The following is a 57,671-nucleotide window of genomic DNA, read 5'->3' on the forward strand; positions in this document are numbered from 1 at the left end:
CCGTATGCGAGCACCGCCGCATCCGCCTGCCCCAGATCCTTCAGCGCGTTGCCCAGGTTGTTGTATGCCTGCGCATAGTCCGGCCGCAGCGCAATCGCCTGCGCGCAGTGCTGCATCGACGCATCCGGCTGCCGCGCCTCGCGCAGCGCATCGCCCAGGTTGTTGTGCGCTTCCGCGTAGTCCGGCTGACGCCGCACCGCTTCACGGTACTGCGCGATCGCATCGTCGAGCCGGCCCCGCTCGCGCAGCGCGTTGCCCAGGTTGTTGTGATAGATCGCGCTCGGATACGCGTCGATCGAGCGGCGCATCAGCGCGATGCCTTCTTCCGGCTGCCCTGCCTGACAGGTCAGCAGCCCGAGGAAATGCAGCGCGTCCGGATGCGCGGGCTCCCGCGCGAGCAGCTGCTCGTAGCCCGTCTTCGCGTCGCCCAGCCGGCCCGCCTGGTGATGCGCCAGTGCGGCGCCGAGAATGTCCGTGGTCTGTTGCATGTCGTCGTTTCGTCGTTCGCGCGCCACCCTGCCGGGCGGCTCAATTCGGTTCGTCGCCCGCCGCGGCCCGCTCGTCGGCGCCGGCGTTCGTCCTGTCCATCCACATCCCGTAAAACGCCTCCTCGAGATGTTTCGCGAAGCGCGGCGCGTCGCACAGCGGCGACGCGAGCAGCTGCGCGCGCAATGCCTGCCGCAGCGCACCGAGCCGCTGCGGATCGGCCGCAGCGCCCACGGCCTTCGCGACGTAGTCGTCTTCGTCGCGCGCGATCCAGTCGGCCAGGCCGACCGTCTGCAGCACGCTCTCGCAGATGTGCGTGACGAATCGCTCGCCTTTCATCCCGAGCACCGGCACGCCCATCCACAGCGACTCGGCCGTCGTCGTGCCGCCCGGGTACGGAAACGGGCTCAGCATCATGTCGACGCGGCGGTAGGCCGTCAGGTAATCGGCGCGCGGCGAGCGGCCTTCCATCACCAGCCGGCTCGCGTCGATCCCGTTGCGGGCGAACCGCTCGGCTGTGCGGCGCACCGCATGCGCGTCGTCGAGCTCGCCCGCCTTCAGGAACAGCCGCGCGCCCGGCACCGCGGCAAGCACCCGCGACCACACGCGCACGACCGCATCGTTCATCTTCCCGAGCTTGCCGAAATAGCCGAACGTCATCACACCGTTCTCGCGTTGCGGCAACGGACCGACGTCGAGCGCCGGATGCGGCGGCGTGAAGCACAGATAGCTGTCGGGCAGCCGCCACGGCCGCTCGACGAAATGCGCTTCCTCGCCGGCAGGCAGCACGTGCCGGTCGCCCAGTACGTAGTCGATCGCGCGCAGCCCCGTCGAGGCGAAGAAGCCGATCCACGTGACCTGCACCGGCGCGGGCTTCCATGCGAACACGCCAAGCCGGTTTAGCGCCGTGTGGCCCGACAGGTCGACGAGGACGTCGATGCCGTCCGCGCGAATCCGCTGCGCCGCCTGTTCGTCCGACAGGTCGAGAAGCGAATGCCATGCGTCGAAGTGCGGCTTCAGGCGCGCGGTCGTGTCGTCTTCCGCCGCCGACGTCGGATAGGCGATCAATTCGAGCCGGTGTCGATCGAGATGCGCCAGCACGCCTTCGAGGAAAATGCCGACCGGATGCGTCACCAGGTCCCCCGACACCCAGCCGATGCGCAGTCGTCCACCCGACGGGCGCGAGCCGGTGTCGGTATGCGCGAGCGGTCGTGCATCGGCTTCGACGTATTCGCCGAAATGCCGCGCAGCCCTGAGCGTCTCTTCCTGGTCGATCGTTGGATGCGTGGCGAGCGCGAAGACCAGCCGGTCGTGCAGGACCGGGTTGGTCACGTCGAGTTCGACCGCGCGGCGGTAATGCGCGAGTTCGCCATCCACGTCGCCGAGCATGCCGAGCACGTCGCCGAGCGTCATGTGCGCGGGCGCTGCCCGGTCGTTCAATGCGAGCGCCGCGCGGGCATGAGGCAGCGCGTCGTCGGCACGGTTCTGCTTCAGCAGCACGATCGCGCAGCGATGATGTGCGTCGACGTCGTTCGCATCGAGTTCGGTCGCGGCCCGGTAGCACATGACCGACGCGTCGTACTTGCCCAGGTCGTGATACATGTCGCCGAGCATGCGATAGGCGGGACCGTGAGCGGGCGCCAGCTCAAGCGCGCGCGTCATGCACTCGGCCGCACGCGCCGTCTGCCGCCGGCGGTACAGCGCCTCGGCAAGGCCCGCGTGCGCGTCGGCGCGCATCGGCGACAGTTCCGCGGCTCGCTCGAACTGTGCGATCGCCGCGTCGGCCTGCCCTGCGTCGCGCAGCGCGACGCCGAGGTCGACACGCGCCTGCGCGTCGCCAGGCGCCAGTTCGACGAGACGGCGCAGGGTCGCTATCGCCTCGTCGCGGTCGCCACGGGCGAGCAGCGCCGCACCGAGATTGCGGTGCGCGATCGGGTTGGACGGGGCCAGCGCGACGGCCGCGCGATAGCTGTCCGCCGCCGCGTCGAACTTGCGCTGCGTCGTCAGCACGTTGCCGAGATTGTTGTACGCGTCCGCGTAGCGCGGATCGTGTTCGATCGCCTTGCCGTATGCGAGCACCGCCGCATCCGCCTGCCCCAGATCCTTCAGCGCGTTGCCCAGGTTGTTGTATGCCTGCGCGTAGTCCGGCCGCAGCGCGATCGCCTGCGCGCAGTGCTGCATCGATGCATCCGGCTGCCGCGCCTCGCGCAGCGCATCGCCCAGGTTGTTGTGCGCTTCCGCGTACTCCGGCTGACGCCGCACCGCTTCACGATATTGCGCGATCGCATCGTCGAGCCGGCCCCGCTCGCGCAGCGCGTTGCCCAGGTTGTTGTGATAGATCGCGCTCGGATACGCGTCGATCGAACGGCGCATCAGCGCGATGCCTTCTTCCGGCTGCCCTGCCTGACAGGTCAGCAGTCCGAGGAAATGCAGCGCGTCCGGATGCGCGGGCTCCCGCGCGAGCAGCTGCTCGTAGCCCGCCTTCGCGTCGCCCAGCCGGCCCGCCTGGTGATGCGCCAGTGCGGCGCCGAGAATGTCCGTGGTCTGTTGCATGTCGTCGCTTCGTCGTTCGCGCGCGGTTCAGTCGATGCGTGAGTCGTGCGGGCCGGCGACGTCGCCGGCCTGGCCCGCGCGACGGGCCCACATTCCGTGGAACGCCTCCTCGAGATGCCGCGCGAAGCGCGGCGCATTGCACAGCGGCGATGCGATCAACTGCATGCGCAGGCCGGTCCGCAGCAGACGCAGTTGCGCCGGATCGGTCGCGAAGGCCACGGCCTTCGCGACGTAGTCGTCTTCGTCGCGCGCGACCCAGTCGGCCAGGCCGACCGTCTGCAGCAAGCTTTCGCAGATGTGCGTGACGAACCGGTCGCCCCGGATGCCGAGCACGGGCACGCCCATCCACAACGCATCGGCGGTCGTCGTGCCGCCCGAATACGGAAACGGGCTCAGCATCATGTCGACGCGACGGTACGACGCCAGGTATTCGCCGCGCGGCGCATTCGGCTCGAGCAGCAGCCGCGCCGGATCGATGCCGTGCTGCGCGAACCGCTCGCGCGTGCGGCGCACCGCGTATGCGCCGGCCAGCTCGCTCGCCTTGAGCAGCAGCCGCGATCGCGGCACAGCCTCGAGCACCCGCGACCAGACGCGCACGACCGCGTCGCTCATCTTGCCGAGCTTGCCGAAATAGCCGAACGTCACCGCGCCGCCGGCCAGTTGCGGCAGCGGGCCCGGCACGATCGCGTCGCGCGGCGGCGTGTAGCACAGGTAGCTGTCGGGCAGGCGCCACGGACGCTCGACGAAATGCGCTTCCTCGTCGGCCGGCAGCACGTGGCGATCGCCCAGCACGTAATCGATCGCGTCCAGCCCGGTGGTCGCGACATAACCGATCCACGAAACCTGCACCGGCGCCGGCTTCCACGCGAACAGCGCGAGCCGGTTGAAGATCGTGTGGCCCGCCGCGTCGACCAGGATGTCGATCGCATCGTCGCGAATGCGCCGGGCCGCGGCCTCGTCGCTCAACGCGGCGAGACTCGTCCAGCCCGCGAACAGCGGGCGTAGCCGCTGTGTCAGGTCGTCCTCGACATCGCGGGTCGGATACGCGACGAACACTACGCGCGTGCGATCGGTCGCGCGCAGCACGCTTTCGAGGAAATAGCCGACCGGGTGATGCTTCAGGTCGCCCGATACGACGCCGACCCGCAGCGGTCTCGCGCCGTCGGCCGTCGGCCACGAGCGGTACGGCACCGCTCGCGCGGCGGCCTGCGCGCCGTAGCGCCGCGCGGCATCGAAATGAACGTGCGGCGCGGCGGCCGCGCTGTAATTCAACGCGAACAGCAGGTTGTCGTGCGGCTCGAGAAGATCCGGCCGCAACGCGATCGCGGCGCGGTAGCCTTCAAGCGCGGCCTCCAGTTCGCCCGCATCGAGCATCGCGTTCGCGAGATTGTTGTAGGCCTGCGCATGGTCGGGCCGCAGCCGGATCGCCGTGCCCAGCGCCTCCACCGCGCCTTCGCAGTCCTTCAGCGTTCGCAACGCGTTGCCGAGGTTGTTGTACGCGTCGGCATCGTCCGGTTGCAGCGCGAGCGCCTGCCGGAAGCACTCGGCCGCCGCCGCGGGCCGGTTGTGCGCGGCCATCACGGTGCCCAGGTTGTAGTAATAGCGTGCCTGCGGATCGCGCCGGATCGCATCCGCGATCGCCGCGACGGCCCCGTCGAAGTCCCCGCGGCGAAACGCGACCAGCCCGTGAACGTGCAGCGCCTCGGCCCGCTCGGGCTCGCGCTGCCGCACCTGCCGGCACAGATCCTCGGCAGCGTCGAGACGGCCCGCGTCGTAATGTTCCAGCGCGCACGCCAGCAGCGCCTCGACCGGCGTGTCCGCGCCGGACAGTCCGTCGGACGGTTCACGTACGCCGCCGGACGGGTGTCCGCGTTCGAGGAGGTTTTCGTTCATAGGCCGGGCTTCCGCTGGGTCCGCTGGGTGTGCGATAGGCATGGATGACGAACCGGCCGCCCGGGGCGACTGGCGCGAACGATGCCGGGACGGCGCTTTCGGCGCGCGACAACCGGCGCCCCCGCCATCAGGCCGAGCGCGCCGGGTCGCGTGAAAGGCGGGCGCGGACATGCCGGCGCGTCGGCGCCGACGGCAGGAAACTCGCGGATATTGTCGCGACGTTCGCTGTGTTTCGAAGGGACGATCAGTCGAGCAAAACACCCGCAATTCGTCGCATCGCGCGACGGGGCGGTGGCGCGACCCGGATCAGATCGTTTCAGCGCTCGGGCGCCTTGCGCTGGCGGCCGCCGTGATCGACGCCGGGATTGACGTTGCGAGGGGGCACCTCGCATCACGGAGTTGCGGCGAAACGGCGCGGGAAAGCCTCGCGGACTCGACCGCATGCGCGATGCAACGCGACGCTTCAGCGAATTCGGAAAATGGATCGGGAAATTCGGTGCCTGGAATCAGGCTGTTTGGCGCGCCCGGCTGGGATCGAACCAGCAACCCCTGCCTTCGGAGGGCAGTACTCTATCCATTGAGCTACGGGCGCATGTGACAGTGAAACGACCCCAATAAACCGGCCGCCCACCATTGGCAAGACGGCAAGGATACCCGGTTTCCCATGAAGCGTCCACCTTGCCTGCAGAATCCCCGTCAGGCCCCCATTCGTGCGGGTAAACACGCGCCTTCGCGCCGCTCGCCGTGATGTAAACGTTCCGTCTATAATCGTCCGTGCTTCATTGGACTGCCATTTTGCCGTTGCACCGCGCTCACAATTCCTATTCACGGAGACGAGGCAAGCATGAGCGAAGCACCCCACGAATCTCCCGTCAAAACCCCCGGGCAGCTGATTGCCGTCGTCATCGCATCATTCGCGATTCCGATCGCCCTGATCGTCCTGTTTGCCACCTATGCCAACCATGCGTTCCGCTCGGGCGCCGGCACGGACGCGCTATCGGACGAACAGGTCGCCGCGCGGATCGCACCGCTCGCGAAAGTCGACGTGAAGGACGCCAACGCGCCCCGCACGTACAAGACCGGCGAGGAAGTCTACAAGGCCGTGTGCGTGACCTGTCACGGCACGGGCGCCGCCGGCGCGCCGAAGTTCGGCAACAAGGACGACTGGGCGCCGCGCATCTCGCAGGGCTTCGACACGCTGCTGAAGACGGCGCTGTCGGGCAAGGGCGCGATGCCGCCGCGTGGCGGCACGAATCCCGACGACGTCAGCGACTATGAAATCGCGCGCGCGATCGTCTACATGGCGAACAACGACGGCGCGAACTTCCCCGAGCCGGCTGCCCCGGCCGCCAATGCGGCGCCGGCGGCGAGCGGCGCGGCGGGTGCGGCAGGCGCGTCGGGCGCGGATGCGTCGAACGCGCAGGCCGCGGCCGCAATGGCCGCGATCGCCGCGATTCCGAAGGCCGACGAAAAGCCCGCGGCTGCGCCGACCAGCGCCGACGCCGCATCGGCCGGCAAGGCGCTGTACACGCAGGTCTGCCAGGCGTGTCACGCGGCCGGCGTGCTCGGCGCGCCGAAGTTCGGCAGCAAGGAGGACTGGGCGCCGCGCCTGAAGGACTCGATGGATATCGTCTACAACTACGCGCTGCACGGCAAGGGCGCGATGCCGCCGAAGGGCGGGTCGAGCGCGTCCGACGCCGACGTGAAGGCGGCCGTCGACTACATGGTCAACGCGTCGAAGTAACGTCTGCCGGCCAGAAAAAACCCCCGCGGCGCACGCGCATCGCGGGGGTTTTCCTTTGTCGGGACGGCGGCGCCGGCCGCCTTTCGCACGTCACTTCTGCAACAGCGCCTTCAGGCTCGCGAGCCGGTCCTTCGGTGTCATCGGGGCTTCCTCCGGCGTCGGCGGCGGCGCTTCGTCGAGGCCCATCTCGGGGATGAAGCGCGACGGCTCGCACACGACCGTCTCGCGCGCCCGCTTGCGCTTCTTGCACCAGTTCAGATGCAGGCTGCGCTGCGCGCGCGTGATCGCGACGTACATCAGCCTGCGCTCCTCCTCGATCCGCTCGTTGTCGATCGGCCCGTCGTCCTCGCTGCCGCCGCGATGCGGCATGATCCCCTCCTCGACGCCGACCAGGAACACGTGGGGATACTCGAGCCCCTTCGATGCATGGACGGTCGACAGCCGCACCGCGTCCGGATCCTCGTCCTTGCCTTCGAGCATCGACATCAGCGCGACGGTCTGGATCAGGCCGAGCAGGTTCTTGCCGGTGTCCGCCAGCCCGTCGGCGTTGTGGAACCCGTCCGCCTCGCCGTCGACGGCTTCCGTCTCGGGCTTGGTGCCCTTGCGCTTCAGCCATTCGAGGAATTCGAGCACGTTCTGCCACTTCGACTGCGCCTGCCGCTCGTCGAACGCGTCGTACAGATAGGCCTCGTAGTGGATGGCCTCCATCATGTCGTCGAGCACGACGGTCGCGGGCTCCTTGTCCGCGCGATCGGTCAGGCGCTGGATGAAGTCGCAGAACATCCTGAGCGGCTCGACCTGGCGCGCGGACAGCCGCGCCTCGATCCCGCCCATGTACACGGCCTCGAACAGCGACACCTTCGCCTGGCCCGCAAACGAGCCGAGCGCTTCCAGCGTCGTGTTGCCGATCCCGCGGCGCGGCGTCGTGACCGCGCGAATGAACGCGGGATCGTCGTCGGCGTTCGCGATCAGGCGCAGGTACGCGCACAGGTCCTTGATCTCGGCCTTGTCGAAGAACGACTGGCCGCCCGACAGCACGTACGGGATCCGCTCACGCCGCAGCACCTGCTCGAAGATGCGCGCCTGGAAGTTGCCGCGATACAGGATCGCGTAGTCGCGGAACTGCGTGCGCCGCTCGAACTTGTGCGCGGACAGCCGGAACACGACCGATTCGGCTTCGTGTTCCTCGTCGTTGCACGGCGTGACGGTGATCGAGTCGCCCATCCCGTGCTCGGACCACAGCTTCTTCTCGAACAGCTTCGGGTTGTTCGCGATCACGTTGTTCGCGGCGGTCAGGATCCGCACCGTCGACCGGTAGTTCTGCTCGAGCTTGATCACGTGCAGCTTCGGGAAATCCTTGCCGAGCTGCGCGAGGTTCTCGAGCGTCGCGCCACGCCAGCCGTAGATCGCCTGGTCGTCGTCGCCCACCGCCGTGAACGCGGCGCGCGGGCCGGCGAGCAGCTTGAGCAGCTCGTACTGGCACGCGTTGGTGTCCTGGTATTCGTCGATCAGCAGGTAGCGCAGCTTGTTCTGCCAGCGGTCGCGCACCTGCTCGTTCTTCGCGAACAGCTCGGCGGGCAGGCGGATCAGGTCGTCGAAGTCGACCGCCTGATACGCATGCAGCGTCGCGACGTAGTTGCGGTAGACCAGCGCGGCCTGGTGCTCGTCCTCGTTGGCCGCGATCGCCATCGCCTCATCGGGCATGATCAGGCCGTTCTTCCACAGCGAGATCGTGCTCTGGATCTTGCGGATCAGGCCCTTGTCGGTGGTGCCGATCTGCTCCTGGATCATCCCGAAGCAGTCGTCCGAATCCATGATCGAGAACTGCGGCTTCAGGCCGACGTGCTCGGCCTCCTGGCGCAGGATCTGCACGCCGAGCGAGTGGAACGTGCACACGGTGAGCTGGTTGACGGGCACCTTGCGGCCTTCCTTGCCGGGCGTGGTGAGCGTCTTGCCCTCCAGCAGCTTCGACACGCGCTCGCGCATTTCGGCCGCGGCCTTGTTCGTGAACGTGACGGCCGCGATGTGGCGCGGCTCGAAACCTTTCGCTTCGATCAGGTGCGCGATCTTCTGCGTGATCACGCGGGTCTTGCCGCTGCCCGCGCCGGCGAGCACGAGGCAGGGACCGTCGAGGTAGCGCACCGCTTCGTTCTGAGCGGGGTTGAGGCCTGCGGACATGATGACGGATGATGTTGCGGTTGACGGCGGAACGCCGGGAGGATGCCGCGCGCGGCAGGCCTGGAATGCAGGCGGACACGCGGGGCAGGACGCGCATGTTAACACGTCGGCGGCGGCCGGCGGATGACGATGCCGCCGGGTGGCGACGCGCGACATCGGCGGGCTTCGCGCCCCTTTTTCTGCGCCCTTTTCCTGCCCCCTTTCCCCGCGCGCTTTCCGCGCGCTGCCCGCGCCGGTGGACGCGCGCCGAACATCCGAACAGGCAGCAAATCTCCCCTCTGTTTGATCCATGACCGCGCGGCCCCCGGCGGCAAGATACGCGAAACGTCGGCGAGTACGCGCCGCCGCCCCTTCATTCGCCGTCATCGACTTCCGCCGCCATGAATGACACCGTCATCGCCGCCCCCGTTTCCGAGGCCGAGCTGGCCCACGCCGCCGCGCTTCACGCCGCCGGCTCGCTTCAGGACGCGGAGCAGGCCTACCGCCAGATCCTGCAAGCGCATCCCGAACATGCCGATTCTCACCTCCGCCTCGCGACGGTGCTCGAACAGCTCGACCGGCGCGACGCCGCGCTGCGGCACTTCCGGGCCGCGGTGGCAACCGAGCCGTCGCAGCGGCGCTACTGGATCGCGTGCATCGACGCGCTGACGCGCGACAACCAGATGGATGCGGCGCGCGCGCTGGTCGCGCAGGCCCGCACGCACGGCATCGACGCGTTGTCGCTCGAACTGGCGGCAGCCGATGCGCCGTCGGCCTCCGCCGACGAGCTGGCGGCCGTCCTCTCCGAATTCATGAATACGCTCGCGGCGCTGCTCGACAAGCGGCAATTCGCGCAGGCCGAAGGCATCGCGACCCAGCTGACCGAATGGATGCCCGACATCGGGCTCGGCTGGCGGGCGCTGGCCGTCACGCTGGTTCAGCAGGAGCGTCACGCGGAGGCGCTCGCGCCGATGCGCAAGGCCGCCGCGCTGATGCCCGACGACGCCGACACGCGGCAGGACCTCGCCGAGCTCGAGGCGCATGTGATGCAATCCGCGCCGGCGCCGCAGCCCGTCGCGATGCCCCTGGTGCCGAACGCGACGCTCTGCACGACGCTGCCGGGCAGCCGTCAGTTCCGGCATTTCGCGGGCGGCCTGGTCGCCACGGTGCCGGTGCTGATCCCGACCTTCAACAATCCGACCTATACGCGCCGGATGGTGGCCCAGCTGAAGGCGCGCGGCCTGCGCAACATCGTGATCGTCGACAACGCGTCGAGCGCGCCGGACATGCTCGCGTTCCTGGAAAGCGTGCAGGACGACGTGACCGTCGTGCGCCTCGATCGCAACGCGGGCCCGCGCGACCTGTTCCTGTCGGACGCGAACTACGCGCGCCTGCCGGAGCTCTTCTGCGTCACCGATCCGGACCTCGAACTTAACGACGCGCTGCCGCCCGAATTCCTGTTCGAGCTGATCGATGCGACCGAAGCGTTCCAGACCGGCAAGGCCGGCTTCGCGCTCGACATCTCGCAACCCGAGCTGATGAAGGAAACGACGCTCTTCTGCGGCGACCGTCAATACACGACGCTCGAATGGGAGGCGAACTTCTGGCGCCACCAGATCGGCAGCACGGCGGGCGGCGACCCGATCTACAACGCGCCGATCGATACCACGTTCGCCGTCTACAACAAGCGCTACTTCCGCCGCGAATCGCATCTCTGCGGCGTCCGGTTCGCGGGCCGCTACACCTGCAAGCACGTGCCCTGGTACAAGGAGACCGGCCTGACGGACGCGGAGGAACAGTACTACCGCGAACACCAGAAGTGGTCGAACTACCTGGCCTGACCCGCGGCGGCCGGCATCGGCGCATCGCTGCGCCATGCACGCACGGCGCCCTCCTCGCCCTCTTCGCCCGACAACCCTGACACCTCGCGCCATGCTACCCAGAGTCAACCTCGTCAAGACCGACAACGCCGATTACCTGCTGTTCGCAACCCGGGACGCGATTTCGGCGAACCTCTATTACAACGGCTCGTGGGACGCATCGCTGCTGACCATCAGCCAGATGTTCTACGCGAACGAGGAGGCGCCGCTGGTGCTCGACATCGGCGCGAACCTCGGCGCGTACGCGGTGCCGGTCGCCAAGAGCATCGCCGCGCAGGGCGGCATGGTCTACGCGTTCGAGCCGCAGCGCATCGTCTACTACCAGCTGTGCGGCAACGTGTTTCTGAACCGGCTCGAGAACGTGCACGCGTTCAACGTCGCGATCGGCAACCAGGACGGCATCATCCCGCTGCCAGCGATCGACTATTCACGCTCGATCAACATCGGCGGCTTCTCCCTCGACGAGCAGTTCAACCTGCGTCGCAACTCGGTCGAGACCGTCGCGAGCCAGCAGCCGAGCGACGTGCCGATCGCCCGGCTCGACACCCTCAACTTCCCGAAGTCGCCGGCGCTGATCAAGATCGACGTCGAAGGGCTCGAACTCGACGTGCTGAAAGGCGGCACGGCCTTCCTCGAACGGCACGGCTTTCCGCCGCTGCTGCTCGAGGCCTGGAACCTCGAATGGTTCTCGGAAAAGCGCGCCGCGCTGCTCGACTACCTGAAGACGCTCGGCTACACGTGGTTCGCGATGGGCGACGAGCTCGTCGCGCAGCATCCGTCGTTCGCGCGGCAGGTCAGCTTCGAGACGGGCGCCGACGGCGTGATCCGGATGAACCGCACCCGCTGACGGTTCGCACCCGGCGCAACGTTACGCGCGCAGGCGCTGCCTGAGCGCGTCGGCGGCCTGTGCGGCCCAGGCGGCGCACGCGGCCGCGCCGGGATGAAAGCCGTCCGCCGCCATCAGGTGCGGCTCGAGCGGCAGCGCGACGCGCAGGAACGTACAACGCGATTGCGTCGCGGCCCACTCCGAGAGCGTCGCGTTGAGCCGCTTCGCGCGCAGGCCGAGATACCACGCAAGCGGCTGCGGCAGCGCCGGAAAGCGCTCGATCGGCGGCACCGCCGACAGGATCACGTGCGCGACCCCGAATCGCGCGGCGAGCAGATCGACGAGCGCCGCCTGCGCGGCGCGCCAGCGCGCCGGCGACACGCCGCCCGTCACGTCGTTCACGCCGAGCGACGTCACTGCCACGTCGAACGGCTGCGCCGGCTCGGCGGCAAGCCAGTCGACGAGTTCCTCGGCGGTCAGCCCCGTGCGCGCCAGCAATTTCCAGCTCACGCGGTGCGATGCCGCAAGCGCGCGGGCGAGCTGCCCCGACAGCGCGTCGCGCTGCGACGCGACACCGACGCCCGCGGCAGCCGAATCGCCCAGCACCAGCACGCGCAGCGGCGGCCCGTCGCCGGCCGTGCCGTCGCGCGGGCCGGCCGCCTCGGCGAGCCGCGGCGTGACGCGGCGGACACGACGCCCCTGCATCAGCAGCAACGGGCCCAGGGCGGCGGTGGCGAGCGGATATCCCATGGTTTCGATCCGGTAACGGGGCAAGCAGGCGACGCGGGACACGCGCCGGAACAGCCCCCATTGTGTCGGATTCGCGCGCCGGCAGGCGCGATCCGCGCCATTCGGCCGAGGTCGTGCGCACGCGCAGCGGTTCCTTGTCCGTTCGGCCAACGCCCGCTCGCGCGCGTGCCGCCGTGCCACAATAGCCGTCCGCGCGGCCGGTGGCCGCAGCGCTTTGCCCCTTCGTACGCAGCCAAGGATTTGCCATGTCGTCATTGCTCAGGATTGGTTTGATGGGTTTCGGTTTCGCCGGCGCGACGTTCCACGCGCCCGTGATTGCCACGAGCGGCCGCACCGAGATCGCCGCGATCGCGACGGGGCAGCCCGATCGCGCGCGCGCCGCATACCCGGGCGCACGCATCGTCCCCGATCTCGACACGCTGCTCGGCCTCGACGACATCGACTGCGTGGTGATCGCCACGCCGAACGACACGCACTTCACGCTCGCCCGCCAGGTGCTCGAAGCCGGCCGCCACGTCGTCGTCGACAAGCCCGTCACGCTCACGGCCGACGAAGCGCTCGCGCTCGCGCGGCTCGCGAACGCGCGCAGCCGCCTGTTCGCGCCGTTCCACAACCGCCGCTGGGACGGCGACTTCCTCACCGTGCGGCGCATCGTCGAATCCCGTGAACTCGGGCGGCTCACGTATTTCGCGTCGCACTTCGACCGCTTCCGGCCGACCCCGCGCACGCGCTGGCGCGAGGAGCCCGCACGCGGCGGCGGCCTGCTGCTCGACCTCGGCCCGCACCTGATCGACCAGGCGCTCGCGCTGTTCGGGCTGCCGGAAACGGTCAGCGCCACGGTCAAGACGCGCCGCGACAACGCCACGGCGCCCGATTTCGTGCACCTGCTGCTCGGCTATCCGGACAAGGACGTCGCGCTGCACGCGAGCGCGCTGTCGGCGATCGAGCCCGCGCGCTTCACGCTGCACGGCACGCGCGGCAGCTACCAGAAGTTCGAGCTCGACACGCAGGAAGATCAGTTGAAGGCAGGCCTCACGCCGGACCACGTCGAGTTCGGCGGCGGCAACCCGCCCGGCGTGCTGCGCGTGCTCGACGGCGAAGTCGAGGTCGAGCGGCCGGTGCCGACGCTCGACGGCCAGTACGCGGAGTTCTACCGCGCGCTCGCCGCGTCGGTCCACGACGGCGCGCCGTTCCCGATCACGCCGCAGGACGCCGTCGACGTGATGACGATCATCGAGCTCGCCGCGCAAAGCGAGCACGAAGGCCGCCGGGTGCCGTTCGTGCGCCGCATCGTCTAACCGCCGGCCGGGTCGGCACCGTCCCGGCCTCGGCCGCTACCCCGCGCCGCGCCGTCCCCGGCAGCGGCCACGCGTCAGCCGCCGCGACGGCACGGTCCCGAACATTCCGTTACAAATGGTGCGGGAACGAAAGTCATCGGTCGCCCAGTCTGATGCGTTTCTCAAAAAGTCGATCCGACACCAAACCGTCAGGAGAATGTGATGCAACGGTTGATTCGCGCAGCGGTATGCTGCGTCCTGGTTTCCTCGCTCGCGGCCTGTATCGTGCAGCCGCAGCGGCCGGCCCGACAGGCGCCTCCGCCCCCGCCGCGGCCAAATCCGCAGGTCGTCGCGAACGATCGCCTGCTGGAGGTCCAGGGCCGGATCGACAACCTGCACCGCCGGATCGACTCACGCGTCAACGGCGGCTACTATCCGCCGCCGTACGGCGCGCAGCTGCACCACCGGCTCGACGTGATCCGCCAGGAAGCGAACGACATGTCGGCGCAGCACAACGGCGGCCTGTCCGGCGACGAGCAGCGCGTGCTGAACCAGGAACTCGACACGGCCGCGCGCGCGATCGGCGAGTAATACCGGCCCTGCCGGGACCGGCCGGTGCCGGCAAACGCGGCGGCGCCCCTCGCGCCGCCGCTTGTCGCGAAGCGACATTCTTTTGCTCAAATTGACAACGCCCACCCGCTCGCGTACAGTCGCCCGCACGCGTCGGGAGAGCGTGTGACCGCGTAGCAACTCGCAACGCCGGTCGCGCCGCCGAAGGGGCACACCCGCAAACTCTCAGGCAAAAGGACCGACCGCGTCGGGGAATCCCGTCCGCGCTTCGCGCGGGCCGCACTCCCCGCACTCTGGAGAGCGGCAGTAGCCCGCTGCGCGATTGCAGCGCGGGCAGGCTGCCCACCGAAGGGGCGCGCGTTCGCCGGCTTTGCCCGCGGCGCAATCTCTCAGGTATCGAGGACAGAGGGGCATGTATCGCATCGCTCGCAGGCCCACGGCCGCGGCGGTCGGCACATGGCCGTTCTGACCCGCGCGCAAGCGCCTTGCCTGAGGCCTCGATGACTGCACTGAATCACACCCCGCTCAACGCCGCGCACCGCGCGCTCAATGCCCGCATGGTCGACTTCGGCGGCTGGGACATGCCCGTCAACTACGGCTCGCAGATCGAAGAACACGAAGCCGTGCGCACCGACGCCGGCATGTTCGACGTATCGCACATGTGCGTCGTCGATTTCACCGGCAGCCGCGTGCGCGCGTTCTTCGAACACGCGATCGCGAACAACGTCGGCAAGCTCAAGACCCCCGGCAAGGCGCTCTACTCGTGCCTGCTCAATCCGCAGGGCGGCGTCATCGACGACCTGATCGTCTATTACTTCACCGAAGACTTCTTCCGCGTCGTCATCAACGCCGGCACGGCCGAGAAGGACATCGCGTGGTTCAACCAGCTCAACGAACAAGGCGGCTACGGCCTGACCATCGCGCCGCGCCGCGATTTCGCGATCGTCGCCGTTCAGGGCCCGAACGCCCGTGAAAAGGTCTGGACGACGGTGCCCGCCGCGCGTGCCGCGACCAGCGAACTGAAGCCGTTCAACGCCGCGCAGGTCGCCGGCACGCCGTTCGGCGATCTCACCGTCGCGCGCACCGGCTACACCGGCGAAGACGGCTTCGAAGTGATCGTCCCGGCCGTGCACGTCGAAGCGCTGTGGGCCGCGCTGCAGCAAAACGGCGTGCGCCCCTGCGGGCTCGGCGCGCGCGACACGCTGCGCCTCGAGGCCGGCATGAACCTGTATGGCCAGGACATGGACGACACCGTGTCCCCGCTCGACGCGGGCCTCGCATGGACGGTCGACCTGTCGGCGCCGCGCGAGTTTGTCGGCCGCGCCGCGCTCGAGCGCGACGGCTCGCGCGCTGCGTTCGTCGGCCTGATCCTGCAGAAGGAAAACGGCAAGGCGGGCGGCGTGCTGCGCGCGCACCAGAAGGTCGTCACGCCGCACGGCGAAGGCGAGATCACGAGCGGCACGTTCTCGCCGTCGATGCAGGAATCGATCGCGTTCGCGCGCGTGCCGGCGGCCGTCCAGGTCGGCGACACCGTTCATGTGCAGATTCGAGACAAGCAACTTCCCGCGCGCGTGGTAAAACTGCCGTTCGTGCGCAACGGCAAGGTCCTCGCTGCGTAACGACCGAGAGGCGACCGGGAGGCCGCCTCCCGGGGAAGCCGGGAAATGGCGCCCGGCGCAACCACACCCGGCGCGCCCCGGCGGCGCGCCAGCATAACGAACACACCCTTTTATCCAGGAGCATCCGATGAGCAACGTCCCGGCCGATCTGAAGTACACCGACGAACACGAGTGGATCCGCACCGAAGCCGACGGCACGCTGACGGTCGGCATCACCGATCACGCGCAGAGCACGCTCGGCGACATCGTCTTCCTCGAACTGCCGCAAGTCGGCAAGTCGGTGAACGCGGGCGACGCCGTCGGCGTCGTCGAATCGGTGAAGGCGGCATCCGACATCTACTCGCCGGTGTCCGGCGAAGTCGTCGCCATCAACGAAGAAGCCGCCGACTCGCCGGAAGAAGTGAACAGCGACGCATACGGCACGTGGCTCTTCAAGATCAAGCTCGCGGCCGGCGCCTCGACCGACAAGCTGATCGACGCTGACGCCTACAGCAAGCTGATCGACTAATTTTCCCTACCCGAACCGCGCGGCCGGCCAGCCGGGCCGCGCGGGACCAGAGTCACGCCATGAAGCTCGAACACCCGGACCGCCTGATGAACCGCACGCCCCTCTCGCTCGCCGCGCTCGAAACGCACGACGCGTTCGCCGAACGCCACATCGGCCCCGATGCCGCCAGCCAGCAGGCCATGCTCGACACGCTCGGCTTCGCGTCGCGCGCCGCCCTGATCGACGCCGTGATCCCGGCCTCGATCCGCCGCGCCGAAACGCTGCCGCTCGGCCCGTTCGCGCAACCGAAGAGCGAGGCCGAAGCCCTCGCCGCGCTGCGCGCCCTCGCGGACAAGAACCAGGTGTTCCGCTCGTATATCGGCCAGGGCTATTACGACTCGCATACGCCGGCCGTGATCCTGCGCAACGTGCTCGAAAACCCGGCGTGGTACACGGCCTACACGCCGTACCAGCCCGAAATTTCCCAGGGTCGCCTCGAGGCGCTCCTGAACTTCCAGCAGATGGTCGCCGACCTCACGGGCCTCGCGATCTCGAACGCGTCGCTGCTCGACGAAGCAACGGCCGCGGCCGAAGCGATGACGCTGCTGCAGCGCACCGGCAAGCCGGCGTCGAACGTGTTCTACGTCGCCGACGACGTGCTGCCGCAGACGCTCGAGGTGATCCGCACGCGCGCGCTGCCGATCGGCATCGAGGTCAAGACGGGCCCGGCGGCCGACGCCGCGCAGGCCAACGCGTTCGGCGTGCTGCTCCAGTACCCGGGCGTCAACGGCGACGTGCGCGACTACCGCGCGCTCACCGAAGCGATCCACGCGGCGGGCGGCCATGTCGTCGTCGCGGCCGACCTGCTCGCACTGACCGTGCTGACGCCGCCGGGCGAATGGGGCGCGGACGTCGCGGTCGGCAACACGCAGCGCTTCGGCGTGCCGATGGGCTTCGGCGGCCCGCACGCCGCCTACATGGCCGTGCGTGACGAATTCAAGCGCCAGATGCCGGGCCGCCTCGTCGGCGTGACCGTCGACGCGCAGGGCAAGCCCGCGCTGCGTCTCGCGCTGCAGACCCGCGAACAGCACATCCGCCGCGAGAAGGCGACGTCGAACGTGTGTACCGCGCAGGCGCTGCTCGCGATCATGGCGAGCATGTACGCGGTCTACCACGGCCCGCACGGCCTGAAGACGATCGCGCTGCGCGTGAACCGCATCGCGGCGCTCGTCGCCGCCGGCGTGAAACAGCTCGGCTTCGCGACCGTCAACGACACGTTCTTCGACACGCTGACGATCGACACCGGCGCGCGCACCGCGCAGGTTCACGAATTCGCGAAGGCCAAGCGCATCAACCTGCGCCGTGTGAGCGACACGCAAGTCGGCGTGTCGGTCGACGAAACGACGACCCGCGACGACCTCGCCGATCTCCTCGCCGTGTTCGCGCAGGCCGCGGGCGGCACCGCGCCGACCGTCGACGCGCTGGACGCGGGCCTCGCCGGCGTCGCCGCGCTGCCGGCCGGCCTCGAGCGCACGAGTGCGTACCTGACGCACCACGTGTTCAACCGCCACCATTCCGAAACCGAAATGCTGCGCTACCTGCGCAGCCTGTCGGACAAGGATCTCGCGCTCGACCGCTCGATGATCCCGCTCGGCTCGTGCACGATGAAGCTGAACGCGACGTCGGAAATGCTGCCGGTCACGTGGCCCGAATTCGGCCGGATCCACCCGTTCGCGCCGGCCGAGCAGACCGTCGGCTACCGCGAGATGATCGACCAGCTCGAGCAGATGCTGGTCGCAGCCACCGGCTACGCGGCCGTGTCGCTGCAGCCGAATGCCGGCTCGCAGGGCGAGTACGCGGGCCTGCTGATCATCCACGCGTATCACGCTTCGCGCGGCGAAGCCCATCGCGACGTGTGCCTGATCCCGGCATCCGCGCACGGCACGAACCCGGCGTCCGCGCACATGGCCGGCATGAAGGTCGTGGTCGTCGCCTGCGACGCGCAGGGCAACGTCGACATCGCCGACCTGAAGGCGAAGGCCGAGCAGCACGCGAACGACCTCGCGGCGATCATGATCACGTATCCGTCGACCCACGGCGTGTTCGAGCAGAACGTGCGCGAGATCTGCGAGATCGTGCACGCGCACGGCGGCCAGGTGTACGTCGACGGCGCGAACATGAACGCGATGGTCGGCCTGACCGCGCCGGGCCAGTTCGGCGGCGACGTGTCGCACCTGAACCTGCACAAGACCTTCTGTATCCCGCACGGCGGCGGCGGCCCGGGCGTCGGCCCGGTCGCGGTCGGCGCGCACCTCGCGAAGTTCCTGCCGAACCAGCGCTCGACCGGCTACGCGCGCGCGGAAGACGGCATCGGCGCGGTGTCGGCCGCCCCGTACGGCTCGGCGTCGATCCTGCCGATCTCGTGGATGTACATCGCGATGATGGGCGCGAAGAACCTGACCGCCGCCACCGAAACCGCGATCCTCAACGCGAACTACATCGCGAAGCGCCTCGCGCCGCACTACCCGGTGCTGTATTCGGGCCCGGGCGGGCTGGTCGCGCACGAGTGCATTCTCGACCTGCGTCCGCTCAAGGAAACCAGCGGCATCAGCGTCGACGACGTCGCGAAGCGCCTGATGGACTACGGCTTCCACGCACCGACGATGAGCTTCCCGGTGCCGGGCACGCTGATGGTCGAGCCGACGGAATCGGAATCGCAGGAAGAACTCGACCGTTTCATCGCCGCGATGATCGCGATCCGCGATGAAATCCGTGCGGTCGAGGAAGGCCGCGCCGATCGCGAGGACAACCCGCTGCGTCACGCGCCGCACACGGCAGCTGTCGTCACCGCGAACGAATGGCCGCACGCGTACTCGCGCGAGCAGGCCGCGTACCCGGTCGCATCGCTCGGCACGAACAAGTACTGGCCGCCGGTCGGCCGTGCGGACAACGCCTACGGCGACCGCAACCTGTTCTGCTCGTGCGTGCCGATGTCGGAATACGCATAACGCCCGTCGCGCACCGGAGTCCGGCCGTGACCACACCGCACGCAACCTCCGGTTGCGTGCGGTTTTTGCGTTCGCCGCCAGCCCGATCGATTCACGCTTGCCCCCCAATCCGGCTAACATCACACGCGATCCAGCCAATCAAGGAGTTCCGCATGGTGCGTCCGATGTTTCCGGGCCATGGTGCAGCGCACGAGCGGCCGCGCACGCGCCGCTTCGTGCCGCTGCTCGTCGCGTCGCTGTCGTTTGCCGTCGCCGGCCTTGGCACGCCGGGCAGCGCAGGCGCGGCGATGAATTTCTGCGCGGCGCCCGCGTTGCAGGCGAGCGAGACGACGCAGGCCGAGCCGGGCGTGCAGGCGCTGATCCGCAGCGTCGACGCGCGTATCGGCGAGCAGCCGAAGGCGTTGGCGCGCGTGCACACCGAAGGCACGCTGCCGCACGAAGGCATCTACGACCAGAGCGCCGACGCGCTGAAGGACATGGAGCTGATGCGCGACGCCGCGCTCGCGTGGCGCGTGACCAATGCGCCGCGTTACCTGCAGCTCGTCGACCGCTTCCTGTCCGCGTGGGTCGCGACCTACCAGCCGAGCTTCAACCCGATCGACGAGACGCGCTTCGACAGCCTGATCGTCGCGTACGACATGACGGCGAGCGCGCTGCCGGTGAAGACCCGCAACGCGACGGCGGCGTTCATCGCGAAGCTCGGCGCCGGTTACGTCGCGCAGATCGACGCGCAGAAGCGCCCGCTCACCGGCACCTGGCGCAACAACTGGCAAAGCCACCGGATCAAGCTGATTGCGCTGTCCGCGTTCACGCTCGGCGACCGCAAGATGATGAACGCCGCGCAGCGGCTGTTCGTCGAGCATCTCGCCGACAACATCGGCCCGGACGGCAAGACCTGGGATTTCGAGGAGCGCGACGCGCTGCACTACGCGGTGTACGACCTGCAGCCGCTGGTGACGGCCGCGCTCGCCGCGCGCCGCTTCAACCGCAACTGGCTGCGCGAGCGCGGCGCGAACGGCGCGACGCTCGCGGCCGCGCTCGACTGGCTCGTGCCGTACGCGCTCGGCGAGAAGACGCACGAGGAATTCGTGAATTCGCCGGTGCCGTTCGACGCGAAGCGCCGCGAAGCCGGCTTGCCGGGCTACACGGGGCAGTGGGACCCGAAAAACGCCACTGAACTCTTTCATCTGGCCGCGCGGCTCGACGGGCGTTATGCCCGCGTCGCGCGGCAGCTCTCCCCCATGCCGCCCGCATGGCTCGCCGCGTGCCTGCCATTGCAGGCGCGTTAGCACTATTCTCAAAGCAAGGCAGGAATCGAAATGGCAGTCAGCGTGTTTGACCTCTTCAAGATCGGCATCGGCCCGTCCAGTTCGCATACGGTCGGACCGATGCGCGCGGCGCTGATGTTCGTCCAGGGCCTCGAGCGCGACGGGCTGCTCGACGCGACGGCCCACGTGAAGGTCGAGCTGTACGGCTCGCTCGGCGCCACCGGCAAGGGCCACGGCACCGATCGCGGCGTGATGCTCGGGCTGCTCGGCGACGCGCCCGATACCGTCGATCCCGACACGATCGACGCGCGTCTGGAGGACGTCCGCACGTCGAAGAAGCTCGCGCTGCTCGGCACGCATCCGGTGCCGTTCGTGCTGAAGGAGAACATCGCGTTCTACCGCCAGGCGCTGCCCGAGCACCCGAACGGCATGAAGCTGCGCGCGTCCGACGCGAACGGCGCGGTGCTGGTCGAGCGCACGTACCTGTCGGTCGGCGGCGGCTTCGTCGTGACGGCCGGCGCGCCGAACACGAAGGTGCTGAGCGCGGCCGAGCAGATGACGCATCCGTTCCGCACCGGCGCCGAGCTGCTCGCGCTGACCGAGTCGACCGGCAAGTCGATCGCGCAGCTGATGTGGGAAAACGAGCGCGCGTGGCACACCGAGGAAGAGACGCGCGACGGGCTGCTGAAGATCTGGGCCGTGATGCAGTCGTGCGTGTCGCGCGGCTGCGGGATCGGCAACCCCGACGCCGACGGCAACCTGCCCGGCCCGTTCCAGGTCAAGCGCCGCGCGCCGCAGCTGTACCGCACGCTGACGGGAAGCCCGGAGCGCGCGCTGCAGGATCCGCTGTCGATGATCGACTGGATCAACCTGTATGCGATCGCCGTCAACGAGGAAAACGCGGCCGGCGGCCGCGTCGTCACCGCGCCGACCAACGGCGCGGCCGGCATCATCCCGGCCGTGCTGCACTACTACACGCGCTTCACGCCGGGTGCGAACGAACAGGGCGTGATCGACTTCCTGCTGACCGCCGCCGCGATCGGCATTCTGTACAAACTCAACGCGTCGATTTCGGGTGCGGAAGTCGGTTGCCAGGGCGAAGTGGGCGTCGCGTGCTCGATGGCGGCCGGCGCGCTCGCGGCCGTGCTCGGCGGCACGCCGCGCCAGGTCGAGAACGCGGCCGAGATCGGGATGGAGCACAACCTCGGCCTCACCTGCGACCCGGTCGGCGGGATGGTGCAGATCCCGTGCATCGAGCGCAACGCGATGGCATCGGTGAAGGCCGTCAACGCGGCGCGCATGGCGCTGCGCGGCGACGGCTCGCACTATGTGTCGCTCGACTCGGTGATCAAGACGATGCGCGAAACCGGCGCCGACATGAAGACGAAGTACAAGGAAACGTCGCGCGGCGGGCTGGCGGTGAATATCGTCGAATGCTGATGCGATGACGGCGGGCGGGCGCACGCGCCGAGGCGCGCCGCCGCCCCGCTCGTTCCGACACTTTTCACCGGCCGGCGTACCGGCGCCCCGCCGACAGGCGTAAGCTGTACCTCCCGCTACCCCAGGGAGACGGCAGCCCATGTCGCATTCCAAGGATTTCGAGCCGCGCGCCACCACCGGCGCGCGACTGCTCGTCGATGCGTTGCTCGCCAATCACGTCGAACGCGTGTTCTGCGTGCCGGGCGAGAGCTTCCTCGCCGTACTTGATGCGCTGGCGGACGACACCGCGCGCATCCAGACGGTCGTCTGCCGCCACGAGGCGGCCGCCGCGAACATGGCGGAGGCGGTCGGCAAGCTGACCGGCCGTCCCGGCATCGCGTTCGTCACGCGCGGGCCCGGCGCGACCCACGCGTCGATCGGCGTGCATACCGCGTTCCAGGATTCGACACCGATGATCCTGTTCGTCGGCCAGTGCGCGCGTGAGCACCTCGACCGCGAAGCCTTCCAGGAAATCGACTACCGCCGGATGTTCGGCCAGATGGCGAAATGGGTCGCCCAGATCGACGACCCGCGCCGCATTCCCGAATACCTGAGCCATGCGTTCCACGTCGCGATGTCGGGCCGTCCGGGCCCGGTCGTGCTCGCGCTGCCCGAGGACGTGCTGTCCGACGCATGCGCGCCGCAGCCCGTCGTGCCGGCCGCGAAGCGCATCGCCGCCGCGCCGTCGGCCGCGCAGGTCGACGAGCTGCGCGAACGGCTTGCGCGCGCCGAGCGGCCATTCGCGATCGTCGGCGGCAGCGGGTGGACGCCCGACGCATGCGCGAACCTGCGCACCTTCGTCGAGCGGTGGCAGTTGCCGGTCGCGTGTGCGTTCCGCTACCAGGACACGATCGACAACGCGCACCCGAACTACGCGGGCGACGTCGGGCTCGGGATCAACCCGGCGCTCGCGAAGCGCATCCGCGACGCCGACCTGCTGCTCGTGATCGGGCCGCGCCTCGGCGAAGCAACGACCGGCGGCTACACGCTGCTCGACATCCCGAAGACGCGCCAGACGCTGATCCACGTGCACCAGGGCGCGGACGAGCTCGGCCGCGTGTATGCGGCCGACCTGCCGATCGTGTCGGGCATGCCTGAGATCGCGGCGCCGCTCGCCGCGCTCGAACCGCCGGCGCAGCCCGCGTGGGCCGGCACGGCCGCCGACTCGCACCGCGCATACCGCGAATGGCATGCCCCGCTGCCGATGCCCGGCGACGTCCAGCTCGGCGACGTGATGGTGCAGCTGCGCGAGCGCCTGCCGCACGACGCGATCCTGACCAACGGCGCCGGCAATTACGCGATCTGGCTGCATCGCCACTTCGCGTACCGGCATTTCCGCTCGCAGCTCGCGCCGACCAGCGGCGCGATGGGCTACGGGCTGCCCGCCGCGCTCGCCGCGAAGTCGCTGTATCCGTCGCGAACCGTCGTCGCACTCGCCGGCGACGGCTGCTTCATGATGGCCGGCAACGAACTCGCGACCGCGATGCAGTATGGGCTGAACATCGTCGCAATCGTCGTCAACAACGGGCATTTCGGCACGATCCGCATGCATCAGGAGCGCAACTATCCCGGGCGCGTGCACGGCACCGGGCTCACGAATCCCGATTTCGCCGCGTATGCGCGCGCGTTCGGCGCGCATGGCGAGACGGTCGAGCGCACCGCCGACTTCGCGCCGGCACTGGAGCGCGCACTGACCTGCGGGCTGCCGGCGCTGATCGAGATCCGCATCCCGCAGGACGCCAGCACGCCGGCCGCGACGCTCGAGCAGATCCGCGAACAGGGCCGCCGCGCGCGCGGCGCATGACCGTGGAACTGCGCACCGCACCGGCCGGCCTCGCGCTGTCGCGCGACGACGCGCTCGCCCACCCCGGCACGCTGCTCGCGCCGGACGGCACGCTCGTCGCGCCGTACGACCTCGAGCACGGCGGCGGCCCCACGGAGGGCCATGTGCCGGCCGCGCCGGCGCTCGGCCTGCTGCACGCCGCCCACCAGCCGTTCCGGCTCGACTACGACCGCATGACGGACGTGTACGTGATCAACGGAATGGGCGTCACGCTCGGCGACTCGGTGATCGGGCTGACCGCGCTCGCCGCGCTGCGCGCGATGCATCCCGGCCTGCGCTTCACGCTGTTCCGGCCGGCCCGCGCGCCGCGCTACGTCGACGCGCTGTATGCGCTCGCGGCTGACGTCGTCGCGCCGTCGCATGCGCTGCCGTGCGCCGCCGATGCACTGCCCGCGCACGCGCCGTGCGTCGATCTCGGCAATCACCTGTACTGGCCCGCGTTCGCGCGGCAGCCGATGATCGACTTCTTCCTTGACGCGCTCGGCGCGGATCCGGCCACGGTGCCGGCCGCCGCGAAGCGCAACCGCTGGCTCGCGCGGCTACGGCTGCCCGCGCTGCCGGCCGAATGGCGGCGGCCATACGTGCTGTTCTGCCCGACCGCGAGCACCGCGGTGCGCAGCGTGCCGCCCGCGCTGCACGCGACGTTCGTCGAGCGACTCGCGCAGCGTTACGGGCTGCCGGTGGTCGGCTTCGGCCCGGTCGCACATCCCGCCTACGTCGACGTGAGCCGCGAGGCGGCCGATACCGCGCACTTCATTGCCTGGGTCGAGGGTGCGAGCATGCTGTTCGCGCCCGATACGTCCGCGCTGCATCTCGCCGACGGCTTCGACGTGCCGACGCTCGCCTGTTTCACGACGATCGGGCCGGTGCTGCGGGTGCGCGACTATCCGCACTGCGTACCGGTCGCGCTCGACGTGCCGGACGAATTGCACGGGCTGCATCGCAGCGAGCGACCGGGCGATCTCGCGGCGGTCGAAGCCGCTTACCGGGCGATCGACTGGGATGCCGTGCCGTGGCCTGCACCGCGCGACGCGGCGACTATGTCCGGATAGAAAAACGAAAATCGCCCGAAAGATCGGGCGTGCAGCGGCAGCCACGCACCGCCGCGCGGCTCATCCGGCCGTCACCGTCACCGCCCGCTCGCGCAGCGTCTCCGACGGCCGTTTGCCGAACAGTCGCCGGTAGTCGGTCGCGAACTGGCTCAGGTGCCAGAAGCCCCACGCCTCCGCGACGTCTTGCACCGAGCCGGCCGCCCGCCCGCACAGATCACGGCGCGCACCGTTCAGCCGCAGCGTCCGCAGGTAGGTCGCGGGCGCCATGCCGAGCACGTCCTGGAAGCAGTACTGCAGCGTGCGCCGGCTCACGTGCAGTTGCTCGCACAGCTCGGGCACGCCGACCGGGCGCGTGCGGTGCGCGAGCACGTACTCGCGCGCCTGCTCGACGATCCAGCGCCGTGTCGATGGCGCGCCGCCGGCGCCATCGTCCGCCGGTTGCGCGCACGCATCGAACAGCGCGGCCAGCACCTCGGCCTGCAGGTCGTCGCGCTGCGCGTCGGGCAGCGGCCCGCCCACGGCCGCCGCGCCGTCGAGCCGGCGGCCGAGCAGCGCGCACAGGCGCGCGAGCCGCGTATCGCCAACCTGGATCACGTGCTGCGTGAACAGCCGCTCGTCAAGCGCGCGGTGTTCGACTTCCTCCGCGTAGCGGCGCAGCACGTCGCCGCGCACGACCACGCCGTAGATCGAGAACTGCGCAGGCGTCAGCAATTCGAATTCGACGTTGCCGGGCCGGAACGCGAGCGCACCGGGCCCGATGCGGCACGCATCGACGCGCGCGGTGCCGTCGCTGACCAGCGGGATGCCGAACCAGTACGCGTCGCCGCGCACCTCGCATGCCTGGCGCAGCAGGTGGCTGGTCGATTCGCGAAACAGCTTCATCGTGTCGAGCGGCAGCTCCGTCAGCGTGCCGACGAAGCGGCCGGCCGCGAGCTGGTCGTAAGTCTGCCGCCAGCCGATCAGGTTGCGCGCCTGCTCGTCCGCGTCATGCGCAACGCTGACCACGGCCTGGCCGGCGAGCGCGTCGTCACCCTGCGCGCTGCACCGCGTGTCCTCGGCCGTCGGCTCGGCCATGCACTCCAATCGTTGACCCATCGTGTTCTCCTCACCTGCCCGGAACCGCGTCCAACACGCAAGTCCCGTGCCGAACCGCGCGGCCCGGCGACAAGCCCGTCATTGCACGCCGTGCGGCCGCCGCGCGCCATGAGGGCGCACCCGGAGGCGGCATGCCACGCACCGTGCGGGTGCGGCTTGCGCGCCGCGGGCAGCCCGGCGACGCGCTACGCGCCCGGCCGCAACCGCACGACCCGCGTGCCGCAATTGCCGTACGCCTGCGCGACCGCCAGCTCGATGATCGGGCTGCCGGCCGACCAGGGTGCGGCATCCGCTGCCGGCAGATCGGCACGCAACGTCGCGCGGCCGTTGATCCGATAACGGATGCCGCGCACGAAATCGATGAACAACAGCCCGATGCCGCCACCGTCGCACGCGAGCGCATCGATCCGGTCGCCGTCGCCGTGCGTCGGCAGCGCGAAGCGCAGCGTCTTCGTGTCGATCACGCGCACGACCGGCCACAGATCGCCGTTCGCGTCGCGCATGCCCTGCACGATGTCGCAGGTCACGCGCGCCGGGTCGTCGCGCGTCGTGCCGACGAACATGAACGGCTGCGATTCGACGAACTGGCGCACGCCGATGCTCAGTCGCGTCGTGATGACGTCGCTCATGCGCTCGGCTTCGTCGGCGACGCCGAACCGGTGCTGCGCGTCGAGCTCGCCCGCGTGAAACACGGGGTGACGCGGCCAGGATCGAGGCGGATCTGCCATGCTGGTTTCCGTCGGGGCCATCGGTGCGCGATGCGGGCGCGACCGCGCGACAGCCGATGCGGTTGCCGAGGCGGGCCGCCGGCGACGCGCAGCCGACGCCGCGTATCGAATGTCGAAAGGCGAAAAAAGCGAAGTGCCGGACGATCGGCCGCAAGCGCGCTGCCGCGCCGCGCGCACCGCCCGACGGCCGGGCAGCCATCGCCCGACCGTCGAACGCTGCCCGGCAATCCGGTCCCGGACACGCCGCCGTCCAGCACCGGTTGCCGTACCGGGCAGCGTCGCGCTGCCGCCCGGCTGGCCCAGGCACTTCGCCCCTGCTGCGGCGATCAGAAGAACCCGAGCGCCTCGGCCTGGTAGCTGACCAGCAGGCACTTCGTCTGCTGGTAGTTCGACAGCGCCATCTTGTGCGTCTCGCGACCGATGCCCGACTGCTTGTAGCCGCCGAACGCCGCATGCGCGGGGTACAGGTGGTAGCAGTTGGTCCACACGCGGCCAGCCTCGATCTCGCGGCCCATCCGGTACGCGCGCGTGCCGTTGCGCGTCCACACGCCGGCGCCGAGCCCGTAGAACGTGTCGTTCGCGAGTTCGATCGCTTCCTGCTCGTCCTTGAACGTCATCACCGACGCGACCGGCCCGAAGATCTCTTCCTGGAACACGCGCATCTTGTTGTTGCCGAGCAGCATCGTCGGCTTCACGTAGTAGCCCGTGCCGAGGTCGGCGGCCGGTGCCGTGCGCTCGCCGCCCGTCAGGCATTGCGCGCCTTCGTCGCGGCCGATGTCGATGTACGACAGGATCTTGTCGAGCTGCTGCTGCGACGCCTGCGCGCCGATCATCGTCTGCATGTCGAGCGGATGGCCGGCCTTGATGCGCTCGACGCGCGCGACGGCCTTCTCGATGAAGCGTTCGTAGATCGATTCCTGGATCAGGATCCGCGACGGGCACGTGCACACCTCGCCCTGGTTCAGCGCGAACATCGCGAGCCCTTCGAGCGCCTTGTCGAGGAACGCATCGTCCTGGTCGAGCACGTCGGCGAAGAAGATGTTCGGGCTCTTGCCGCCCAGCTCGACCGTCGACGGGATCAGGTTCTCGGCCGCGGTGCGCAGGATGTGCTTGCCGACCGGCGTCGAGCCCGTGAACGCGATCTTCGCGATCCGCTTGCTGGTCGCGAGCGCCTCGCCCGCTTCCTTGCCGAAGCCGTTGACGATGTTGATCGTGCCGGCCGGGAACAGGTCGCCGATCAGTTCCATCAGCACCAGCACCGACGCGGGCGTCTGCTCGGCCGGCTTCATCACGACGCAGCAACCGGCCGCGAGCGCCGGCGCGAGCTTCCATGCGGCCATCAGCAGCGGGAAGTTCCACGGGATGATCTGGCCGACGACGCCGAGCGGCTCGTGGAAGTGATACGCGACGGTGTTGTCGTCGATTTCCGAAATGCCGCCTTCCTGCGCGCGGATGCAGCCCGCGAAATAGCGGAAGTGGTCGATCGCGAGCGGCAGGTCGGCCGCCATCGTTTCACGCAGCGGCTTGCCGTTGTCGATCGTCTCGGCCACCGCGAGCAGCTTCAGGTTCTTTTCCATCCGGTCGGCGGCGGCGAGCAGGAGGTTCGCGCGCTCGGCGACCGACGTCTTGCCCCACTTGCGGCGCGCGGCGTGCGCGGCATCGAGCGCGACCTCGATGTCGTCGGCGCCCGAGCGCGGCACGCGGCAGAACGGCTTGCCGTTGATCGGCGACACGTTCTCGAAATACTCGCCCTTCACCGGCGGAACCCACTTGCCACCGATGTAGTTGTCGTACTGCTGACGATACGGATATTCGACGTCGAGGCCCAGTTGTTTCAGGTCAAACGGGTTCATACATGTCTCCTGTTCATCGTGCTTGTGTGAATGCAGCGCCGGTTGGATCGCGCTACACGGTTTACGCAACATGCGTGCCAAACCGGCCGAAAACCGAACAGGAGCGGTGCGTCCGGCCGCCCGCCGCAGGCGGCGCCGGCGCACGAAAAACGAGTGTCCCGATTCTGAACATCGCGACGGCACAGCCGGCACGGCGGGTGTTCTGATTTTCCACAGCGCACCCGCGCACGCTTCGCCGTGCACCGCGCTTGCAGCGTGGCATGTCGCTTGCGTGCGGAACGCGGATCCGCACGCACCGGCCACGCGCCGACCGAACCATGAACCCGGGCCCCCTCGGCGACGATGCCGTCGCGTTCATCCATGAACAGGCATTCCTGATCGTCGCGACCGCGAACGCGGCGGGCGACAGCGACTGCTCGTATCGCGGCCGGCAGCCGCGCGCGGACGGTTCGTTCGCCCCGCTCGTCGACCTGCCCGACCGTCGTACGCTCGTGCTGCCCGATTTCGCGGGCAACAACCTGTTCAACACGATCGGCAACCTGCTCGTGAATCCGGCGATCGCGCTGCTGTTCGTCGACTTCGTCCGGCAGACGACGTGGCTCGTGCAAGGTCGCGCGACGATCGATGAAGATGCCGGAAGTCGCGCGCACCTGTGGCCCGATGCGCTGCGCTATGTGGTCGTCGATGTGGAAAGCGCGCAGGCACGGGCCGATGCGGGATTGCCGCCGCTCGTGCTGGCGTGATGCGCGGCACCCTTTCGTCGTCGGCACAAGGCGGGCAGGCAATGCCCGGTGCGGTGCTGCGCACGCTTGTGCAAGCGTGATGCGTCGAGCGGGTCGTCGGTGCCGGAGCACGCCGGCGCCATTCCCGATGGGCGCGTGCCCGGCGGGCGACGCAACGCTCCACGCTCATTCGCGCGCGGGGCCGATCGCCGGTACACGGATTCGCGTGATCGCAACATGCGCGGGCACGCTGCCCGCGATCGTCGACCTGCGCGCCCCCTGAGACGCCCCGCTCACCGCCCGCTTGCCTCCGTGCAAGCCGGTTCGGTTCGGCGGCGCGCCGGCGCGCCGGGATGCGCAGTTTCACCATCGTCGCCGCGCGCTTCCGTCACCCCGGGCCGCGCACCGAGAAATGCGAACACCACCCCCGCACACAGCACCGTGACGATCGCGAGCCCGATCAGCAGCCGATCGAACGCATGCGTATAGCTCGCGAGCAGCGCCGTACGCTCGACGCCCGGCAATACGGCCGCCGCGCCCGCGAGATCGCCGGTGGCGAGCCGCGCGGCCGCGCGCAACGCTGCGTCGGACGCGCCGGTCGCCCGCCGCAGATCGGTGTGCGCGAGCGTCGCCAGCACCGCGCCGGCGATCGCGAGCGCGATCCCCTCGCCCGCCACGCGCGTCGTGCTGAAGATCCCGGTCGCCATCCCCGCGCGCTCCTTCGGTACGACGCTCACCGACAGCCCGTCCATCAGCCCCCACGGCATGCCGGCCCCGACGCCGATCGCGAGCATCGGCGCGATCGCCGTCGGCCCTGCGCCGCCGTGCAGCGCCACGCCCAGCCACACGAGGCCCGCCGCCGCGAGCAGGAGCCCGAGCCCCGAGATCACGCCGGCCGACAGCCAGCGCGTGAGCGTCGCCGCGACGAGCGGCACGACGAGCATCGGCGCGGAAATCGCGAGCATCAGCCAGCCTGCGTCGATTTCGCTGAAGCCATCGATGCCGATGAAGCGCAGCGGCAGCACGACGAGCAGGACGATGTAGCAGCAGCAGGTCGACACCGGCAGCACCTGCACGCCGACGAAGCGCGGAATCCGGAACAGCGACAGGTCGAGCATCGGCCGCGCGACGCGCGTCTCGATCGCGACGAACGCACACGCGCCGAGCGCCGCAGCCGCCAGCAGCGCGACGACGAGCGGATGCGCCCAGCCGCGCGCGGGCGCCTCGATCACGCCGAACGTGAACAGCGTGAGCGCGGCGGTGAACGCGGCCGTGCCGGGCCAGTCGAGCCCCGTCGCGTGCGGATCGCGCGACTCGTGCATCCGCGGCAGCCCGAACGCGAGCGACAACGCGCCTGCCGCCGCGCCCGTGACGAAGATCGCGCGCCAGCCGTAGTGCGCGATCAGGCCGCCGGCGAGCACGGGCCCGAACGCGAGCCCGATCCCGAACGTCGTGCCGAGCAGGCTGAATGCGCGCGTGCGCGCCGCGCCGTCGAACTCCTGCGCGAGCGCGGCCGTGCCGCCCGCGAGCGCCGCGGCCGCCGCGAGCCCCTGCGCGGCGCGCAGCAGGTCGACCGCGAGCATCGACGGCGCGAACGCGAGCGCCACCGACATCAGCGTGAAGCCGCCGACGCCGATCGCGAACACGCGCTTGCGGCCGAACTGGTCGGCCAGCGCGCCCGCCGCCATCAGGAAACTGCCGAACGCGAGCATGAACGCGTTGGTGATCCAGTTCATCGCGACCGGGCCGCCGTGCAGGTCGCGGCCGATCGCGGGTGTCGCGACCGCGCCGCCCGAAAACGACAGCGGCAGCGCGACGGCGGCCATGCAGACGGCGGCCAGCACCCACGCGCGCCGACGCGCCGACGTGGCTGAAGCGGGTGAAAACGGGTGATCCATCATCGCTCCTCGAAAAGCCGGCGCGGATGCGCCTCAAGCGCGATCAAGGATAATTTCGATTCAATCTTAGAAAAACAACGCGAAGCTCCGCATATAACGGACTAAAATTCTTCAATTCAACGCTTCGCGCCCTGCTCGCCCGTCTACGTCGATGGAAAACCTGAACGGCATCGCCGCCTTCGTCCGCACCGCCGAAGCGCTCAGCTTCGTCGCGGCCGGCCGCGCGCTCGGCATCTCGGCCTCCGCCGTCGGCAAGACGATCGCGCGGCTCGAGCAGTCGCTCGGCGTGCGCCTGTTCAACCGCACGACGCGGCGCGTCACGCTGACCGACGAAGGGCGCCATTTCTACGAACGCTGCCAGCGGATCCTCGAGGATTTTCGTGATGCGGAGGCGACCGTGACGGCCTCCGCGCAGCGCCCGCGCGGCAAGCTGCGCGTGAGCCTGCCGGTGATCGGCTACCGGTTCCTGCTGCCGGTGCTGCCCGAATTCAGGTTGCGCTATCCGGACGTCGAGCTCGATCTGGATTTCAACGACCGGATGGTCGATGTCGTCGAAGGCGGCTTCGACGCGGTGATCCGCAGCGGCCCGCTGTCGGATTCGAGCCTGATGTCGCGGCGGCTCGGCCCGTTCGCGTTCGTGCTGTGCGCGACGCCCGCGTATCTCGCGCTGGCCGGCACGCCGCGGGTGCCGCACGATCTCGAAACCCACGATTGCGTGCGCTACTGTTTCCCGACCACCGGCAAGCTGCAGGACTGGGCGCTTGCCGCCGACGACGGCACGCCGCTGAAGCTGCGCACCGCGATGACCTGCAACAACATGGAAGCGCTGCGCGGCACGGTGATGGCGGGGCTCGGCATCGGCTACATGCCCGACTTCCTCGCGCGCGACGCGCTGGACGCGGGCGCGCTCGTCACCGTGCTCGACGACTACCGGATCGCGCCGGGGCAGTTCTCGATCGTGTGGCCGTCGAGCCGGCAACTGTCGCCGAAGCTGCGCGTGTTCGTCGACTTCCTGTGCGAGCGGCTGTTCAAATAGACGGTCGGCCCCGTCACGCCGCGCCGATCCGCTCCGCTTCCGCCTGCGGCAACAACGAATCGCTGTCGTCCTTCAGGCCGACGCCCGTCAGCTTGAGCCTGCGCGCATGCGTCATCAGGTAATGCAGCTTGTGCGCGGCGGCGGCATGCGGCAGCCCTTCGGGCCGCACGTTCGAGATGCAGTTGCGCAGCGCGTCGTGACAGCCGACCTTCGGCGCCCAGGTGAGGTACACACCGAGGCTGTCCGGCGAGCTGAGCCCCGGCCGTTCGCCGATCAGCATCGCGACGACCTGCGCGCGCAGCAGTTCGCCGATCTCGTCGCCGAGCGCGACGCGCGCCTGCGTCGCGACCACCACCGGGCCGACCCGCCAGCCGTCCGCGTCGAGCCGCGGCCGCACGGCCTGCAGCAACGGTAGCGCCTGCTTCGCGGCCGCGAAGGCCGACAGCCCGTCGCCCACCACGAACACGACGTCCGGCGCATCGTCGAGCGCCGCGCCGTATCCGGCCAGCAGCGCGCGTCCGTCGTCGGACAGCTTGCGGCCGAGATCGGGCCGGCGCAGGTAATGCTGGCGGTCCGGCGCCGCGCTCTGCACGCCGAGCGTCGCGAAGCCGGCCGCGTCGATCTGGCGGCGCAGCGCGTCCGCGTCGAGCGGCTGATGCACGGCGTCGCGCGCCTGCGCGTGCGACAGGTTGAACGCGAGCAGCGGCGCGGTCGGCAGGCTGCTGCCCGCGCGGCCGAGCGCGATCCGCGCGTTCGTGAACGCCTTCAGCTGCGCCCACGGATTCTTTTCGACGGCGTCGCTCATGCCGAAATCCCCATCCAGTCGTTCGCGCCCGCGAGCAGCGGCACACGCGCGTTCGCGGCGCGCAGCGCGCCGCGCGCGTCGGCGATCTCCATCGTCTCCAGCCATTCCTCGAACTCGGGCGCGCGGCGCAGGCCGAGCACCTCGCGCACGTAGAGCTGGTCGTGAAACGACGTGCTCTGGTAGTTCAGCATCACGTCGTCCGCGCCGGGAATCCCCATGATGAAGTTGATGCCGGCCGCGCCCAGCAGCGTCAGCAGCGTGTCCATGTCGTCCTGGTCGGCTTCCGCGTGATTCGTGTAGCAGATGTCGCAGCCCATCGGCACGCCGAGCAGCTTGCCGCAGAAGTGATCCTCGAGCCCCGCGCGGATGATCTGCTTGCCGTCGTACAGGTATTCGGGCCCGATGAAGCCGACGACCGTGTTCACGAGGAACGGATCGAACTTGCGCGCGACCGCATAGGCACGCACCTCGCAGGTCTGCTGGTCGACGCCGAAGTGCGCGTTCGCCGACAGCGCGCTGCCCTGGCCCGTCTCGAAATACATCAGGTTGTTGCCGACGGTGCCGCGCTTCAGCGACAACGCGGCCTCGTGCGCCTCGCCGAGCAGCGCGAGCGAGATCCCGAAGCTCGCGTTCGCCTTCTCGGTGCCCGCGATCGACTGGAACACCAGGTCGACCGGCGCGCCCTTCTCGATCGCCGCGATCGTATTGGTCACGTGGGTGAGCACGCACGATTGCGTCGGCACGCCGTAGCGCTCGCGGAACCCGTCGATCATCGCGAGCAGCTTCACGATCGCCGCGAGGCTGTCGGTCGCCGGGTTGATGCCGATCATCGCGTCGCCGCAGCCGTACATCAGCCCGTCGAGCATCGACGCGGCGATGCCCTTCACGTCGTCGGTCGGATGGTTCGGCTGCAGCCGCACCGACATCCGGCCGGCCAGCCCGACCGTGTTGCGAAAGCGCGTGACGACGCGGCGCTTGCGCGCGGCCGCGATCAGGTCCTGGTTGCGCATCAGCTTCGACACGGCCGCGACCATCTCGGGCGTGAGGCCCGGCGCGATCCGTTCGAGCGCGGCGCCGTCGGCCGCGGGCGACAGCAGCCAGTTGCGGAAGTCGCCGACGGTGAGGTGAGAGATTTCCGCGAACGCGGCAGCGTCGTGATCGTCGACGATCAGGCGCGTGACCTCGTCGTCTTCATACGGAATCACCGCTTCGTTCAGGAACGCCTTCAGCGGCACGCCCGCGAGCGCGATCTTCGCGGCGACGCGCTCCTCCTCGCTCGCCGCCGCGACGCCGGCGAGCTGGTCGCCGGAACGCAGCGGGCTTGCCTTCGCGAGCAGCGTCTTCAGGTCCGCGAAGCGGTACGTGCGCGGGCCGATCGTCTCCGTGTAGGACATCGTTCGAATCTCCTTGCCAGTCCTTGCCTTGCATAACGCCGACGGCGCGCCCGTTCGACGGGGCGCGCCGGATGCCGTCACCAACGGCCGTTCGGGTCCACCATCCTCATTCCTCCAGCAGCACGTCGGCCGGCGCGCTCGCACGCTGCGAACGGGTCGCGAGGAAGTACGCGTAGCCGAACGCGAGGAACGCGACGAACACCATCGCCACCAGCCCGTTGAAATACACCATCGTCGCGAGGCAAATCAGGGCCGCAACGATGGCGAATGCCGGGAAGAACGGGTACAGCGGCGCGCGGAACGGCCGCGCCATGTTCGGCTGCGAACGGCGCAGCTTGAACAGCGCCGCCATGCTTACGATATACATCACGATCGCGCCGAACACCGACATCGTCACGATGTTCGCGGTGAGCGTCTGGCCGCCGAACTGGATCAGCTCGTCGCTGTAGATCGCGGCGATGCCGACCACGCCGCCCGCGAGGATCGCGCGATGCGGGGTCTTGAAGCGCGGATGCACCTTGCCGAGCCACTCCGGCAGGTAGCCTTCGCGGGCCAGCGCGAAGATCTGGCGCGAATAGCCGAGGATGATCCCGTGGAACGACGCGACCAGCCCGAACAGCCCAAGCCACACGAGCATGTGCATCCAGCCGCTGTTCGCGCCGACGATGTATTTCATCGCCTGCGGCAGCGGGTCGTTGATGTTCGCGAGCTTGGTCCAGTCGCCCGCGCCGCCGGCGAACACCATCACGCCGATGGCCAGCGTGACGAGCGTCAGGATGCCGGCCACGTATGCGATCGGGATCGAGCGCTTCGGGTTCTTCGCCTCCTCGGCGGCCATCGCGACGCCTTCGATCGCGAGGAAGAACCAGATCGCGAACGGGATCGCCGCGAACATGCCGTGGAATGCGCCGACGCTGAAATGATCGGCGCCCGACCAGCCGCCCTTCATGAAATTGCTCCACGCGAAGCCCGGCGACACGACGCCCATGAACACCAGCAGCTCGAAGATCGCGAACAGCGTGACGACCAGCTCGAACGTCGCGGCAATCTGCACGCCGACGATGTTCAGCGCCATGAACACGAGATACGCGCCCATCGCCGCGTGTTTCGGTTCGAGCCCCGGGAACTGCACGTGCAGGTACGCGCCGATCGCGAGCGCGATCGCGGGCGGCGCGAACACGAACTCGACGAGCGTCGCGGCGCCGGCGAGATAACCGCCGGTCGGACCGAACGCTCGGCGCGCATACGCGAACGGGCCGCCCGCGTGCGGGATCGACGTCGTCAGTTCGGTGAAACTGAAGATGAAGGTGGTGTACATCGCCGCGACGAACAACGCGGTGACGACGAAACCCAGCGTGCCCGCACTCGCCCAGCCGTAGCTCCAGCCGAAGTATTCGCCTGAAATCACGAGGCCGACCGCGATGCCCCACAGTTGCCAGGTCCCGAGCGTCTGCTGCAGCGCGGGCTGGCCGGACGACTTGGCGCCGGCGGCGGGCCGGCCATTCGACTCTGCTTTCATCGGATTCTCTCCTCAAATGCGCCGGGCCTGACGGCCTGCGCGACTGAGAATCGATGCTAGAGAGTCATTAAACGACGTGTTATCGAAATTCGGCAAAGACGACGGCTGACATTTCGCTGACGGAAATGCCGGCCCGGCCGGCCGTGCGACGCGCGTCGATGTGCCGGGCGCGCACGCCCGACCGCCCCCTGCGGGCACCACCGCCGGCCGCGCGAAGCGGCCGGACGGGCACGCGGCAGGCTTACTGCCCGCCGCCGCGCTGGTTGAACCAGCGATCGAGCAGCTTGCCGGCCGCTTCGCGGCCGCCGAGGCCGAACGACAGCGCGACCGCCACCGCGATCGCGCCGAGCACGAGGCCGAACGCGAGCTGCACGATCTCGTTGGCGATGCCCATCGCACGCAGCCCCATCGCGAATACCAGGCCGAGGATCGCGAATTGCGCGATGCGCGCGAACAGCACGCTGTGCTCGCGGTCCGCCTGCTCGATCACGCGGCGCGCGAGGCCCGCGAGCCACACGCCGATCACGAGGATCACGCCGCCCATCAGTACGTGGCCGCCGAATTCGATGAACAGCGTGACGACGTCGCGCACCTGCGTGAAGCCGAGCCGGTTCGCGGCCTCGACCGACGCGAACAGCATCGCGAAGAACACGATCAGCCGCGCGACCAGCACCGACGGCTGCAGGATCCCCGAGAACACGCGCTCGACGCCGAGCACGGCCGGCAGCCCGTCGACGCCGGCGGCTTCCAGCAGCTTCTGCGCGAGCGACGCGACGAAGCGCGCGAAGTAGAACGTGACGAGCACGATCACGATCGCCGCGACGATGTCCGGCACCGCGCCGAGGAACTGGTTCAGCATGTTGGTGGCCGGAATCGAGATCGCGTCGATCTTCAGCGCGTCGAGCGCGGAGATCAGCGTCGGCACGAACACGAACACGTAGACGATGGTGCCGATCAGGCTCGATACGCGCACCGGCGTCGGGCTGTCGAGGCTTTGCGTCAGGCGATCGGCGCCGGCGGCGACGAGCAGGTTCGTCACGAGACCGCGCAACACGCGCGCGACGATCCAGCCGACGATGCCGATCACCGCGGCAGCGAACAGGTTCGGCACGATCGCGAGCAGCTTGTCGACCATCCCCTGCACCGGCGACAGCAGGCCGGACAGCGCGAACGACCCGAGAATCGCGGGCAGGAACATCAGGATCACGAGCCAGAACAGCACGTCGCCGAGATAGCCGCTCATCGGCTGCATGCCTGCGCTTTCGGACAGCTTGTCGTCGACCTTGCTCGCCTTCAGCGCGCGGTTCGCGAGGCTGCGCAGCAGCGATGCGATCAGCCACGCGATCAGCGTCAGCGCCGCGCCGCCGATCAGGTTCGGCAGGTAGTTGACGATGTGCGTGACGAGCAGCGAGAACGGATTGGACACCGCGTACAGGTTGAGCACGTTGAAGATGCCCACCGCGGTGACGAGCAGCACGAGCCAGAACAGGCCGCCGGCGATGATCCGCTCGACGTACGCGCCCTGGCCGGTGCTTTCGCTGATCCGCTGATCGACCTTCAGCGCGTTGAGCAGCCGGAGCGCGCCGGCACGCACCGCCACGGCGATCAGCCAGCCGATCACCAGGATGCCGATCGCGCCGGCGATCTTGGGCAGGTATCCGCCTAGCGTGGTCTGCAGCGACGTGATGAAGCTGGAAGCATCCATTTCTTCTTCTCCCGAAAAACGTGGCGTTGCGATTGAACATCGACGAACTACCTGCGTACTTCGAAAACCGTGCGTTGCCGTCCGAGCAACTTACCCGAGAAAAATGACGCGATCATACGATTTCACCGTCTTTAACTTTAGTCGTAGATCGCAGGGGGGCAAGACCCCATTTCGTCATAATAAAAAGGGGCCGGATTTGTCGGCCTCCTACGCATTTCCGCAAGATTTATCAATTCGGCCCGTGCTACCGTGACGTCGGGTCCCGCCCGGACACGCCGATGACCGTCGAAACGAAACCCGACCAGCTCGCCTGGATCCGTTACGCGGCCAGCGTGGCGCGCGTCCACGAATACATTCGCGCGCACCTCGACGGCCCGCTCGACCTGAACCGGCTTGCCGAAGTCGCGTGCCTGTCGCCGTATCACTGGCAGCGCGTCTATCGCGCGCTGTATGGCGAGTCGGTCGTGCTGACGGTGCGGCGGATGCGGATCGTGCGCGCGTCCGAGGATCTCGTCTGCACGGCGCGGCCGATCGACGAGATCGCACGGCGCGCGGGCTACGGTTCGACGCACGCGTTCACGCGGGCGTTTCGCGACGCATACGGTGTGCCGCCGGCGCAGCACCGGCGCACGGGCAGCCACCGGCCCATCTATCCGTTACAGCGAGGAGAAGAAGACATGTTCAAGCATGAAGTCGAAATCCGGCAGCTGCCTGAACTGCACGGCTATGCGATAGCGCACACCGGTTCGTACTTGAAGGTCAGCGAGGCGTTCATGCGGATCGGCGCATGGGTCGGGCAGCACGGGTTGATCGGCCCCGGCGCGAAGATGATCGGCATTTTTTACGACGATCCGGACACCACGCCCGAAGCGCAGTTGCGCGCGAAGGCCTGCTTCATGCCCGCCGACGGTGCGCCGGACGTCGAGCCCGTGCCGCCGGTGGAGCGCGTGACAGTGGCGGGCGGCGAATATGCGGTGCTGTTGCATACGGGGCCGTATGCGGACCTGAAGACGGCCTACCAGTGGCTCTACGGCGACTGGCTGCGTCACTCGGGCCGAGAAGCCGCCGACGCGCCGCCGTTCGAGCTGTACCTCAATACGCCGATGAATGCGGCGCCGGCCGACCTGCGCACCGAGATCTACCTGCCGCTGCGCTGATCGAAAGACGAGTGTGCCTGCACCGGCCCTGAAACGAAGCGCGCCGGCCGGCGTTCAGACGCCGCCGGCGCGGATGGCCGACAAACTTACGCAGCCTGTGTCCCGCACCCGGGACAGAACCGGGCGTCGGCCGCCAGCGCGGAATGGCAGCGGCTGCAGGACTTGCCGCGTTGCGCGGCACCGCACTGCGCGCAGAAACGCGCATCCGACGCATTGAGGGCGCCGCAGCCCGCGCACGCGAGCCGGCGCAGCGGCACGTTACCGCCCGGGCCGTCCCGCGCGTCGGTCGACGGCTGCCCGCCCCAGCCGTAGCCGTCGCGGCCGCGCGCATCGTGGCCGCTGTGACCGTGGCGTTGCTGCCCGCCGTGATGCCCGCCGCCACCGTGGCCGCCACCGTGGCCGCCGCCCTGCCCGCTGCCGTGGCCACCTCCGCCGTGACCACCACCGTGGCCGCGCAGGATCCGTTTCAGAAAGCTCACCGCCCGCTCCTCATCGCTTCGCCGTCGCGCCGTCGAACACGCCCGTCTTCGACAGCAGCCGCAGCCCGTTGCCGACGACGATCAGGCTCGCGCCCGCATCGGCAAACACAGCCATCCACATCGTGCCGAGCCCCGCGACCGTGAGGCCGAGGAACACGATTTTCACGCCGAGCGCGAAGCCGATGTTCTGCACCAGCACGCGGTGCGTCGCGCGCGACAGCCGCACGAACGCGGGGATCTTGCGCAGGTCGTCGTCCATCAGCGCGACGTCGGCCGTCTCGATCGCCGTGTCGGTGCCCATCGCGCCCATTGCGAAGCCGATGTCGGCACGCGCGAGCGCCGGTGCGTCGTTGATGCCGTCGCCGACCATCCCGACCGCGCCCGCACCGCCCGCCGTCAGTTCCTCGACCGCCGCGAGCTTGTCCTCGGGCAACTGGTTGCCGCGTGCATCGTCGATGCCGGCCTGCCGCGCAATCGCCTCCGCGGTGTGCGGGTTGTCGCCGGTCAGCATCGCGGTGCGGATGCCGAGCGCGTGCAGGTCGGCGATCGCCGCGCGGCTGGTGTCCTTGATCGTGTCGGCCACCGCGAAGACGCCGAGCACGCGCGTGTCGTCGACCAGCATCACGACGCTCTTGCCCTGCCGCTCGAGCGCGTCGAGCTTCGCCTCCAGCGCCGGCGAGCAGCGTTCGAGCTCCTCGACGAGCCGGTGGTTGCCGAGCCAGTAGCGCGTACCGTCGATCGTGCCGCGCACACCGCGCCCGACGAGTGCTTCGAAGTCCTCTACATCGGCGAACGCTGCCGTCTGCGTGTCGCGGGCCGCGGCGGCGATCGCCTGCGACACCGGGTGATCGGAGCGCGCCGCGAGGCTCGCGCCGAGGTGACGCACGCGCGCCGCGTCGACGTCCGTCGCATGCAGGTCGAAATCGGTCTGCACGGGCTTGCCGTGCGTGATCGTGCCGGTCTTGTCGAGCGCGAGCCACGCGAGCTTGCGGCCTTCTTCCAGATAGACGCCGCCCTTCACGAGAATCCCGCGCCGCGCCGCGGCTGCGAGCCCCGACACGATCGTCACCGGCGTCGAGATCACCAGCGCGCACGGGCACGCGATCACGAGCAGCACCAACGCGCGGTAGATCCAGTCGTGCCACGCGCCGCCCATGACGAGCGGCGGCACCACCGCGACCAGCAGTGCGACCGCGAACACGATCGGCGTATAGACGCGCGCGAACTGGTCGACGAAGCGCTGCGTCGGTGCCTTCGCGCCCTGCGCTTCCTCGACCGCGTGAATGATCCGCGCGAGCGTCGAGTTGGCGGCAACCGCCGTCACGCGATAGTCGAACGAACCCGCTTCGTTGATCGTGCCCGCGTACACCGCGTCGCCTGCCGTCTTGTCGACCGGCAGGCTCTCGCCGGTGATCGGCGCCTGGTTCACCGTCGAGCGGCCCGCGATGACCTCGCCGTCCAGCCCGATCCGTTCGCCCGGCTTCACGCGCACGATCGCGCCGAGCGCGACCTGCGCGGCCTCGATCGTGCGCCACGTGCCGTCGGCGTCCTGCACGGTCGCGGTGTCCGGCGCGAGCTGCATCAGGCCCTGGATCGCGTTGCGCGCGCGGTCGAGCGACTTCGCCTCGATCAGCTCGGCGATCGTGAACAGCACCATCACCATCGCGGCTTCCGGCCACTGGCCGATCGCCATCGCGCCCGTCACCGCGATGCTCATCAGCGCGTTGATGTTCAGGTTGCCGTTGCGGATCGCGATCCAGCCCTTCTTGTACGTGGTCAGCCCGCATGCGAGCACCGCCGCGAGCGCCAGCACCGCCGACAGCCACGTCGGCAGGCCGGCCCAGCTCACCGCCTCGGATGCGATCGCGGCGACGGCGGCCGCCGCAAGCGGCCACCACGGCTTCGCGGGCGGCGGCGCGACGGATGCTGCCGGTGCGTCGGCCGACGCGGCCTCCGGCGTCATCCCGAGCGTGCGGATCGCGCTTTCGATCGCCGGTTGCGCACCGGGCACGTGTTCGACGGTCAGCATCCGCTGCATCAGGTTGAATTCGAGCGCGGACACCTGCTCCATTCCGCCGAGCTTCTTGCGAATCAGGGTTTCCTCGGTCGGGCAGTCCATCTGCATGATGCGGAACGCCGAGCGGACGTGACCCGACGCGGTCGCCCGCGCGACCGGCAGCGGCGCGAGCGATAGCGCGGCCGGCGCGCAGCATGCGCCGGCCGCGTGGTCGTGGTCGTGGTCGTGGTCGTGGTCGTGGTCGTGGTCGTGGTCGTGGTCGTGGTCGTGGTCGTGACCGGCATGATCGTGCGCCGCGTGGTCGTGCGAGCACGCCGCTCCATGCTCATGCCCGTCGCCGTGCGCGTGGCCGGCATGGGTGTCGTGATCGTGCCCCGTGCCGTGCGCGGATGGGCGATCGTGGTCATGATCGTGACCGCATGGATGCGGCTGCGCGCGGTGCGCCGCCGCGTCGCCATGCGCGTGCTCGCCGGCCGCCGGCGCCGCGTCGGCAGTGGTCGCCGCCTGCGTGTTGCGCGCATCGGCGCAGCACGCATCGGCGCCGCCTGCATGACGGTGTCGTGGGTCGGGGGTACGCTGGGCGTCGGTCATGACAACCTCCTCTATGGCTTGACGGTGTAGAGTTAACACCCTGAAGCCACTACAAGGTCAACCCTTACAACGGAGAAAGCCATGAAGATCGGCGAACTGGCCAAGGCGGCCCGCTGCACGCCCGAGACGATCCGCTTCTACGAGAAGGAAGGGCTGATGCCGGACGCCGAGCGCACCGATGCGAACTACCGCAACTACACCGACGTGCACGTCGAGCGGCTGCGCTTCATTCGCAACTGCCGCGCGCTCGACATGGCGCACGACGAAATCCGTGCGCTGCTGCAGCTCACCGACACGCCGGCCGACCCGTGCGATTCGGTCAACGCGCTGCTCGACGAGCACATCGGCCACGTCGACGCGCGCCTCGCCGAACTGACGCATCTGCGCGACCAGCTCACCGAATTGCGCCGCCAGTGCGTCGGCGAACATTCGGTCGAGGACTGCGGAATCGTCCACGGTCTCACGACGATGGAAACCGTCGCACCAGCTGCGAAGCGCTCACACCTCGGCTGAAACGCTTGTGGAATATGATAGTCTAGACGATACTAGTTATATTCTTACTAGACATAATCGAACTATTCATGGCAACAAGCCGCCCGTCTCCGCTCGCGCTCGCGGTCCTCGCGACGCTCACCGAAACGCCGATGCATCCATACGGAATGCTCCAGCAGTTGAAGGCGCGCGGCTATGACGAAGTCGTCAACGTGCGACAGCGCACGAGCCTCTACCAGACGATCGACCGGCTGCTGCGCGACGGGCTGATCGCGGTGCACGACACCGAGCGCGACGGCGCGTTTCCCGAACGCACGCTGTACACGCTGACCGAAGCCGGGCATACGGCCGGGCAGGCGTGGCTGCATACGCTGCTCGCGGAGCCCGCGCGCGAGTTTCCGGCGTTCGGCGCCGGTCTCGCATTCCTGCCGCTGCTCGACGCCGACGATGCGCGCCAGCAACTCGAGCGCCGCATCGCCGCGCTCGAGGCCGAACGCGAACGTCTCGAGTCGCTGCGCAACGCCGCGCAGAACGACCAGGTGCCGCGCCTGTTCCTGTTGCAGAACGAACATGCGCTCGTGCTGCTCAACGCGGAACTCGACTGGGCGCGCAGCGTCGTCGAACACCTGAGGATCGGCGCGCTGCGCTGGGTCGACGGCTGACGCGCCCACCATCGGCGCGTACCGATCAAAGCACCTTGCCGGGATTGAGCACGCCGGCGGGATCGAGCGCGGCCTTCAGGCGCCGCATCAAGCCGATTTCCGCTTCGCTGCGCGTGTGCGCGAGATAGGCGTGCTTGAGCATCCCGATGCCGTGCTCCGCCGACACCGAGCCGCCCACGTCCCGAACGACTGCGTACACGCAGCGATCGATCGCATCGGCGTCCGCGTCGCGCATGCCGGTGAGCGATACGCCGATATGCACGTTGCCGTCGCCGACGTGGCCGAAGAACAGGCAAACGATGCCGGGCCAGACCGCACGCAACGCCGCCTCGCAGCGCGAGGCGAACAGGCCGAGCTCACCCGTCGGCAGGCTCACGTCGAAGTTCACCAGATGCGGCAGCGCATCGATCGCGAGGCCTTCGCGCAACGTCCACAGGTCGCGCGCCTGCCGCTCGGACGTCGCGAGCGCCGCATCGTCGACGAGCCCCGCGTCGATCGCATCCGCCAGGCCGGTTTCCAGCGCCTGCCGCGCATCGCCGCCCGGCGCGCTCGTCGCGCACTCGATCAGCACCGCGAAGCCGCCGTCGCCTGCGAACGGCGCGACGACGCCGGGCGTGTGGCCCGCGACGTAGTCGTAGAAGGCCGGCCACATCGCTTCGAAACTGACGATCTCGGGCAGTGCGCGCAGGCGGTTCCACAACCCGACGACGGCGTCGTAGCCATGCACGCGGCAGAGCGCGGTGGCCGGCGCGGCGAGCTTCGGATGCAGCCGCAGCACGGCGCGCGTGATGATGCCGAGCGTGCCTTCGCTGCCGATGAACAGCTGCTTCAGGTCGTAGCCCGCGTTGTTCTTCAGCATCCGGTTCATCGACGACACGATGGTGCCGTCGGCGAGCACGGCCTCGAGCCCGAGCACCTGCTCGCGCATCATTCCATAGCGAATCGCGCGCGTGCCGCCCGCGTTGGTCGCGAGCATGCCGCCGATCTGGCACGAACCGCGTGCGCCGAGGTCGACGCCGAACGTGAAGCCCGCCGCGTCCGCGGCCTCCTGCACCGTCTGCAGCGGCGTCCCGGCCCGCACCGTCATCGTGCCCGCCGCCGCGTCGATTGCCTCGACACCCGCGAAACGCTCCATCGACAGCACGATCTCGCCGCCCAGCGCGACCGCGCCGCGGGCGAGCCCGGTGAGACCGCCCTGCGGCACGACCGGCTGCCCGAGCCGCGTGCACAGCGCGAGCGTGCGCGACACGTCGTCGACGCTGCGCGGCCGCACCAGCGCGCGCGGCCGCACACCGGCCGGCTCGTTGTACGCGGTGAAGTAGCGCGGATCGATCTCGGCCGCCCGCGTGACCAGCGAGTCGCCCAGGCCGGCGACGAGCGCCGCCTCGAGCGCGTCGTCCGCCTGCACCGTCACACCGTGGCCGCCGGTCTCTGCGCCCGTATCCAGGCTCTGCATCGTGTGCGTCCGTTATTTGGTGGAGATGTCGATATCGCCGAAGTATTTCTGGCCGAGCGACTTCACCGTGCCGTCCGCCTTCAGCTTGTCGATCGCGGAATCGAGTTTCGCCTTCAGCGCGTCGTCGCCCTTGCGCAGGCCGAACGCGATCCCGCTGCCGAGAATCCGGTCGTCGCGCACCGGCTGGCCGACGAACGCGAAACCGTTGCCGTCCGGGCGCGACAGGAAACCGCGCTGACCGGCCGGCGCGAGCACCAGCGTCGCGTCGAGACGGCCCGCCACGAGATCCGCATACACCTGGTTCTGATCCTGGTACGCGACGATCGACACGCCGGCCGGCTCCCAGTGCGCCTTCGCGTAGGTTTCCTGGATCGATGCCTGCAACACGCCGACGCGCTTGCCCTTCAGCGATTCCGGCGTCGGCAGCAGGCCGCTGCCGGTGCGCGCGATCAGCTGCGTCGGCACGCGGTAGATGATCGTCGTGAAGTCGATCGCCTGGCGCCGCTGCTCGGTCGCGTTCATCGCCGAATTGATCGCGTCGAACTTGCGGCCCTTCAGCGCGGGAATCAGCCCGTCGAACGACGTCTCGACCCACTTGCACGACAGCTTCGCGGTCTGGCAGACGGCGTTGCCGACGTCGATGTCGAAGCCCTGCAGGTCGCCGTTCGGCGCCTTCGACTCGAACGGCGGGTATTGCGCCTCGAGGCCGAAACGCAGCGTCTGCCCGTCGGCGAGCGCCGCGCCGGAACCGAGCGCGCACGCGAGTGCGAACGCGAGCTTGAGTGTGTGTGCATGCTTCATCGTGATCTCCTGGCTTGTCGGCCGGCGCCGTGCGTTCGCACGTGCTCCGGTTCCGTCGGTGGCTTTCCGTGCGACGTACACGTCGCCTGCTTGGGGTGCGGGCCGCGCCCGCGATTTACAGCGACCGCAACCGCCGCGCGCCTTCGATCAGCGTCGCGTCGTCTTTCGAGAAACTGAGCCGGATCACGCCGGCGTCGGTGCCGTCGGTATAGAACGCCGACAGCGGAATCGTCGCGACGCGCGCATCGCGGATCAGGCGCAGCACGAAGTCGCTGTCGCGTTCGTCCGAGAAGTGCCGGAACCGCGCGAGCATGAAGAACGAGCCTTCGCTCGGCAGCAGCTCGAAGCGCGAACCGGCCAGCTCGCGCGCGAGCAGGTCGCGCTTGGCCTGGTAGAACGCCGACAGGCCGAGATAGCTTTCCGGCCGCGCGAGGATCTCCGCGAACGCGACCTGCATCGGCGTATCGGCCGAGAACACCATGAATTGGTGCACCTTGCGGATCTCGTCCATCAGTTCGGCCGGCGCGATGCAATGGCCGACCCGCCAGCCCGTCACGTGGAACGACTTGCCGAACGACGACACGATCACGCTGCGCTCGGCGAGCTCACGGTGACGCGCGACGCTCTGATGTTGCGCGCCGTCGAACACCACGTGCTCGTAGACCTCGTCCGACAGGACCACGATGTCGGTATTGCGCGTGAGCTGCGCGAGCCGTTCGAGATCGTCGGCGGAGAACACCGTCGCGGTCGGGTTGTGCGGCGTGTTGACGATGATCATTCGCGTGCGCGGCGTGATCGCCGCGGCCACTTCGTCCCAGTTCACGCGGAAATGCTCGGGCGACAGCTTGATCGCGACCGGCGTCGCGCCCTGCAACCGCACGATCGGCGCATAGCTGTCGAACGACGGCTCGAAATAGATCACTTCGTCGCCCGGATGCACGAGCGCGCTGATCGCCGCGTAGAGCCCTTCGCTCGCGCTCGCGATCACCGTGATCTCGGTGCCCGGGTCGTAGCGCGTGCCGTACAGCGCCTCCGTCTTCTCCGCGAGGCGTTCGCGCAGCGACACGACGCCGGCCATCGGCGCGTACTGGTTGTGGCCGTCGCGCATCGCGCGCGCGACGCTCTCGACGAGCGCCGGATCGGGCGCGAAGTTCGGCGCGCCCTGCGACAGGTTCAGCGCATCGTGCTGCGCGGCGAGCTGGCCGATCACCGTGAAGATCGTCGTCCCGACGTCCGGCAGTTTCGATCGGGGCGTGGTGGCGCTTCGCATGACTCCTCCTTCAATTGTCCTTCGCGCCGGCCCGCGCGACGCGCGCGGCCCGGTTCGTGACGCATGATTTAGCCCGAGCCAATAAGGGCGGACAATCGAAAGTTCGTCATGGCGGCCATGCATTTTTCTCATGACCGGCCATGCGCAAGGCTCAATGCCAAGACCATGTGCCCGGCAACGCATGCGCATCAGGCATCTCCTCCCTGTGCCTGCCCACACTCGCGGCGGGCTTGCGCTGGCCGCCCGGACGCACGGCCACGCCGCGCATCACGCGCCCGCGGCCGCCAGATAGGCGCCGAGGACGGCCTGCAACTCGCCCCGCAACGCGGCGAAGTCCAGCGCGAGCCCGAGCGTGAGCAGCGCCTGCGACACGCCGCCGTAGCAGACCGCATGCGCCATTCGCGCGATCCCGTCGAGCCTCGCGGCCGGCGGCGGATCGCTGCACTGCGCAAGCGCGTCGCGCCACAGCGCGACATACGCGTCGTAATGGCGGCGGTACGCGGACAGCGGCGACACCTGCCGCTCCAGCGCGAAGAACGCACTCCACGGCGCGGCGTCGGCGGCGATCGCATCGACCTGCAGGTCGACGAGCACGGCCGCGAGCTCGGCGCGCGGCACGCCGCGCAGCCCGTGCGCCGCTTCGCGCAGCCGGTCGGCCAGCGCCAGCACGCGCCGGTGGATGCACAGCGCGGCGAGGCTCTGCTTGTCGCCGAAGTATTCGTAGAAGGTGCCGACGCTCACGCCCGCGACGGCCGCGATCTCGCGGATCGTCGCCTTCGCGTAGCCGCGCTCGAGCAAAAGCTGAACGAAGGCCTGCTGGAGCGCCTCGGACGTGGCCTGCGCGCGCGACTGGCGCGGCCGGCGGCGCAACGCGGGCGCGGGTTGCGCCGCCGGCTGGCCGGGCGGCGCCGGAACCTGAACATGTCGCGGCGGCATATTTGCTACTCTGAAATTCAGCGGAAACGCGTTTGACCGGCAGACCGCGAAGCACGAGACCGGAGACAGCCCGATGACCGAATCGACCCATGCCATCACGAACCAGTTCGACGAACTGGTCGACTATAACCTCTTCGCCACCGACGTCGCGCTGCGCGAGGCACTCGCCCGCGCGGGCGCCGGCTGGGCCGTGCCGCAGCTCGACGCGTACGGCGCGCGGCTCGGCAGCGCCGACACCGCGCGGCTCGCCGACGAAGCAAACCGCCACCCGCCGGAACTGAACGCGTTCGACCGGCGCGGCCGGCGCATCGACTGCGTCGACTTCCATCCGGCGTGGCACACGCTGCTCGGCATGTACCGCAACGAGGGCTTCGTGTCGCTCGCGTTCCGCGATACGCGCCCGGGCCGCTGGGCCGCGACCGCGGCCGGCTTCTACCTGCACGGCCAGATCGAGGCCGGCACGCTGTGCCCGGCGACGATGACGCAGGCCGCGATTCCGGTGCTGCAGAAGGAACCCGCGCTGTGGGACCTGCTGCGCGACAAGCTGTACAGCGACGACTACGATCCGCGCGACGTGCCGGTCGCCGACAAGCGCTCGATCTGGTTCGGCATGGGCATGACCGAGAAACAGGGCGGCTCCGACGTGCGCGCGAACACGACGCTGGCGAGTGCCGTCGGTGCGGGCGGACGCGGCGGCGAATACCGGCTGCGCGGCCACAAGTGGTTCTTCTCCGCGCCGATGTGCGACGCGCACCTGGTCGTCGCGCGCACCGCGGCCGGCGGCCCGTCGTGCTTCTACGTGCCGCGCTGGCGGCCCGACGGGACGAAGAACGCGGTCGAGATCCAGCGGCTGAAGAACAAGGTCGGCAACCGCAGCAACTCGAGCAGCGAGATCGAGTTGAACGACGCGTGGGGCATCATGCTCGGCGACGAAGGCCGCGGCATTCCGACCATCATCGAGATGGCCACGTACACGCGGCTGAGCTGCGTGCTCGGCAGCGCGGCGATGCTGCGCCAGGGCGTCGTGCAGGCGATCGCGTACACGCGCCAGCGCCATGCGTTCGGCCGCGCGCTCGCCGAGCAGCCGCTGATGCGCACCGTGCTCGCCGATCTCGCGCTCGAAAGCGAAGCCGCGCTCGCGCTCGCGATGCGTCTCGCCGACGCGTTCGAGCGCGACGACTCGCCGCGCGAACGCGCGTGGAAGCGGATCGTCACGCCCGCCGCGAAATTCTGGGTCTGCAAGCGCGCGGTCGAGCTGACCGGCGAGGTGATGGAAGTGTTCGGCGGCAACGGCTACGTCGACGACGGCCCGATCGCGCGGCTGTTCCGCGAAGCGCCGGTCAACTCGATCTGGGAAGGCTCCGGCAACGTGATGTGCCTCGACGTGCTGCGCGCGGTATCGCGCGAACCCGACGCGGCCGCGGCGCTCTTCGACGAGCTGACCGACCTCTGCGCGGGCGAGCCCCGCATCCGCGCGGCACTCGATGCGCTGCGCGCGATGCTCGCGGCACCGGCCGATACGCTCGAGGCGTCGGCCCGCGTGTTCGCGCAGCGGCTCGCGCTCGTCGCGCAGGCCTGCCTGCTGCTGCGCGACGCGCCCGCGGCCGTCGCCGACGCGTTCATCGCGACGCGGCTTGCCGCGCCCGACTGGGGCCGCATCGCGGGCGGCTTCGATCCGCACGCGCTCGACGTCGCCGCGCTGCTGCAGCGCGCATACGCGGCCTGACGGGCGCCGAACCGACCGCCGACGCCAAAGAAAAAGCCACCGGACCCGACGGCCCGGTGGCTTCTTCACATGATGCCCGGCACGGCGCCCTTCGACGCCGCCGGCGACTCACGCCATGCTTACTTGCCGCCGATGCTCTTCAGCGGCTTCCACTCGCCCTTCTCGACCTTGTACATCGTGATGCCGCCGTTCTTCAGGTCACCCTTCGCGTCGTACGCGACGTGCGACGACGTGACGCCGGCCATGTCGGTCTTCGCGAGCACCGGCAGGTACTTCGCCGGATCGGTCGAGTCGGCCTTCTTCATCGCGTTGAGCATCGCCATCGCGCCGTCGTACGCGTACGGCGAGTACGTCTGCACGTCTTCGCCGAAGCGCTTCTTGTACTTGTCGGCGTAGCCCTTGCCGCCCGGCATTTCCTCGAGCGGGAGGCCTGCCAGCGATGCGATCGTGCCGTCGGCCGCGTTGCCCGCGATCTTCAGGAACGTCGGCGTCTTCACCATTTCGCCGCTCATCAGCGGTGCGGTGATGCCGAGCGTCTTCATCTGCTTGACCATCGGCGCTGCCTGCGAATCCGCGCCGCCGTAGTAGACGAGGTCCGGCTTCGCCGCCTTCAGCTTCGTCAGGATCGCCTTGAAGTCGACCGCCTTGTCGTTCGTGAATTCACGGTCGACGATCGTCGCGCCGCCGGCCTTCGCGGCCTTCTCGAACTGGTCGGCGAGACCCTGGCCGTAGGCCGTGCGGTCGTCGACGATCGCGATCTTCTTCATGCCGAGATCCTTCGCCGCGAAGGTGCCCGCCACCGAGCCCTGCTGCGTGTCGGACGTCATCATGCGGAAGGTCGTCTTGTAACCCTGCTGCGTGTATTCCGGCGCCGTCGCCATCGCGATTTCCGGAATGCCGGCGTTTGCGTAGATACGCGAAGCGGGAATCGTCGTGCCCGAGTTGAAGTGGCCGAGCATGCCCTTGATGCCGTCGTCGACGAGCTTCTGCGCAACCGTCGTGCCGGTGCGCGGGTCAGCCTGGTCGTCCTGCGTCTCGAGCACGAACTTCACCGCCTTGCCGCCGATCTTCGGGTTCGTCGCGTTGAAGTCTTCCAGCGCGAGCGCGATCCCGTTCTGCATATCCTTGCCGTAGTGCGCCTGGGCGCCCGTCATCGGCCCTGCGTAACCGATCTTCACGTCGTCCGCATGGGCCGTCCCCGCAAGCGACATGACGGCGACGAACGTCGCGCCTGCCAGCTTTTTCATCGTGTGTTGCATAGCATCTCCTTGGTACCAGGGTAAATGGAGCGGCTTCGGGATCGCCTTGCCGCTTCCTTTGTTTGATCCGAACGGCAAGGATGGTCAGCCGATCGTCATCAAATTCGCATTGCCGCCCGCCGCGGCCGTGTTCACGCTCACCGAGCGCTCGGTGAGCAGGCGCTCGAGCGCGTAGTCTTCCGCGTCGCCGTTCTCGAACGCGCCCGCCGACACGCCCTGCACCGACACGATCGGGCCCGGTCGCTGCGCGACGTCCTTCACGAGCGTCTGCAGTTCGTCGCTGTCGCCTTCGAACAGCACCGCGTCGAACGGCGCATCGGCCTGCTTGCGCACGGCCGCATGCCCCTTCAGCGCCGCCGGCAGCGCGGCGACCAGCGCCTCGCCCGCCGCGCCGGCGAACAGCGCGCGGTTGCCCGTCGCCAGCACCGCCGCGAACTGCGCGCGCGCGCCGCCCGGCGTGGCCGCGACACACAGCACCGTGCCGCGCGGGCCGAGTGTATACGTGTTTCGCTCGCCCGTCGGCCCGGTCAGCACCGCGGTCGCACCGGCCGGCACCTGCGCCAGATAGCCGTCGCAGCGTGCGGCCAGCGCCGGCTCGCGCAGCTCGATCAGCCAGTCGCGCAGCGTCGTGAGCGCCGCCGCCGGGTTGCCGCGTGCGTCGCCTTCGACCGCGCCGTCCGCGATCAGCATCTGCGCGAGCGAGCGCGGCAGGCCCGACGGACGCGTCGCGAGCAGGCGCTGCAGATACAGCGCGCCGCCGGCCTTCGGGCCCGTGCCCGACAGCCCTTCGCCGCCGAACGGCTGCACGCCGACCACCGCGCCGATCACGTTGCGGTTCACGTAGATGTTGCCGACGTGCGCGTTCGAGATCACGTGCGCGATCGTCTCGTCGATCCGCGTGTGGATGCCGAGCGTCAGGCCGTAACCCGTCGCGCGGATCTGCTCGAGCAGCTTGTCGAGCTGGCTGCGGCGATAGCGCACGACGTGCAGCACCGGGCCGAACACTTCACGCTTCAGCTCGTCGATGCTGCCGATCTCGATCAGCGTCGGCGGCACGAACGTGCCGTGCGCGCAAGCTTCCGGCGACGACAGCTGCGTGACCGCGTGGCCCTTCTCCTGCATCGCCGCGACGTGCGTGTCGATCGTCTGCTTCGCTTCGGCGTCGATCACCGGGCCGACGTCGGTCGACAGCCGGTCCGGGTTGCCGAGCGCCAGCTCGTGCATCGCGCCCTTGAGCATCGTCAACGTGCGGTCCGCGACGTCGTCCTGCAGACACAGAACGCGCAGCGCCGAACACCGTTGACCGGCCGAGTCGAACGACGACTGCATCACGTCCGCGACGACCTGCTCCGCGAGCGCCGACGAGTCGACGATCATCGCGTTCTGGCCGCCCGTTTCCGCGATCAGCGGAATCGGCTTGCCGTCCGGGTCGAGGCGCGCGGCGAGCGTCTTGTTGATCAGGCGCGCGACTTCGGTCGAGCCGGTAAACATCACCGCGCGCGTGCGCGGATCGGCGACCAGCGCCGCGCCGACGGTCTCGCCGGTGCCCGGCAGCAGCTGCACCGCGCCGGCTGGCACGCCGGCCTCGCGCAGCAGGCGCACGGCCTGGGCGGCAATCAGCGGCGTCTGTTCGGCCGGCTTCGCGAGCACCGTGTTGCCTGCCGCGAGCGCGGCCGCCACCTGGCCCATGAAGATCGCGAGCGGGAAGTTCCACGGGCTGATACAGACCACGGGGCCGAGCGGGCGGTGCGTGTCGTTCGAGAATTCGTCGCGGATCTGCGCCGCGTAGTAGCGCAGGAAGTCGACGGCTTCGCGAATTTCGGCGATCGCGTTCGGCAGCGACTTGCCGGCTTCGCGCACGATCAGGCCCATCAGCGTGTGCATCTGCGCTTCGAGCAGGTCGGCCGCGCGCACCAGGCAGTCGGCGCGTGCATCGACCGGCGTCGCCTGCCAGATCGGCGCGGCGGCCACCGCGTGCGCGAGCGCCGCGCTCACGTGTTCCGCCGTCGCTTCGCTGACGGTGCCGACCAGGTCGCGCTGGTCGGCCGGGTTGCGCACGTCGCGCGCCGGGGCGTCGGCGAGCGCGTCGTCGGCGAGCATCGGCGCCGCGCGCCACGGATGGTGCGCGCTCGCGAGCAGCGCGGACGACAGCGACGCGAGACGATGTTCGTTCGACAGGTCGAGGCCCATCGAGTTGGGACGCTCGTCGCCGTAGAGGTTACGCGGCAGCGGGATCTTCGCGTGCGGCGCGCCGAGCGGCACGACCTTCGATGCCTCGTCGACCGGATCGGCGACCAGTTCCTTCACCGACACCGTCTTGTCGGCGATGCGGTTCACGAAGGACGTGTTCGCGCCGTTCTCCAGCAGGCGGCGCACGAGGTACGCGAGCAGCGTTTCATGCGTGCCGACCGGTGCATACACGCGGCACGGACGGTTCAGCTTGTCGCGGCCCGTGACTTCCTCGTACAGCGGCTCACCCATCCCGTGCAGGCACTGGAATTCGTACTGGCCGGGGTAGTAGTTCTGGCCGGCCAGGTGATAGATCGCGGCCAGCGTGTACGCGTTGTGCGTCGCGAATTGCGGGTAGACGGCGTCGGGCGCCGCGAGCAGCTTCTTCGCGCACGCGAGGTACGACACGTCCGTATAGATCTTGCGCGTGTAGACCGGATAGCCTTCGAGGCCGTCGACCTGCGCACGCTTGATTTCGGTATCCCAGTACGCGCCCTTGACGAGGCGGATCATCAGGCGGTGACGGCTGCGGCGCGCGAGGTCGATCAGGTAGTCGATCACGAACGGGCAACGCTTCTGGTAGCCCTGCACGACGAAGCCGATGCCGTTCCAGCCGGCCAGTTCCGGATCGAAGCAGAGCGCTTCGAGCAAGTCGAGCGAGATTTCGAGGCGATCCGCTTCTTCCGCGTCGATGTTCAGGCCGATGTCGTAGCGGCGCGCGAGCAGCGCGAGCGCACGCACGCGCGGCAGCAGCTCGCTCATCGTGCGGTCCTGCTGCGAGCGCGAGTAGCGCGCGTGCAGCGCCGACAGCTTGATCGAGATGCCCGGGCCTTCGTAGATGCCGCGGCCGCCGGCGGCCTTGCCGATCGCGTGGATCGCCTGCTCGTACGACGCGTAGTAGCGCTGCGCGTCCTCTTCGGTCGTCGCCGCTTCGCCGAGCATGTCGTACGAGTAGCGGAAGCCGCGCGCTTCGTACTTGCGGCTGTTCGCGAGCGCTTCGGAAATCGTCTCGCCGGTGACGAACTGCTCGCCCATCAGACGCATCGCCATGTCGACGCCCTTGCGGATCAGCGGCTCGCCGCCGCGGCCGATCAGGCGCGTGAGCGCCGACGACAGGCCCGCTTCGCTATTGGTCGTCACGAGCTTGCCGGTGATCATCAGGCCCCAGGTCGCCGCGTTCACGAACAGCGACGGCGCGTGGCCGACGTGCGAGCGCCAGTCGCCCTTGCTGATCTTGTCGCGGATCAGCGCATCGCGCGTCGCGCGATCGGGAATGCGCAGCAGCGCTTCGGCCAGACACATCAGCGCAACGCCTTCCTGGCTCGACAGCGAGAACTCGTGGATCAGCCCCTCGACGCCGCCGCCCGAGCTCTTCTCGCGCAGCGCCTCGACGAGCTGCGTCGCGAGCGTCTGCACGTCGGCCTGCAGGTTCGCGGGCAGGCGCGCCTGGCCCAGCAGGAACGGCACGCATTCCGGCTCGGGGCGGCGATACGCGGCCGTGATCGCCGCGCGCAGCACCGATTGCGGCTGCACGTTCTGCGCGAACTCGAGGAACGGATGCGGCGAGTTGTCGTCGTCGCCGTCCGTCGCCTGGCCGTCGGCGAGCTCCGTCACGCCGCTGTTGCCCGACAGTTCAGGCGGCAGCTGGCCGTGCTCGATCCGCTCGAGATACGCGAAGATCGCCTGCTTGATCAGCCAGTGGGGAGTGCGCTCGAGACGCGCTGCCGCGTCTTTCAGGCGCGAGCGGAGAAGGTCGTCGACTTTGACGCCGAGAGTCGTGCTTGCCATGGTGGGTTCGTGCGCCGGTGCGAGCCCGGCGATGTGGTGTGAGAGGATGCGCGAAATCCTACGGCACGCAATAAAAAGGTGCAACCGAATTAATGGATCGGTTGCACCTTCAAGTTACTCAATATAATCAGCCACTTATGAAGTTGCAACCTAGGGGTTGCCCGTGGTCGGCGGATCGGTGTTTTCCCTGATCGGGGCGAGTTGGCGCGCGTGGGCAACCCTTGGCGTGCACCACCGAGGGGAAAAGCGGGTTGCACTGTGCGAGGTGGCAGGGAATTCAGGCGGGTGTGGGACTGGCCGGCAGGCGGCTCGCGCAGGTCGCCGGTTCCGGCCGGCTCGGTATCGGCGAGCGGTGCGGCGGCCGCGCGCGCAGCGCTCAGATATCCAGCGGATCGACCTCGACGCTCCACCGCAGCACGCCCTTCAGCGCACGCAGTTCCGGCTGCCATGCGCGCAGCGCATGCTGCAATGCCGCCCGCGACGCGCTTTCGAGCAACAACTGCGCGCGGTGGACGTTCGCGACCTTGACGATCGTCATCGGCACCGCGTCGTAGACGGTCACGCGATCGGCGCCCGGCAGCCCCGGCAACGCGGCCGCGGCCTGCAGCAGGAACGCGAGCGCCGCATCGAGCGTGCGTCCTTCGGCGCGCAGCAGCGCCTGGTAGACGAACGGCGGCAGGTGGGCGTCACGGCGCTCGCCGAGCGTCGAATTCGCGAAGCCGACGTAATCCTGCCGGCCGAGCGCGTGATACAACGCGTGACGCGGGTAACGCGTCTGCACGAGCACCTCGCCCGGCAGTCCGGCGCGCCCCGCGCGGCCGCTCACCTGCATCAGCTGCGCGAACAGCCGCTCGCTCGCGCGGAAGTCGTGCGAGAACAGCGCGGTGTCGGCATTGAGCACGCCGACGAGCGACACGCGCTGGAAGTCGTGCCCCTTCGCGATCATCTGCGTGCCGACCAGGATGTCGACTTCACCGGCGTGCACGTCCGAGAACAGCGCCTGCGCACTGCCCTTGCGTCGCGTGCTGTCCGCGTCGATCCGCAATATCCGTGCGCCCGGCACGGCCTCGGCGAGCGCCTCCTCGATGCGCTGCGTGCCGCGCCCGAGCGGCGCGATATCGACGTTCCCGCATTCCGGGCACGACCGCGGAATGCGCGCTTCCCAGCCGCAGTGATGGCAGCGCAGCGCATGCTCGGGCTTGTGCAGCACGACGTAGGCGCTGCAGCGCGGGCAACCGGCGACCCAGCCGCACGCGTCGCACGCGAGCTGCGGCGCGTAGCCGCGCCGGTTCAGGAACACGAGGCTCTGCTCGCCGCGCTCGAGCCGCGCCTTCAACGCCGCGACGAGCGGCCCCGACAGCCCGCCCATCGACGCGCGCCCGCGCCGCCGCTCCTCTTCGAGATCGATCAGCCGCACGGTCGGCAGCGTCGCGTCGGCTACCGCGCGGCGCGACAGCGTGAGCCGCGTGTAGCGGCCCTGATCGGCCTGCCACCAGCTCTCGAGCGAAGGCGTCGCCGAGCCGAGCACGACCGGAATGCCGAGATGCTTCGCGCGCCACACGGCAAGATCGCGCGCCGAATAGCGCAGCCCTTCCTGCTGCTTGTACGCGGGCTCGTGCTCCTCGTCGACGACGATCAGTGCGAGCGTCGGCAGCGAAGCAAGCACCGCGAGCCGCGTGCCGAGCACGATCCGCGCGCGGCCCGTGTGCGCGGCGAGCCAGTTGCGCGCACGCTCGCCCTCGGCGAGCCCGCTGTGCAGCGTGACGATCGCGTCGTCGGCGAGCGTGCCCGCGAAGCGTGCGCGGAACGCGGCCTCGAACTGCGGCGTCAGGTTGATTTCGGGCACGAGCACGAGCGCCTGCGCGTCGGGCCGCACATCGAGCAGCGCGGCGAGCGCATGCAGATAGACCTCGGTCTTGCCGCTTCCCGTCACGCCATGCAGCAGGAACGGCGCGAAGCCCTGCGCGGCGCGGATCGCGTCGAGCGCCTCCGCCTGCTGGTCGGTGAGCGCCGGCGGCACAGTTCGTCCACTGGTTGTCGACAGGTTATCCACAGCTTTGGGCACAGGCGCGTCGGCCCAGCCGATTTCCTCGATGGCGACCCAGCCGCGCGCCGCCCAGTCGTCGAGCGTGGCGGCGGCCTTCGGATGCAACGCACGCGCATCGGGCAACGTCATCGAATCGGCGTCGGCGAGCGCCTGCGCGAGCCGCCGCAGCGCGGCCCCGCGCGCCGGCAGTGCGTCGGGCAGCGCCGCGCGGCCGGCTTCGGTCAGCCGGTAGCGCACCTCGGGCGCCAGCAGCCGGCCCCAGCGCTCCGCGTCGCGCAGCGCCTGCGGCAACGCCGGCAGCGCGACTTCGCCGCGACCGCGCTGGTAATAGTCGGCCGCGAACGACACGAGCGCGAGCCAATCCGGCGCGAGCGGCGGCAGCTCGGTACAGATCGCGTCGATCGCCCGCAACCGGGACGGCGGCACGTCGGTGTGAGTCGTCACTTCGCAGACGAGGCCGACAACCTGCCGCTTGCCGAACGGCACCTGCACCAGGGTGCCGGGCTCAGGCGCCGGCTGGACGTCGCAGCGGTAGTCGAACAGGGTGGCGAGCGGATGGTCGAGGGCGACCCTGAGGTAGGTGCCGCCCATCACCGCGCCCCGGCGACAGCACGGGGCGCACCGGCGAATTGCACCCGGGTCCGCGCCACGGTGGCGAACTTAAAGTAAAACTTCAGATTCGGCGCTAAGTTTTGGATTCGCATTAGGAATCGCCGTATACCCTGACCAGCCTGTGGATAACTTTGTTGAGAACTCGCCGTTCAACAGCCGCGAAGCGCGCGGGGCCGTGCTTCCCGCTGTTTTCGGCCGCCGTCGGCCGCGCCCCGCGGAGCCTTATTCCATAAGGCTGCTATTCAAATTACGGAACCATAGCGAGACATTTCGACCGATACAGGGCTCTACCGCGCTGCAACGTGGAAAATGTGCATAAGTCAAGTCTTGACAAGCCTTGAATCGGCAACCGGTGCGGGGTTGCGCCCTGTTTAGCGCCGACAGCGAAACGCCGCCACCCCGCAGTGCAGCATGACAGCGCTTGCGCTTAGCCGACCGATCCGCTACGGATCTTGCGGCTGTGGGTGTGCACTTCGTCGACGAGCTCGGCGACGTGGTCGGG

Annotated in this window: 42 protein-coding genes, 1 tRNA gene and 2 riboswitches (1 of these 45 running past the window's edge); of the genes, 19 read left to right on the forward strand and 24 right to left on the reverse strand. The window is 69.2% G+C overall.

Features of this window, described 5'->3' with window-relative positions:
* From DIE08_RS17625 to DIE08_RS17640, 4 genes are all read right to left on the reverse strand, one after another.
* Nucleotides 1-488: tetratricopeptide repeat protein (locus tag DIE08_RS17625; RefSeq protein ID WP_124902735.1), on the reverse strand; the 488-nt coding region annotated here is incomplete at its 3' end.
* A 40-nt stretch (nucleotides 489-528) separates the two neighbouring features.
* Nucleotides 529-3,039, reverse strand: coding sequence for a tetratricopeptide repeat protein (locus tag DIE08_RS17630; RefSeq protein ID WP_124902737.1), 2,511 nt, complete (start codon nucleotides 3,037-3,039; stop codon nucleotides 529-531).
* A gap of 27 nt (nucleotides 3,040-3,066) precedes the next feature.
* Complete coding sequence (locus DIE08_RS17635; RefSeq protein WP_124902739.1) at nucleotides 3,067-4,932, reverse strand: tetratricopeptide repeat protein; 1,866 nt, start codon at nucleotides 4,930-4,932, stop codon at nucleotides 3,067-3,069.
* 516 nt (nucleotides 4,933-5,448) lie between these two features.
* Nucleotides 5,449-5,524 (reverse strand) — tRNA-Arg (locus DIE08_RS17640).
* Between the two features lie 252 nt (nucleotides 5,525-5,776).
* Here DIE08_RS17640 and DIE08_RS17645 point away from each other — a divergent pair.
* Nucleotides 5,777-6,676 carry a cytochrome c5 family protein gene (locus tag DIE08_RS17645; protein ID WP_124902741.1) on the forward strand — a complete coding sequence of 300 codons (900 nt, stop codon included), beginning with the start codon at nucleotides 5,777-5,779 and terminating at the stop codon, nucleotides 6,674-6,676.
* Nucleotides 6,677-6,766: 90 nt separating this feature from the next.
* Here DIE08_RS17645 and DIE08_RS17650 read toward each other — a convergent pair whose 3' ends face one another.
* On the reverse strand, nucleotides 6,767-8,854 hold the full coding sequence (locus DIE08_RS17650) for a UvrD-helicase domain-containing protein (protein ID WP_059601965.1): 2,088 nt from the start codon (nucleotides 8,852-8,854) through the stop codon (nucleotides 6,767-6,769).
* Nucleotides 8,855-9,234: 380 nt separating this feature from the next.
* Between DIE08_RS17650 and DIE08_RS17655 the strand changes: the two genes are divergently transcribed.
* A complete protein-coding gene (locus DIE08_RS17655) occupies nucleotides 9,235-10,674 on the forward strand; it encodes a glycosyltransferase family 2 protein (protein ID WP_124902743.1) in 1,440 nt (479 codons plus the stop codon).
* Nucleotides 10,675-10,765: 91 nt separating this feature from the next.
* The gene (locus DIE08_RS17660) at nucleotides 10,766-11,560 is read left to right on the forward strand and encodes an FkbM family methyltransferase (RefSeq protein WP_059601969.1); all 795 of its coding nucleotides are present in this window, start codon (nucleotides 10,766-10,768) and stop codon (nucleotides 11,558-11,560) included.
* Between the two features lie 21 nt (nucleotides 11,561-11,581).
* Here DIE08_RS17660 and DIE08_RS17665 read toward each other — a convergent pair whose 3' ends face one another.
* Complete coding sequence (locus DIE08_RS17665) at nucleotides 11,582-12,289, reverse strand: SGNH/GDSL hydrolase family protein (protein WP_059601971.1); 708 nt, start codon at nucleotides 12,287-12,289, stop codon at nucleotides 11,582-11,584.
* Nucleotides 12,290-12,534: 245 nt separating this feature from the next.
* On the opposite strand from DIE08_RS17665, the gene DIE08_RS17670 reads away from it, so the two are divergent.
* From DIE08_RS17670 to DIE08_RS17710, 9 genes are all read left to right on the forward strand, one after another.
* Nucleotides 12,535-13,587 (forward strand): oxidoreductase, encoded by a 1,053-nt coding sequence (locus tag DIE08_RS17670; protein ID WP_124902747.1) that lies wholly within the window; start codon nucleotides 12,535-12,537, stop codon nucleotides 13,585-13,587.
* Nucleotides 13,588-13,788: 201 nt separating this feature from the next.
* Nucleotides 13,789-14,157 (forward strand): hypothetical protein, encoded by a 369-nt coding sequence (locus tag DIE08_RS17675; RefSeq protein ID WP_124902749.1) that lies wholly within the window; start codon nucleotides 13,789-13,791, stop codon nucleotides 14,155-14,157.
* Between the two features lie 123 nt (nucleotides 14,158-14,280).
* Nucleotides 14,281-14,388: riboswitch (glycine riboswitch) on the forward strand.
* Nucleotides 14,389-14,419: 31 nt separating this feature from the next.
* Nucleotides 14,420-14,552, forward strand: a riboswitch (glycine riboswitch).
* 84 nt (nucleotides 14,553-14,636) lie between these two features.
* Complete coding sequence (gene gcvT, locus DIE08_RS17680) at nucleotides 14,637-15,755, forward strand: glycine cleavage system aminomethyltransferase GcvT (RefSeq protein ID WP_124902751.1); 1,119 nt, start codon at nucleotides 14,637-14,639, stop codon at nucleotides 15,753-15,755.
* A gap of 127 nt (nucleotides 15,756-15,882) precedes the next feature.
* Entirely contained in the window at nucleotides 15,883-16,263 is a 381-nt protein-coding gene (gcvH, locus tag DIE08_RS17685; protein ID WP_057926424.1) for a glycine cleavage system protein GcvH, read from the forward strand.
* A gap of 59 nt (nucleotides 16,264-16,322) precedes the next feature.
* Nucleotides 16,323-19,250 carry an aminomethyl-transferring glycine dehydrogenase gene (gcvP, locus tag DIE08_RS17690; protein WP_124902753.1) on the forward strand — a complete coding sequence of 976 codons (2,928 nt, stop codon included), beginning with the start codon at nucleotides 16,323-16,325 and terminating at the stop codon, nucleotides 19,248-19,250.
* A 152-nt stretch (nucleotides 19,251-19,402) separates the two neighbouring features.
* Nucleotides 19,403-20,539 (forward strand): alginate lyase family protein, encoded by a 1,137-nt coding sequence (locus DIE08_RS17695; RefSeq protein WP_059601981.1) that lies wholly within the window; start codon nucleotides 19,403-19,405, stop codon nucleotides 20,537-20,539.
* 30 nt (nucleotides 20,540-20,569) lie between these two features.
* Nucleotides 20,570-21,958: an L-serine ammonia-lyase gene (locus tag DIE08_RS17700; RefSeq protein ID WP_124902755.1), complete on the forward strand. Its 1,389-nt coding sequence runs from the start codon at nucleotides 20,570-20,572 to the stop codon at nucleotides 21,956-21,958.
* Nucleotides 21,959-22,097: 139 nt separating this feature from the next.
* On the forward strand, nucleotides 22,098-23,801 hold the full coding sequence (locus DIE08_RS17705; protein WP_124902757.1) for a thiamine pyrophosphate-binding protein: 1,704 nt from the start codon (nucleotides 22,098-22,100) through the stop codon (nucleotides 23,799-23,801).
* The gene (locus tag DIE08_RS17710) at nucleotides 23,798-24,892 is read left to right on the forward strand and encodes an ADP-heptose--LPS heptosyltransferase (RefSeq protein WP_124902759.1); all 1,095 of its coding nucleotides are present in this window, start codon (nucleotides 23,798-23,800) and stop codon (nucleotides 24,890-24,892) included. The genes DIE08_RS17705 and DIE08_RS17710 overlap by 4 nt, the downstream gene beginning before the upstream one ends.
* 60 nt (nucleotides 24,893-24,952) lie before the next feature.
* Here the strand turns inward: DIE08_RS17710 and DIE08_RS17715 are convergent, their stop codons facing one another.
* The 3 genes from DIE08_RS17715 to DIE08_RS17725 all read right to left on the reverse strand — a co-directional run bounded on the left by DIE08_RS17715 (nucleotide 24,953) and on the right by DIE08_RS17725 (nucleotide 28,568).
* The gene (locus tag DIE08_RS17715; RefSeq protein ID WP_059601994.1) at nucleotides 24,953-25,987 is read right to left on the reverse strand and encodes a helix-turn-helix domain-containing protein; all 1,035 of its coding nucleotides are present in this window, start codon (nucleotides 25,985-25,987) and stop codon (nucleotides 24,953-24,955) included.
* Between the two features lie 185 nt (nucleotides 25,988-26,172).
* On the reverse strand, nucleotides 26,173-26,715 hold the full coding sequence (locus DIE08_RS17720) for a hypothetical protein (RefSeq protein ID WP_124902761.1): 543 nt from the start codon (nucleotides 26,713-26,715) through the stop codon (nucleotides 26,173-26,175).
* 326 nt (nucleotides 26,716-27,041) lie between these two features.
* Nucleotides 27,042-28,568, reverse strand: a complete 1,527-nt coding sequence (locus DIE08_RS17725) for an aldehyde dehydrogenase family protein (RefSeq protein ID WP_059602002.1) — start codon at nucleotides 28,566-28,568, stop codon at nucleotides 27,042-27,044.
* 317 nt (nucleotides 28,569-28,885) lie between these two features.
* Between DIE08_RS17725 and DIE08_RS17730 the strand changes: the two genes are divergently transcribed.
* Complete coding sequence (locus DIE08_RS17730) at nucleotides 28,886-29,311, forward strand: pyridoxamine 5'-phosphate oxidase family protein (RefSeq protein WP_059602244.1); 426 nt, start codon at nucleotides 28,886-28,888, stop codon at nucleotides 29,309-29,311.
* 272 nt (nucleotides 29,312-29,583) lie between these two features.
* Here the strand turns inward: DIE08_RS17730 and DIE08_RS17735 are convergent, their stop codons facing one another.
* On the reverse strand, nucleotides 29,584-31,188 hold the full coding sequence (locus DIE08_RS17735; protein ID WP_124902763.1) for an MFS transporter: 1,605 nt from the start codon (nucleotides 31,186-31,188) through the stop codon (nucleotides 29,584-29,586).
* Between the two features lie 151 nt (nucleotides 31,189-31,339).
* Here DIE08_RS17735 and DIE08_RS17740 point away from each other — a divergent pair, with 151 nt between their 5' ends.
* On the forward strand, nucleotides 31,340-32,224 hold the full coding sequence (locus tag DIE08_RS17740; protein ID WP_124902765.1) for a LysR family transcriptional regulator: 885 nt from the start codon (nucleotides 31,340-31,342) through the stop codon (nucleotides 32,222-32,224).
* Nucleotides 32,225-32,237: 13 nt separating this feature from the next.
* Here the strand turns inward: DIE08_RS17740 and eutC are convergent, their stop codons facing one another.
* From eutC to DIE08_RS17760, 4 genes are all read right to left on the reverse strand, one after another.
* Nucleotides 32,238-33,029: an ethanolamine ammonia-lyase subunit EutC gene (gene eutC / locus DIE08_RS17745; RefSeq protein ID WP_124902767.1), complete on the reverse strand. Its 792-nt coding sequence runs from the start codon at nucleotides 33,027-33,029 to the stop codon at nucleotides 32,238-32,240.
* The gene (locus DIE08_RS17750) at nucleotides 33,026-34,423 is read right to left on the reverse strand and encodes an ethanolamine ammonia-lyase subunit EutB (RefSeq protein WP_059602015.1); all 1,398 of its coding nucleotides are present in this window, start codon (nucleotides 34,421-34,423) and stop codon (nucleotides 33,026-33,028) included. Before DIE08_RS17750 ends, eutC begins: the two co-directional genes overlap by 4 nt.
* A gap of 106 nt (nucleotides 34,424-34,529) precedes the next feature.
* Nucleotides 34,530-35,942, reverse strand: a complete 1,413-nt coding sequence (eat, locus tag DIE08_RS17755) for an ethanolamine permease (protein WP_124902769.1) — start codon at nucleotides 35,940-35,942, stop codon at nucleotides 34,530-34,532.
* 241 nt (nucleotides 35,943-36,183) lie between these two features.
* Nucleotides 36,184-37,647 (reverse strand): mechanosensitive ion channel, encoded by a 1,464-nt coding sequence (locus DIE08_RS17760; protein WP_124627937.1) that lies wholly within the window; start codon nucleotides 37,645-37,647, stop codon nucleotides 36,184-36,186.
* Nucleotides 37,648-37,925: 278 nt separating this feature from the next.
* On the opposite strand from DIE08_RS17760, the gene DIE08_RS17765 reads away from it, so the two are divergent.
* Entirely contained in the window at nucleotides 37,926-38,804 is an 879-nt protein-coding gene (locus tag DIE08_RS17765; RefSeq protein WP_124902771.1) for a GyrI-like domain-containing protein, read from the forward strand.
* A gap of 86 nt (nucleotides 38,805-38,890) precedes the next feature.
* Here the strand turns inward: DIE08_RS17765 and DIE08_RS17770 are convergent, their stop codons facing one another.
* Together DIE08_RS17770 and DIE08_RS17775 are read right to left on the reverse strand one after the other, a co-directional pair.
* Nucleotides 38,891-39,283, reverse strand: a complete 393-nt coding sequence (locus DIE08_RS17770) for a zinc ribbon domain-containing protein (RefSeq protein WP_124902773.1) — start codon at nucleotides 39,281-39,283, stop codon at nucleotides 38,891-38,893.
* A gap of 10 nt (nucleotides 39,284-39,293) precedes the next feature.
* Nucleotides 39,294-41,408: a heavy metal translocating P-type ATPase gene (locus DIE08_RS17775; RefSeq protein WP_260436539.1), complete on the reverse strand. Its 2,115-nt coding sequence runs from the start codon at nucleotides 41,406-41,408 to the stop codon at nucleotides 39,294-39,296.
* Nucleotides 41,409-41,507: 99 nt separating this feature from the next.
* On the opposite strand from DIE08_RS17775, the gene DIE08_RS36240 reads away from it, so the two are divergent.
* The 3 genes from DIE08_RS36240 to DIE08_RS17785 all read left to right on the forward strand — a co-directional run bounded on the left by DIE08_RS36240 (nucleotide 41,508) and on the right by DIE08_RS17785 (nucleotide 43,045).
* Nucleotides 41,508-41,921, forward strand: a complete 414-nt coding sequence (locus DIE08_RS36240) for a hypothetical protein (protein ID WP_260436540.1) — start codon at nucleotides 41,508-41,510, stop codon at nucleotides 41,919-41,921.
* A 51-nt stretch (nucleotides 41,922-41,972) separates the two neighbouring features.
* Nucleotides 41,973-42,404, forward strand: coding sequence for a Cd(II)/Pb(II)-responsive transcriptional regulator (gene cadR, locus DIE08_RS17780; RefSeq protein ID WP_059602032.1), 432 nt, complete (start codon nucleotides 41,973-41,975; stop codon nucleotides 42,402-42,404).
* 68 nt (nucleotides 42,405-42,472) lie between these two features.
* Nucleotides 42,473-43,045, forward strand: a complete 573-nt coding sequence (locus DIE08_RS17785; RefSeq protein WP_124627929.1) for a PadR family transcriptional regulator — start codon at nucleotides 42,473-42,475, stop codon at nucleotides 43,043-43,045.
* Nucleotides 43,046-43,070: 25 nt separating this feature from the next.
* Here DIE08_RS17785 and DIE08_RS17790 read toward each other — a convergent pair whose 3' ends face one another.
* The 4 genes from DIE08_RS17790 to DIE08_RS17805 all read right to left on the reverse strand — a co-directional run bounded on the left by DIE08_RS17790 (nucleotide 43,071) and on the right by DIE08_RS17805 (nucleotide 47,508).
* On the reverse strand, nucleotides 43,071-44,501 hold the full coding sequence (locus tag DIE08_RS17790; RefSeq protein WP_124902777.1) for an FAD-binding oxidoreductase: 1,431 nt from the start codon (nucleotides 44,499-44,501) through the stop codon (nucleotides 43,071-43,073).
* A 12-nt stretch (nucleotides 44,502-44,513) separates the two neighbouring features.
* A complete protein-coding gene (locus tag DIE08_RS17795) occupies nucleotides 44,514-45,302 on the reverse strand; it encodes an ABC transporter substrate-binding protein (protein WP_124627925.1) in 789 nt (262 codons plus the stop codon).
* 115 nt (nucleotides 45,303-45,417) lie between these two features.
* The gene (locus DIE08_RS17800; protein WP_124902779.1) at nucleotides 45,418-46,572 is read right to left on the reverse strand and encodes a pyridoxal phosphate-dependent aminotransferase; all 1,155 of its coding nucleotides are present in this window, start codon (nucleotides 46,570-46,572) and stop codon (nucleotides 45,418-45,420) included.
* Between the two features lie 267 nt (nucleotides 46,573-46,839).
* On the reverse strand, nucleotides 46,840-47,508 hold the full coding sequence (locus DIE08_RS17805) for a TetR/AcrR family transcriptional regulator (RefSeq protein WP_124902781.1): 669 nt from the start codon (nucleotides 47,506-47,508) through the stop codon (nucleotides 46,840-46,842).
* A 73-nt stretch (nucleotides 47,509-47,581) separates the two neighbouring features.
* On the opposite strand from DIE08_RS17805, the gene DIE08_RS17810 reads away from it, so the two are divergent.
* Nucleotides 47,582-49,234, forward strand: a complete 1,653-nt coding sequence (locus DIE08_RS17810; RefSeq protein WP_124902783.1) for an acyl-CoA dehydrogenase family protein — start codon at nucleotides 47,582-47,584, stop codon at nucleotides 49,232-49,234.
* A 119-nt stretch (nucleotides 49,235-49,353) separates the two neighbouring features.
* Here DIE08_RS17810 and DIE08_RS17815 read toward each other — a convergent pair whose 3' ends face one another.
* The 4 genes from DIE08_RS17815 to hemE form a co-directional block, all read right to left on the reverse strand.
* On the reverse strand, nucleotides 49,354-50,493 hold the full coding sequence (locus DIE08_RS17815; RefSeq protein ID WP_124902785.1) for a branched-chain amino acid ABC transporter substrate-binding protein: 1,140 nt from the start codon (nucleotides 50,491-50,493) through the stop codon (nucleotides 49,354-49,356).
* Between the two features lie 84 nt (nucleotides 50,494-50,577).
* Entirely contained in the window at nucleotides 50,578-54,510 is a 3,933-nt protein-coding gene (putA, locus tag DIE08_RS17820; RefSeq protein WP_124902787.1) for a trifunctional transcriptional regulator/proline dehydrogenase/L-glutamate gamma-semialdehyde dehydrogenase, read from the reverse strand.
* A 376-nt stretch (nucleotides 54,511-54,886) separates the two neighbouring features.
* Nucleotides 54,887-57,148, reverse strand: coding sequence for a primosomal protein N' (locus DIE08_RS17825; RefSeq protein WP_124902789.1), 2,262 nt, complete (start codon nucleotides 57,146-57,148; stop codon nucleotides 54,887-54,889).
* A 448-nt stretch (nucleotides 57,149-57,596) separates the two neighbouring features.
* Nucleotides 57,597-57,671, reverse strand: partial view of a uroporphyrinogen decarboxylase gene (hemE, locus tag DIE08_RS17830; RefSeq protein ID WP_124627913.1) — the 3' end only. It continues 1,020 nt past the right edge of the window; 75 of the gene's 1,095 nt are visible here — the last part of the coding sequence; the start codon falls outside the window, past its right edge — the gene reads right to left on this strand; it ends in the stop codon at nucleotides 57,597-57,599.

Origin of the sequence: Burkholderia sp. Bp9004, from assembly GCF_003858025.1 — a bacterium.
GTDB lineage: Bacteria > Pseudomonadota > Gammaproteobacteria > Burkholderiales > Burkholderiaceae > Burkholderia > Burkholderia diffusa.

Bases quoted from the DNA above. Each gene is read 5' to 3' on its own strand.
- DIE08_RS17630 (WP_124902737.1), bottom strand. From the start codon at position 3,039: ATGCAACAGACCACGGACATTCTCGGCGCCGCACTGGCGCATCACCAG.
- DIE08_RS17635 (WP_124902739.1), bottom strand. From the start codon at position 4,932: ATGAACGAAAACCTCCTCGAACGCGGACACCCGTCCGGCGGCGTACGT.
- DIE08_RS17645 (WP_124902741.1), top strand. From the start codon at position 5,777: ATGAGCGAAGCACCCCACGAATCTCCCGTCAAAACCCCCGGGCAGCTG.
- DIE08_RS17650 (WP_059601965.1), bottom strand. From the start codon at position 8,854: ATGTCCGCAGGCCTCAACCCCGCTCAGAACGAAGCGGTGCGCTACCTC.
- DIE08_RS17655 (WP_124902743.1), top strand. From the start codon at position 9,235: ATGAATGACACCGTCATCGCCGCCCCCGTTTCCGAGGCCGAGCTGGCC.
- DIE08_RS17660 (WP_059601969.1), top strand. From the start codon at position 10,766: ATGCTACCCAGAGTCAACCTCGTCAAGACCGACAACGCCGATTACCTG.
- DIE08_RS17665 (WP_059601971.1), bottom strand. From the start codon at position 12,289: ATGGGATATCCGCTCGCCACCGCCGCCCTGGGCCCGTTGCTGCTGATG.
- DIE08_RS17670 (WP_124902747.1), top strand. From the start codon at position 12,535: ATGTCGTCATTGCTCAGGATTGGTTTGATGGGTTTCGGTTTCGCCGGC.
- DIE08_RS17675 (WP_124902749.1), top strand. From the start codon at position 13,789: ATGCAACGGTTGATTCGCGCAGCGGTATGCTGCGTCCTGGTTTCCTCG.
- gcvT (WP_124902751.1), top strand. From the start codon at position 14,637: ATGACTGCACTGAATCACACCCCGCTCAACGCCGCGCACCGCGCGCTC.
- gcvH (WP_057926424.1), top strand. From the start codon at position 15,883: ATGAGCAACGTCCCGGCCGATCTGAAGTACACCGACGAACACGAGTGG.
- gcvP (WP_124902753.1), top strand. From the start codon at position 16,323: ATGAAGCTCGAACACCCGGACCGCCTGATGAACCGCACGCCCCTCTCG.
- DIE08_RS17695 (WP_059601981.1), top strand. From the start codon at position 19,403: ATGGTGCGTCCGATGTTTCCGGGCCATGGTGCAGCGCACGAGCGGCCG.
- DIE08_RS17700 (WP_124902755.1), top strand. From the start codon at position 20,570: ATGGCAGTCAGCGTGTTTGACCTCTTCAAGATCGGCATCGGCCCGTCC.
- DIE08_RS17705 (WP_124902757.1), top strand. From the start codon at position 22,098: ATGTCGCATTCCAAGGATTTCGAGCCGCGCGCCACCACCGGCGCGCGA.
- DIE08_RS17710 (WP_124902759.1), top strand. From the start codon at position 23,798: ATGACCGTGGAACTGCGCACCGCACCGGCCGGCCTCGCGCTGTCGCGC.
- DIE08_RS17715 (WP_059601994.1), bottom strand. From the start codon at position 25,987: ATGGGTCAACGATTGGAGTGCATGGCCGAGCCGACGGCCGAGGACACG.
- DIE08_RS17720 (WP_124902761.1), bottom strand. From the start codon at position 26,715: ATGGCAGATCCGCCTCGATCCTGGCCGCGTCACCCCGTGTTTCACGCG.
- DIE08_RS17725 (WP_059602002.1), bottom strand. From the start codon at position 28,568: ATGAACCCGTTTGACCTGAAACAACTGGGCCTCGACGTCGAATATCCG.
- DIE08_RS17730 (WP_059602244.1), top strand. From the start codon at position 28,886: ATGAACCCGGGCCCCCTCGGCGACGATGCCGTCGCGTTCATCCATGAA.
- DIE08_RS17735 (WP_124902763.1), bottom strand. From the start codon at position 31,188: ATGGATCACCCGTTTTCACCCGCTTCAGCCACGTCGGCGCGTCGGCGC.
- DIE08_RS17740 (WP_124902765.1), top strand. From the start codon at position 31,340: ATGGAAAACCTGAACGGCATCGCCGCCTTCGTCCGCACCGCCGAAGCG.
- eutC (WP_124902767.1), bottom strand. From the start codon at position 33,029: ATGAGCGACGCCGTCGAAAAGAATCCGTGGGCGCAGCTGAAGGCGTTC.
- DIE08_RS17750 (WP_059602015.1), bottom strand. From the start codon at position 34,423: ATGTCCTACACGGAGACGATCGGCCCGCGCACGTACCGCTTCGCGGAC.
- eat (WP_124902769.1), bottom strand. From the start codon at position 35,942: ATGAAAGCAGAGTCGAATGGCCGGCCCGCCGCCGGCGCCAAGTCGTCC.
- DIE08_RS17760 (WP_124627937.1), bottom strand. From the start codon at position 37,647: ATGGATGCTTCCAGCTTCATCACGTCGCTGCAGACCACGCTAGGCGGA.
- DIE08_RS17765 (WP_124902771.1), top strand. From the start codon at position 37,926: ATGACCGTCGAAACGAAACCCGACCAGCTCGCCTGGATCCGTTACGCG.
- DIE08_RS17775 (WP_260436539.1), bottom strand. From the start codon at position 41,408: ATGCAGATGGACTGCCCGACCGAGGAAACCCTGATTCGCAAGAAGCTC.
- cadR (WP_059602032.1), top strand. From the start codon at position 41,973: ATGAAGATCGGCGAACTGGCCAAGGCGGCCCGCTGCACGCCCGAGACG.
- DIE08_RS17785 (WP_124627929.1), top strand. From the start codon at position 42,473: ATGGCAACAAGCCGCCCGTCTCCGCTCGCGCTCGCGGTCCTCGCGACG.
- DIE08_RS17790 (WP_124902777.1), bottom strand. From the start codon at position 44,501: ATGCAGAGCCTGGATACGGGCGCAGAGACCGGCGGCCACGGTGTGACG.
- DIE08_RS17795 (WP_124627925.1), bottom strand. From the start codon at position 45,302: ATGAAGCATGCACACACACTCAAGCTCGCGTTCGCACTCGCGTGCGCG.
- DIE08_RS17800 (WP_124902779.1), bottom strand. From the start codon at position 46,572: ATGCGAAGCGCCACCACGCCCCGATCGAAACTGCCGGACGTCGGGACG.
- DIE08_RS17805 (WP_124902781.1), bottom strand. From the start codon at position 47,508: ATGCCGCCGCGACATGTTCAGGTTCCGGCGCCGCCCGGCCAGCCGGCG.
- DIE08_RS17810 (WP_124902783.1), top strand. From the start codon at position 47,582: ATGACCGAATCGACCCATGCCATCACGAACCAGTTCGACGAACTGGTC.
- DIE08_RS17815 (WP_124902785.1), bottom strand. From the start codon at position 50,493: ATGCAACACACGATGAAAAAGCTGGCAGGCGCGACGTTCGTCGCCGTC.
- putA (WP_124902787.1), bottom strand. From the start codon at position 54,510: ATGGCAAGCACGACTCTCGGCGTCAAAGTCGACGACCTTCTCCGCTCG.
- DIE08_RS17825 (WP_124902789.1), bottom strand. From the start codon at position 57,148: ATGGGCGGCACCTACCTCAGGGTCGCCCTCGACCATCCGCTCGCCACC.